The organism is Cytophagales bacterium, assembly GCA_033344775.1.
Classification (GTDB): domain Bacteria; phylum Bacteroidota; class Bacteroidia; order Cytophagales; family Cyclobacteriaceae; genus JAWPMT01.
In genome coordinates, this window is the sequence record JAWPMT010000005.1 from 1,650,247 (window position 1) to 1,707,917 (window position 57,671).

Sequence of the window (57,671 nt, forward strand, 5' to 3'; positions counted from 1 at the left end):
ATGAGGCATCATCCGATGCCAGGAACAATGCTGCCTTGGCTAACTCTTCTGCACTACCAAATCGACCAAGAGGTACTTGTTGTGCGAATCCTTCCGCCATGCCCTGAAGCTGCTCTTCCGGCATATTCATCTTGCCATAAATGGGTGTTTCTACCGGACCTGGAGCCAGGCTTACCGCTCTGATCTTTCTTTCCTTCAACTCCGCAGCAAGTACCCTGGACAAGTTTCTCAAAGCCGCTTTCGTTGCCGAATACACACTACCTGCCGCAAAGCCTTTTTGCCCGACAACTGAGGTATTGCTCATAATCACCGCACCATCATTCAAGTGAGGTATAGCTTCTTTAATGAGGAAGAATGGTCCTTTGACATTGATATTAAAGTGATCATCAAAGAACTCTTCAGTGATATCTGTGATTGGAGCGAAGAAGGCAATTCCCGCATTAGCGAACAAGATATCGATCTTGCCTAATGCTGCGACTGTCTCACTGACCACATCTTTGGATCGACTCACATCCGCTGCATCAGCAAGGATGGCTTTCGCTCCACCGCCAATTTCCGTAAGCGCTGCATCTAATGCTTCTTGTCGTCGGCCGGTGATGACCACTTTAGCTCCTTCTTGTACGAAAAGTTTAGCGGTCGCTAGTCCGATTCCGCTATTGCCTCCAGTGATCAAGGCTACTTTTCCATCTAACTTTCCCATTTCGGTTATATCTGTTTTAGTTTAATTTTTATTTGAAACGATCAGTACAAATAACGAAAATATTGAAACGATGGTTTCAAATAAGATTAAAAAAATTATAGACTTTCTAATACTTGATCCGTAACTCCCTCTAAATCAGACTCTAATAAGGAAGTAATATTTACCCCCTGAAGGTTGGCAAATAAATAGAGTGCCAAAGTCTTGGCGTCTTTCTGTGCATCAATCTCCCCTTTTGATTGTGCCTCTTGAATCAGTCTCAAAAAAACATTCAGGACCCGATCCTTATTTTCTTTAAGGAACGGAACAATACGAGGCTCGACGTTACTTAACTCGGAAGTACATTTCGAAACCATACACCCCATTTTTGGCCCGGATGCTGGTGTCTGCGTCATTCCTTTAAAAAGGGAGATGATGGCTTCCTTCGGGGAAGAATAACCGGAAACAAATTGATTCAATGCATCCATTTGTTGGTCCTGATAATATCCTAGGGCTTCTTCGTACAAGGAAAACTTATCCCCAAAAGAATTGTAGAAACTGGACCGATTGAGACCAGTAACATCTACCAGATCTTGCATAGAAGTACCATTGTAGCCTTTTTTCCAAAAAAGCTTCATGACATTTTCCATGACCTGATTTCGATCAAATGTTACAGATTTTGGCATATTGGAAGGAACGTTCCAAATGCAAAAATAGTTTGGTTTTGTGATTCGGAGGTTTTATCTACGACAATTTACGTTTGTTCTCCACTGTAATCAGAGACCCTTCAGCCAGCATCACGGATTTCGGCTTCATATCAGACAAGGCTGCAAATTGCTCGCCATAAACTTCTCCAAAATCCACCTCGACTTCATATTTCTCTACCGGATACACTTGCCATGTCGGATGGGTCACTTCGTATTCATACGTTTTATCCCCGGTCTTTGTATATCCCCAATAGTGTTCGGTGATGAATTCTACTTCCGATCCTCGCTTGATATTCCTTGGTGTACTTTTGGACAGTACATTCAGGCGATTGGGCTTTCCACGCATCTCCCAACTGTACTCCACCTCCAGCAGGTCTTTGAATTCCTGCCAGTGATGGCCCATTTTCAGCGTTTGGTAATGCTCTTTGTAAACCGTATTGGCAACAAAAGTCAGGGCAGGTTTAGGTACGATCTCCTTGATGAAAACTACCCCGCGCTTCCAGGCTCCCTCCTCTTTGTAGCGAACATAAAACCTCAGATTCACTTCTTCGAAATTGCGATGAAAAGGAATGGGAATGTTGAACAATCGGGTATTCAAAAACATGAACCCTACCAGGCTCACATAACAGCTTTCTTTCCAAAAATCTAGTTCCGTACCGTTGGGCACATAGGGTTGCAGCAATTTCGGATCGACAACATAATTGGCCAAGGCTAATTTTCGCCATTCTGCGGTAAGAAAACTCATGGTTATAGCATTTGAATTACTACAAAGAAAACAAGTGTACTAACGCTTAAGTTAGGTCGATTTTCGGATTTATTTCAATTCTCCAAAATGACTGACATAGGGTTGTCACCTGGCCCAGACTTCTTTGCTTCCATGAAATATGTAGTCTTAATATTTACTTTTTTGATGGCCGATGTGGAAGTGCCATTGGAAGAAACTAAAGCAAAAATGAACGAAACAAAAATTGTAGAATTAGTACTATTCAACCTTAATGATGGAGTTTCTCTGGAAGAAGGTAAAAAAGCCATGAAGGCACTAAATGAATTCGTAAGCCAGCAAGCGGGATTTGTAAGCAGGAAAACCTCCGTTGCCGAAGACGGACAATTCCTGGACCTGGTTTTTTGGACGGACTTGCAATCAGCAAAAGCAGCTTCTGAAAAGGCGATGCAAGAACAAAGTATAATGCCGCACTTTTCTGTGATCAATCAGGAAAGCATGACTTTCAAACACTTTGAGGCTTTTATGGATAGGTAGTTCAATTATATCATCCAGGGTAAAATAAGCGCGTCAAAGAGATACCCTAATCGGAGGTATGATGCGCTTATTTATATGGATCAATTGACTGTCTCTACTCCTACTATTGATACTATCTTTCTTCCCAGTTCACTAAAAATTCCGATCTTTCCGTGAATTCAAATCACGGTTACCTTATGGAGCAGAAACATACACTTCGATCGGGTCTATCTCTGTTATTTTTCCTGCTATTGGTAACCTACTCCTATGGGCAGCAAACTCAAACTGATTCCTACACGCGTTACGAATTGCTTTCACCTGAATCTCAAAAATTCAGGATCATCTATGATGTCTCAGCCACCACTACCGGAGCCACTTACTATTGGAATACCTTAAGAAAAGGCAGTGAACATGAAATAGATCAGGTCATCGATCTCTATTCCGGAATTGACCTGAATTGGTCCATCGTTTCCGGAACTGAAGCCAAAAAAAACGGACATGTCAGGGCTCAGGATGACGGAGAGTATCTACAGGTCCAACTCGCCAGACCTGTCCCCGAAGGTGGTGAAACACGTCTACGAATTGACAAGACGTACGAAGACCCAAAGAGCTATTTTTCGGAAGGTGAGACAATCATTTTTGACCGTACTTTGGGCATTACCAGAAACGCCATTGTTTTGCCTGAGGGTTACGAGATCTCTGCCTGCAACTATCCCTCGCAAGTTGAACGGGAAGAAGATGGAAGAATCAAGGTGAGCTTTATGCATGAAGGACTTTCAGCCATCCCTTCTCGCGTGGAAGCCAAACCCGTTGAGTTGGCTGATCTGAGGAAGGAAGAACATCCATGGCCAGATTACCAACCCTACCCTCAGGGCCGGGACAAACGAAAAGCACGACTTAACTATGATTTACGCGAACGTGCCTTTCAGGATAGAGAAATTGTTTACTTCCTCAAACAGCCTGAAACTCATTCTTTTTTCCTTTACCACGACTATACCGAAAAGCGTCCTGGTGTTGATCGGTACCTCAATATTGTAAGAACGGGAAGTAAAGCGAGCGATCCATCAGCCATGATATTGGATACTGGTGAAAAACTCAAAGTAGAAACATTGAAGGGTCAGGAGATTACTGAAAAGGGCATTGAACTTAGTGAAGTTTCTAATGATACAGAAGTGATCGTCATCTGGTTTGACCCGGTAGAAAAGGGAAAAAGTACCCGATTACGGATCAGTGAAACTTATACCGACCCCAATCGCTATTTGCTTTACCAGGACGAATTGGTGTGGGACCGATCCTTTGGGAGGAATCGCAATGCGGTCGTATTACCAGCGGGCTGGTCATTGACTACCAGTTCGATCCCGGCTAAGATCAGCACCAATGAATCCGGACAAACCCGACTGGACTTCCTGAATGACCGCCCCGACAACATCGATGTTTTGATCCGGGCGAGAAGAAAGAAATAAAGTGAGCTGGAACACCTTCACCAAACAATTCAAGGCTTTCCTCAAGCTTGAACGGTCTCTGGCAGATAATTCTATTGAGGCATACCTTCGGGATATCTCCAAGCTGGAAAATTTTCTGGAAATGAGGGAACGCGACCTTACTCCGACCAAAGTACAGCAAACCGATCTGGTGGATTTCATCGAATTCCTAAATGAACTAGGAATGTCCCCCTACTCACAGGCAAGGATCATTAGCGGCATCAAATCATTCTACAAGTTTTTGGTGTATGAAGAGTTACTCACAAAAGATCCTTCTGAACTGATCGAGGCACCTAAATTGGGCAGAAAGTTGCCAGACACCCTTAATATTCATGAAATAGAACAGCTGTTTGAAGCAATTGATCATTCGAAAGCCGAAGGAGCCCGTAACCGGGCCATGCTGGAAACACTCTATAGTTCGGGACTCAGGGTCTCTGAGCTGACCGATCTTAAGATCAGCAACGTCTATGAAGATCTGGGTTTTCTTCGAATCATCGGAAAAGGCAATAAAGAGCGATTAGTCCCAGTCGGAAAAACCGCCTTGAAATACATCAAGATCTATCGGGATCAAGTGCGGGTGCATCAGGTGATCAAGTCGGGACAGGAAGATTATTTATTTCTCAATCGACGGGGAGCCAAATTGTCAAGGGTTATGATTTTTACGGTGATCAAAAACCTGGCAGCGGCCATTGGTCTGGAAAAGAACATTAGTCCGCATACGTTCCGACATTCATTCGCTACTCACCTTATTGAAGGAGGAGCAGATCTACGTGCCGTTCAGGAAATGCTCGGACATGAATCCATTACAACCACAGAGATCTATACGCATTTGGACCGGGATTATTTGAAACAGGTCATTACGGAATATCATCCAAGAAGCTAGCATCGAAACTTTTGATCGAAAAGCCTACGGCTTCATCCCTCCCAAGAGCATAGCCATGTACTTAAGGAAAACGTTATAGAATCTCCCGTCTTCACGAGGTACCGAAGCGATCTTTCTAGGGAGTTAAGGACCATAAATCGTAAGATCGCTTCACTTCGTTCGCAATGACGATCCAAATTCATCTTAAATTCAGGTGGATTTATATCATTTAGTCCAGTGAAGATTCTAAAGTTGAAGACTATGCTCCCGAGAGGGGATTATTAGCATTTTCCTTCTCAAGTTTATTTTTGAAATCATGTTGACTAGGACGAATGCTGGCACAGCCTCCTTTTACGAGTAAAGTTAGGTCTGCTTCAAATCCATCGTTTTCAGCAACTGTCGAAGCTCATCCCTATTTCTGGTACCGACACAGAACCTTTTCCCGCCTTCCAGATAAATGAGCAATCCCCAGCGACCACTCATGTTGTAGACCGTGCCAAATCTGTGTGTCAGTCGGATACCATATCCACCAACGAATCCGTAATTGACCACTTGTAAGTGTTCCACCTGTGCCCATTTGACAGCTCGTTTAAAGAAGGGAAAGAAACGAACGGTTATGCCTTCTTTATCAAGGGTAAGGTTTAGACGCATGAGAAAAAAGAATCCCAGAAAAGCGATCATCAGTACAGCAAAAATCATCAGTCCCGTATCTGACAAGGGATTATTTCCAAAGGGTCTGTCCAACCCGATTTGGTAGTACAGACCGAAAAAAGGAATGGAGGCAGCTCCAATAAGGATGAGCCATAACCACCATTGCGAGAATCGCTGCTTTTCGGAGTAAGAGACGTTCTTAGCTTCCATTTACTCGGCATTGACCGGAATAAGAAACAGCCCAATCACTTCCTTCGATTCTCCGAAGACCACCTTCAGCTTGCAAGGAGCATTTTCAAACTTCAGGATTTGGTAGATGGTCCGATATCCCTCGAGTATTTTACTAGTGACCGTACCCGTTTCTTTGTAGGCCCCAGCTTGCGCCACTAATCCATCCCAAACTTGCTTTAGTTGTGCTGCAGTCAGGGCACTTTTCATATTGGCATCAAAAGTTTCGCGGACCTTTTCGAATTCGCCCTCAGACAAATTAAGCGTAATCCCTTCGGTGATTTCTACCAATGTGGCCCGATCTTCCATCGGCTGTGAAACACAGGAAAACGCCAAAAGTGTGACTATTGTTGTAGTTAAAAATTTCATGGTGTGACCTTTATAAAATGAATAAATAGATTTTGTTGATAAAGAGCATATAAATCAGTTGGCTAATCATGGTGCAAAAGATAAACCCCACCCATAATTTTTGTTCCTTGAGGTTGCCGGACACGCGCAGGGCATGAAAAATGAGCATCAGCGACCACACAAGTGAGAGATAAACGAAAATGACCGCTAGCAACAATTGTATTTCTGATCCCAAAGGAAGTAACCGTATGAATCCTCCTACACTAATGACCAGATAAGGTATCATGGAAAAAGCGATAGTTCCGATAATATCGACTAAACGATAATGAGTGGAACCAAAAAACTGACAATACAAGGCACACAAAACTGTGAGTGGAACCCAGATGAGCATCAGCTCGAAAAATGGGACATACCAGCCCGTCGATACCGTATAAATGGCAGAAAACATTCCTGTAAAATGCGTACCATTGACAGCCGCCAGCGCACTTGCAGCTAACATGCCTAGCCCTCCCAGCAAAAAGGCCTTGACTCCCGCGATTTTCTCAAAAGGATTATAAATGATTTCCATAGTTGTCATGATTGTTCGTTTAAATTTTGCTCGATCCGCTTTACTTTTTCGATGAGGTCATCCAATCGATTTCTCAAAGTAGGATAGCTCACATTCAAGTGCTTGGCCATCGTATTGAGCTTACCACTTTCTTTGAAAAAGTTGAGGATAAACTCCTGCTCTTCGTTGCTTAGGCTCGCTAACAGAGGAAGCTGGTATTGCCCACTGACCATTGTATCGCAGTTCGGACATTGCAAACCGGTAACGTTTAGCAAATGATCGCAACTTGGACAATTGACAGGAATCTTCTTGATCATTCATCAAAAGTGAGATAATTTTTAATAATATTCAAATTGACTTTAATTTTATTGAAGTAAATCATCATAAAATCACTCCTTCATTTGATTTTCAAGCAAGGAATCAATCATACTCAGTCTGCTCTCTAATATCAGGGGTTGAGATTTCTCAAAGTGAAAACCTTGGGCTGTATGCTTAAATAGCGCGTTAAAGAAATACCCTAACCGGACGTCCGGTTTTTAAAAACCTTCAGGCACTCTTGTAATCTGATCGCTGCAATCCAAGGTATTGCTTAGGTGTTAGCACCAGCAAATGCGAGTCTCGGAAGTCTTTGAGGTTTCGCGTAAGGATGAGGTCCAATTCACCCTCAGAAGCTGAAAAATACTGCACGGCATCGGTAACATCCTGAAAAACGGATGTCAAAGACAAGTCCATGATCCGTTGATCGATCGGCAGGACGTTCACCAGGTTTCTGAATCGCACCATTACTTTTCGGCACTCATCAGGGGATAGTTGATCTGATAAATAATAATAGGCATGGGTCATGGCAATAGGAGAAACATACAAACTGATCCGCTGCTCATCTGCCATGGAAAAAATGGCCTGCGCATCTGTAACATGAGGTTCTCTTGCACCAAACAAATCCAGAATGATTGAGGTATCGATTAGTACTTTATCCATGTTACTTAAATTTCTGCTTTAGCATTTTTGTATCTTTTACATTCGTCTGTTCGGGGATATTGATCACTCCGGTCAGGCTGTTAACCAACGGACTATGAGGGCTCTTGGGATCTCCGGGCTCTGTTAACCCGGACAAATAGCCTTCGACCAATTTGGAAAGGCTCATATTATTTTCCTTAGCGTAGTGCTTGGCCCGCTCAATAATTTCCTGATTTAATTTCAGTGTCAATTTTACATCCATTTAAATCGTACGTACAATTATTTACAACTAATACGTACGAAATTAGAAATTTTCTGTTTAAAACCAATCAAAGCAGCATTTCTTACTGGAATGCAGTTTATTTTCGCACGTTTATTTGCCAGAGATGTTTAAGCTCATTCGCTCACTGTTGTTCCTACTCCCAGCTGAAAAGGCGCATCACTTCACGACAAGTGTCCTGAAGTTCCTTTTTCTGATCCCAGGGTTCAAACAAATCATGCGTTCCACTTTTGTGATCAATGATCCAAGGCTGAACCAAAATGTATTCGGAATTCAATTCCCCAATCCGGTAGGGCTTGCAGCTGGTTTTGACAAAAACGCAGATTTTCTCCATGAATTTTCATGTCTGGGATTCGGGTTTCTCGAAGTAGGGACCATTACTCCTAAAGGTCAGCCTGGCAATCCTCAGCCTCGCTTGTTCCGTCTGAAAAAAGATCAGGCGCTGATCAACCGCATGGGATTCAACAATGAAGGGCTGGCTCATGCTATTCATCAATTAAAACACCGACCTCAATTATTACCTGTTGGTGGCAACATCGGCAAAAATAAGGTGACACCTAATGAAAATGCTCAGGACGACTACCTGGCTTGTTTTCATGCCTTACATGAACTAGTTGACTATTTTGTGGTTAATGTAAGTTCACCTAACACACCCAATCTGAGAGACCTTCAGGAAAAAGAACCCTTGAAAGCATTGCTCGAAACCCTGATCGAGTCGAATGCCGAGAAAAAACTCACCAAACCTATCCTACTTAAGATAGCACCAGACTTGTCCGAGTCACAACTCAATGATATTTTAGAAATCCTCCACGAAGTTCCCATCGACGGGGTGATCGCTACGAATACGACGATAGACCGTTCAGGATTGAATACCCCAGATTCGACCATAGAAGACATTGGGGCAGGTGGTTTAAGTGGAAAGCCTTTGCGCACAAGATCAACGGAAGTCATTCGTTACATAAGAAAACATGATCCCGAGATCCCCATCATTGCCGTTGGGGGTATCTACGATGTGGAGTCTGCTTTAGAAAAGTGGGACGCAGGGGCTAACTTGCTACAGCTATACACGGGTTTTGTCTATGGAGGCCCGGGACTGATCAAAAGAATCAACAAAGCGATTCTTCGGCGCATTGAAGAAGCCTGATCATTGTTTATTTTTGTTTAACTCTTTTTGAAGTATAAAATCCTTTGAGGTTTAGGGCCGACCCCTAATCGACGCTGCCAATGGCCAAAAACACGTTTAAGAACAAAAAGCCAGAAAAGGCTAAGCCAAAAAAATCATTTAAACTTTCCTTCAGTTTCATCGAGGATCGCAAATTCCAGATTGCTTTGGGATTGTTATTCACGCTCTCGTCTGTATTTCTTTTCATTTCGATCCTTTCCTACTTCAGTACAGGAAGAGAAGACCAAAGTGTGGTGGATGCCGTACTCGCAACCGGAATCAAGGAGTCCGGAATGGAGGTCACCAATTGGTTTGGTATTGTCGGTGCTACTGCCGCACATTTCTTTGTGTTCAAATGGTTTGGTCTGGCCAGTTTACTGGTAGCTCCACTCCTATTCGTCATTGGCTATCAATTGCTCTATCAGCGACAGCTCCTGCCAATCATGAGATTCACCGTCTTCGTGATTTTCTACGTGCTTTGGATCAGCATGGTCATGGGTTATTTCTTGATTAACTCCAGTGAGTTCTCTTCCTGGGGATTCCTCTCAGGAGGTATCGGTTATGAAATGTCCTTGATCCTGGAAAGCCTGATGGGTTGGGGAGCCGGACTGATCCTGCTTTTTTTGGTGTTTGTGTTCAACATGTACTTCTTCAACATTACACAAATCCCTGCATTAGTTGGATGGACCGATCAGATCAATACTTTTTTTGATCGCATGGGCAATCTGTTCCAATCCAAATCAGAAAACGAGGAAGAAGAAAAATCCGACCTGAGTTCAGTACTGGAACAGGTAAAAAAGGAAGTAGAACAGGAAGACGAGCAGAAAGACCGTATCATCGCTTCCAACATGAATGAAGAAGAGGACGATGACGAGGAGGAAGAGGAATGGGCGATAGAACCGCTAAAACAAGAAAAACCCAAGCCGATCAAAGAGGGTCCTATTTTCTCCGTAGAACCTCAAAAAAGAGAAACGCCTCCCGCTCCGGAAGCGAAGAAACCTGAAGCGCCTGCTCGACCACAACGACCAATTACCGCCCCGGTCAATGAACCAGAACCCGAGCCGGAGGAAGAGGAAGTCGTGGATAACACCATCGCTTTCGAGCCGATCGTTCCTACCTCGAAACCCAAACCTACCCCAATGGAAGACCTGGCCATGGAAGTGGAAGAGACGAAGTTTGAAGAAAAAGTGGTGGAGGTTTCGGAAAACTACGATCCAACGCTGGACCTCCCACGATATCAATTCCCATCCATTGATCTGCTGATCGAGTATCCTGAGAAAGCAGTGAATGTTTCCAAAGAGGAATTGGAAGCCAATAAAGACAAAATTGTTGAGACCCTGATCAACTTTAAGATTGGAATCTCCAGCATCAAAGCAACCATCGGACCTACGGTTACCCTTTACGAAATTATTCCGGAGGCTGGTGTGAAAATCTCCAAGATCAAAAATCTGGAAGATGACATTGCTTTAAGTCTCGCTGCCCTGGGAATTCGGATCATTGCACCGATCCCTGGTCGAGGTACGATCGGTATTGAGGTACCGAATAAGGACAGGGAAATGGTTGACGCTCGTTCGGTGATCTCCACGGAGAAGTTCATGAAGAGCGACAAGGATCTGCCTGTAGTGTTGGGTAAAACCATCTCCAATGAAGTCTTTGTGACCGACCTGTCAAAGATGCCTCACCTGCTCATGGCAGGAGCTACAGGACAAGGAAAGTCCGTAGGATTGAACATCATCCTGACGTCTTTGCTATATAAAAAGCATCCTTCACAATTAAAGTTTGTCCTTGTCGATCCGAAGAAGGTAGAATTGACACTCTTCAATCACTTGGAAAAGCACTATTTGGCTAAGCTCCCTGATGGCGAAGAAGCAATCATTACGGATACCAGTCAGGTGATCCATACCCTAAATTCACTCTGCATTGAGATGGACAACCGGTATGACTTGCTGAAAGATGCCGCCTGTCGTAACATCAAGGAGTACAACAAGAAGTTCGTCAATCGCAGACTGAATCCACAGAAAGGTCATTCCTTCATGCCTTATATTGTACTCGTCATCGATGAGTTAGCGGATTTGATGATGACTGCTGGTAAAGAGGTGGAAACGCCGATTGCAAGATTGGCACAGCTGGCACGGGCCATTGGTATTCACCTGATTGTGGCGACGCAGCGTCCATCTGTGAATGTGATCACCGGTATCATCAAAGCCAACTTCCCGGCACGACTGTCATTTCGGGTAACATCCAAAGTAGACTCCCGAACCATCCTGGATACCGGAGGCGCCGAGCAATTGATCGGTATGGGAGACATGTTGCTTTCACTTGGATCTGAAATGACACGCTTGCAATGTGCTTTCGTGGATACCCCGGAAGTAGACCGAATCTGTGAATTTATTGGTGATCAGCGTGGATATGATTCCGCCTATCAGCTTCCTGAGTTCGTAGGCGAGGATGAGTCTTCGTCGACTCCTGGCGTCGATTTATCGGAAAGAGATGTCTTATTTCCTGACGCTGCTCGTTTAATTGTAACCCATCAGCAGGGAAGTACGTCTCTGATCCAAAGAAAAATGAAACTGGGTTATAACCGGGCCGGTCGATTGATCGATCAACTGGAAGTTGCTGGGATCGTTGGGCCATTCGAAGGAAGCAAAGCCCGTGAAGTTTTAATCAAAGACGAATACAGTTTGGAACAGTTATTGACTGAACTAGAGAATAAGTATTAAATATTCAAGAAATGAAGAGAGTAGCGTTGATGTTAATGATGGTTTGTCTGGTAGCAGCTGCTTACGGACAATACGATCCTGCCGCCTTGAAGATACTGGACGCCATGAGTGCGAAATACAAAAATGCTTCGGCGTTTTCGGCAGCCTTTACTCAAAACCTGAAAAACCCGGCCGCAGGTCTGGATGAATCCATTACAGGAAAGATTGCGGTAAAAGGCGATAAGTATTTACTGGAAGTCTCAGGTCAATTCGTGTACAACAATTCGGTTGACGTCTATACCTACAACCCTGAGATCAACGAAGTAACTATCGCACCATATGATGAGGGAGAAGCGGAGATCAACCTGAACAACATCTATGAGATCTATAAGACCGGTTTCAAATATGGTATTTACGAGGTGATCAAAGGAGTGACTTACATCGATCTTGATCCGGAAGACAAAAGTGACAAAAGCTACTTCAAGATCCGTATGGAAATTGATGCCAACAACAGCCTGCAAGCGTTCAATGTGTTTGAGCCATCTGGTAACGTATATCGCTACAGCATCAATGATTTTCTAGAAAGAACAGACATCAACGACGATTACTTTGTGTTTGATATCCGCAAACACACAAACGATCCCGAAATCATTGACTCACTGGAAGAGATTGATTTTAGGTAAATCATAAATAAGAATTTCAATTTCAGAGCCCTTCAGGACGACAAGTTTTGAAGGGCTTTTTTGTTGGTATACGATCTATTTTATTTCATGTCCGAAGAGCAAAGTTCGAAGAGTACTTCATGCAGAACTCATTGTAAGTATTTCATTTTGTGAGACATAGCCTTTGATCTCACTTCAAATTTCGGTAACTTTCAATTAAACGGTTTCAGTTTTTATTGAAATCAAGTTAATACGGCCAACCTAGTCCTCATGAAAAAGCGAACCCTCCTCCTCTCGCTTGTCGGTCTGGTAATCATTGCCTTGATAGGCACCAGTACGATTTTCAAGCGAACCAAAAAAGAAGCATTCATCCATCAAGTTACCCAGCAAACACCTGGCGGCATTCAACTTGATCTCAACAGTATTGCGCCTCCGAATACGGACCAGCTATCGGCTCAACCGGATTTTGACATATTCGCCTGGAACAGCTTCATTGCCCTGAACTGGCCAGCCGTGGTACCCAGCTCTGCTAACGGCTACCTACGGGGCATTCCGGACGTGAATAAGACCTTCAAAGATGCCCAGCCTGGGGACATGTTGGTGTGGGAAACGTTCAAGGAAAAACGAGAGATTTTCAATCAGGTAGAATCGGTGCTAGGTCCAACCTCTGGCCAGACGCCTTTTCTATATCCCTGGAACTATGAACCGGATTATGGACCCTTAAGGCCTGCCGATACCGATATCGACCCCAATGCTCCGATTGAAAAACATCAAAAAGTCCTGCAAGGACGAAAACAAGGCACACCCTATAATGCTTTCGACGAAACTGCCGAGGTGGGTTCTGAAGCATTGGAGGTTTATTATCCAAGTACAGCCTATAGCGATTCTATCAACCCAATCATGGGAAGACCCGTGGGTCCCAGGGTCTGGAGAGGAAAGCCTTCAGACAGCATCCCGGTACTCTATGAGGTAAAGCTGAATTACGATTATTATAACTATATCAAAGCCAATGATCTGTATTCCGGAGACACTAGTGTCATTGGGTCTGCTGCCAGAAAAGCGGAACTAAGACTTCCTTATCGAACCTCTTCCGCCTTTGGTCCCAAAACACAGAAAAGTGGATCAAAATATCAATTGGCCACTAACTATGACCAGAGCACGGTGGAAGCACAATACCGAAACATAAAAATGGATGGAAGTCAAAACCCTCCATTTATCGGGTCCATGCAATTCAAAGCTGCCTGGGTCATGCTGACCGATGCCGATGATCCTACGAAATATCATACGAGTGAAGCCCTGTATTATGTCACCAACAAGGAAGGGCAACCGGAGCCCGACTCGGCATTATTCGGATTGATCGGATTGCATATAATTCAGCGTATTCACATAACCAATGACGAAGATGATTCCAATCCTATCGGAGGCACTTTCGTTTTTGCCACCTGGGAACATACCTCCATTCGTGACAACATTCAGAATGGTTTTACCCAATATACCTACTCGAATTACTACAATCCGATCGTCGATCCGGGTGCGGTGAAAAATGCTAATGGCAGTTTCAAATACCCGCAAGGGTTTTACCCTCCGATTGACGGGTCCAAACCTTATGATGGGGTCTATCAGGTACCAGAGAGGTTCAGTATTCTGAGCAATCCCGGAGGCGCTTCTCCAGCCACCAAGGAGGTCAATGACATGGTTCACAACATGTTACCTGATGGGTCGGTATGGAAAAACTACCAATTGGTAGGCACGCAGTTCATTGCCATTGATGTCAACAGTGCATCCGTCCTACAAGCCGCTGGTAAAACGCCCCGTTATCCGATTACGCTAAATGATCCACAAGGAATTGGATTACCGGTTTTCCTAGCAAATCTCGTCATCGAAACCAATCAAGGCTTACAGCTATTTCAGGGACAGCCACCAGGCACTCCTACCATTCCAAATTATCAAGGTGCGGGTGTTGATGTGAATGCCACCGCCAACTTTCTTCGAGATAACAAGAATACATCGTTCAATCGAGTCGCTTACAACATGGGCGGTTGCATGGGCTGCCATGGTGTAGCGCAAAGCAGAGGATACTCTTTCAGCTTCGTTTTGCTGGGCGGTCGTGAAGGTGCGAAAACAGATACTGAGACACAGTTCGAAATCCCACCTCTAGAACCCATCAAACCTGATGAAAATTGATTGACCCTGTCAACCACAAAAAGAAATTGAACGATGAAAAAGAAAGATAATCATAACTCAAGAAGAGCATTTCTCAAGCATGCGGCCTTTGGTGCAGGTGCTGCAACCAGTTTTGGAGCCATGACCTCTGCATGTGCCGTAAATCAAACCGTGACAGGAGTCATTCCTGAATTAGACGAAACAGACGTACCTAACACAGATACAGATGTGATTGTGGTGGGTGCAGGTGTTTCAGGTACCTATGCAGCAGCGCGTTTGGCGCTTATCGACAGATCAAAACCACAGGTATCCTACCAGGCGCGGCAAGGAACGCCTACTGTGACACCACAACCTCCACGCTCAGGAGGGGTAATTGATCAATACCTCATCGAGCAAAACAAGACAAAGCTCAATGTGAAACTCTATGAATATTCAGGTAGAGTTGGTGGGCGTTTACTTTCAACTCCCATTGAAGGAGTAGACGGAACTAATGTCGGCCCGCTGAAATATGCTGAGTTCGGTGGCTTTCGATTTGACCGGCAGATGAAAATTGTATGGGAAACTGCCCAGGCATTAGGCTTGTCGGATGAGCCCTTTTATTATGAGGACATCAATATAGAGCAGAATAATCTGGTCTATGTCCGCGGCGACCGCTACCCCAACAAATCAAAAGAAGGGGATCAAAACACTAACATCTATAACTCCTATCCAAATTTGAGTGCCACAGAGTTGGACCTACTCAAATCAGAACTTGATTTAGGAACTTATATCACTAATAAAGCTCTTGGAGATTACTTACCACAGGCAATCATCGGCGACCCTCGACCCTACCCGGATATTGTAAAAAGCATCGATAATCCCAGTAAACCCTCACCTTATCCGAAAGTGAATGTGTCGTTGCAATATCAAAATGCGCCAGAAGTTATAGTAACCATTCCGGGTACTCCCAATGGGTTCTCGTTAGCTTTCGCGGTGTATCACTATGCTTTTAATAATGGTTTTTGGAATATCGTACAGGAAATCAGTGATCTATATGAAGCCGCTAAACTGAAAGCGATCATCGCCGGAAGACCATTTACCGATTGGTCGTGGTGGAACCTGAAACGCCATTTCCTTACACAGGAAGCGGTAGATCTGCTAGAAGATACGGGTGGGTACAATGAACAGGGCAGCTCCGGAAGCATTGAAACCGACGTAGATGAAAGCTTTTACTTCTCTCCTAAAAGCGGACCTTTGACTTACTATACACAAACAGATCCCTTTTCTCCTAAAACTGCCTGGAGGCACATCACTGAAGGGTATTCTGCCATCCCTCAACAACTTTTTGGCAAGTACAGCAAGATTTCCAAAGACAAGTCCATTGATGTTGTCAAAAAACAATTGATTGCCTTCACCAAGCAAAATAGTGGCCCCAAATACAAATGCTTGTTCTACAAACGCCAACAAGGGCCTGATGCCTCATTATCAGGCTCTGAAGCGTTGTTTCAATACGAGCAAAGTTTGATCACAGTAACTTACCTGAAAGATCTTCAAAGGCCTGGCCCGCTATCCGATGATGACAGTAAAAAGCTGGCCGACGCACAGGCGGTATTGGCTAATTATGAAATCGCCTATTGTAATTTTCTGGTGTTGTCGCTTCCCAAAAGATCATTGGAACTCATCAACCAGAATAATTTCTTTTTTGCCAGCATGGGTGTTCAGAAACTGCTGAATCAGTCGGTGAACAATATCCTGGCCATGCGAATGTTCATCGCCTATCCTAATCCATGGTGGTTACAAAGTCCGTATTACAAGGCGCTTTTGGTTCCACAGGACCCCATGGCTCCCAATACTACTCCTTATGAGAACAATGCCCCGTTGACACAAGCGCAATACTATCCCGTAGGTAGAGCAAGGACAGATCTTGGAATACGGCAATTATATTATTGGTGCTATAATAAGTTAACCAGTCCGAACAACCCACCGGACTCTAAAATCAAGGGGAATTATGTAGACACTACCAAACCTGCCGTGCTTTTGGCCAGCTACAATAACGGTGATGCCACACGCTACTGGCGAGCACTTCAGAGTGGCCAACCCTATGATTTGTATTCAGGGTCACAAACAACCCAGGCACATTTGTATAACCAGGCGGCTGGCGGCCCGGGTGATAACCTGAATATCCGGAACCCCCAAGCTGGGGGTCCCCGACATGGCAGCCAAACCATGGGAATAGAAGCTCATCGACAATTGGTAGAGTTGCATGGACTTGCAGGAAACTCCGATATTCCATTGCCATACTACGTACACTTCGAAGATTGGTCCAAAGACCCATGGGGTGGCGGATGGCACAGCTGGAGATCCGGTTATTCCAAGGAAGAATATATTCCTAAAATCCGGAGACCCCTCAAAGACGAGAACATCTACATCATCGGAGAATGCTACTCCAATGTACAAGGCTGGGTACAGGGAGCATTGAATGCTGCGGAAGCAATGCTCCAATGTGAACTGGGACTACCTTGGGCATCATGGTTATCCGTAGATGGGATTTGGCTTGGTCAGGGTACGCGATGGGTTGAGACTTCTGATCAGGACCCAGACCCAAACCCTTGTCTGAATGGCGTTCCTCTGGCCCCGGTCAAGAAAAAATAAGTTGCAAACGAAAGCACGATGATAGTCGTGCTTTTTTTATGTCATAAAATGGATTAATTCACTACTTTCGACCTTATGAACATCACTGATCTCAAAGGAACCTTCACCCTTAATAATGGAATAGAAATGCCCTACTTCGGATTGGGCGTTTGGCAATCAAAGGATGGACAGGAAGTCATCAATGCCATTCATCATGCATTAGAGGCAGGGTATCGCGCGATCGATACGGCGGCCATCTATAAAAATGAAGAAGGCGTAGGACAAGCCATTGCGCAATCCAATGTACCTCGTGAAGAAATCTTTGTGACCAGCAAGGTATGGAATGAAGATCAGCGATCGGGTGGTATCATGCAGGCTTTCGACACGACCATGAATAAATTGGGACTGGACTATCTGGACCTTTACTTAATTCACTGGCCTGTTTCGGGCAAATACAAGGATACCTGGAAAGTGCTGGAAGAAATCTATGCCTCAGGTCGCGTAAAGGCCATTGGCGTCAGTAATTTCCTAAAACATCATTTAGAGGACCTGCTGGAGGTGGCTGAAGTCGTTCCAATGGTAAACCAAATGGAATTCCATCCGAGATTGGTACAACAAGAGTTACTGGATTTCTGCAAGTCACATGGCGTACAATACGAAGCCTGGAGTCCGCTGATGCAGGGTAAGATCTTCGAAGTGGAGCTATTGCAGCAACTCGCTGAAAAGTATGGAAAATCCATTGCGCAGATCGCGTTGCGATGGAACCTGCAAAAAGGCGTCGTTACCATACCCAAAAGCGTGAAAAAAGAACGGATTGTGGCCAATGCAGACATATTCGATTTTGAGATTGCTCAGGAAGACATGGATGCGATCGACGGTCTTGATCAAAGTCAGCGTGTAGGTCCTGATCCGGATAGTTTTACTTTTTAATAGCGAATTTTGCATCGCGTTATAAACGCGAAAACTTAAGACGCCCTCGTTAGACATGCAAAACGAGGAAGATCTTCCAGTTGGTCCAGGCTGATCCGTCAGACTGTACTCTTAGGCTGGTCCCTGTTATCAAATTCACAAGTTGCTATCTACAGTATTAGCCATTCACTCTCCGAACTGCAGTCGTAAAGCTGCTTTTATCGAGTTCTTAAAATTTTTATCTTGATCCATGTAAGATTTCAAGACCATGAGGTACTAGTGGGGTCATGAAAAGATTTATAACCCATGAGTGAGCAAGAACAAAAGCAGATTCTCGAAGACTGGCTGCAACAGCACCGGGGACTCTTGTTCAAGGTAGTGAGGGCTTATGCTCATTCGCACGATGACAGGGATGATCTCTTTCAGGATATCGTATTGCAGGTCTGGCGCTCGATCCCCAATTTCCGTGGTGACTCAGCTGTCACTACATGGCTCTACCGGATTGCACTGAATGTCGCCATGAAATGGAATGGCCGGCAGAGACGCCACGAAGATGCACATACGTCTATCCAGGGAATGGAAGGGATATTGAAAGCCACCCAAGACCCTCCGGACGAACGACTGCTTTGGCTCTATCGGGAAATTTCAAAACTTAACGAAGTGGATCGGTCCTTATGCTTGCTGTTTCTGGATGGTTTCAGCTACAAAGAGATGTCTGGCATTGTCGGGATCTCTGAGAGCAACGTCGGGGTAAGGATCAATCGAATCAAACAAAAACTCATTAAAAGGTCTGAAAAACATGATTTCCATGGAATTTGAAGAAATGCAAAAAATCTGGGACAACCAGAATCAACGCCCACTCTACGCCATCGATGAAGATGCGCTGCGCAGACGCATCCATGCTAAAAGTAGAAAAGCAAGCTTGGCTTCTAATGTAAATGAGATCGGCTTGATTGCCATTTCGATCATCACTTTCATCATTATCGTGATCAAGAATATCGGAAATGATAATCCCTATGCATATCCGCCAGTCATTATTCTGTTATTGACGAGCGTTTACATTTATATCGGCCGAATAAAACGAAAAAAGAAAGAAAGCCAATTTGACCGCACCATGTTAGGTGAATTGGACCATGCGCTGTACAATTCTGAATACGAAATACGCAGAGCGAGAACATTCCCGTTATGGTACCTCATCCCCGTCTCTATTCCTGCGATGCTCAACATGTACATGAACGATGCTTCTATCACGAAGTGGGTCTTGGTCTTGTTCGCTTTTACCCTGAGTTATGTGGTGGTTTGGTTCGGCTTGACTAAGATGCAAGAACCACGCAAACGAAAGCTGGAGAAGCTCCGAGAGAAGATATTGACTGATGATTGGGGAGACGGAACATAAAGAGATTCACAATGTCTCAAAATGAATGATAATGAATACTCATAGGCCGGATTTTCTGGCCTTTTTTCTTTCCTTTTGGAATTGTTTACTATGACTTATCATTGCCCAAAGCATTCATCCATGAAGTACTGGTTTTATTGTTCCTTTTTATTTCTTCACACCATAAGTATGGCTCAGGATTCTCCATTTCCCTATGCTCAAATTCCATCATATCCTGATACCTATAGCTCAGGAAATATCCTTTCCCGTATGGTTGATGGACTGGGATATCGCTATTACTGGGCAACCGAAGGATTGAAGCAACAGGACCTGGACTACAAACCTTCAGGCGAAGCCCGGTCCACCTTCGAAACCATCCAACACCTCTACGGGCTGTCAGAAATGATTTTGAATGCAGCAATAAATGAACCCAACGTTCGACCTGCGGACTGGTCAGATCTTTCTTTTAGAGACCTACGGAGAAAAACCCTGGAACAACTTCGGCAAGCCAGCCAGCTTTATAGCAAACTTTCGGAAGAAGAATTGGCCAAAGCCCAGGTCATCTTCAAAAATGGTGAAAATGAAAACGCGTTTCCTTTGTGGCACATCATGAATGGCCCCATTGCTGATGCACTCTGGCATGCAGGGCAGGTAGTGAGCTTCCGTAGGTCCTCAGGCAATCCCATGAATCCAAATGTGAATGTCTTTATGGGCCAAACGAGGTATTGATCTCAAGCATTTATTGTTAAGGAAGCAGCACATCCTTACGGTTTTGGATAGATTTATTTAACGCTTTAGACTAAAGTAGATCCACACCTTCGTTTGAGCGGACTCAAACGATATTTTATATGCATCATGTACGTTTGTGGAGATGTAACTTACATGGAGATCGTCATTCTTTGGCGATCTTTTTTTATAGCTTCTTTAAAAAGTCTAGCCCAGGTTTGCGAAAACACAAACCTGGGCTAAGAAATATTGATAAGATTGTCGAAGAGATATTAGCTACTCGTTTCTGATGCTTTGTGACGGATTCACCGCTGCGACTTTCAAGGTTTGATAACCTACAGTGGCAAGTGCAAAGATCATGACCAATGCCAGCGCAATGACCGCTGCCAACCAGGGAAAACTGATGCGAAAAGCATAGTTGTCCAGCCAGGAGTTCATGGCGAAATAAATAGCCGGAATACCAATGGCTGCGGATACGGTCAGCAACACAAGAAATTCTTTGTAAAATAAGCCAACGATACTGGGTATACTAGCTCCTAGCACCTTCCGAATACCCACCTCTTTGCTTCGCTGTAAGGACATGAAAGATGCTAATCCAAACAGTCCAAGCATGGCTACCAGAATGGTGAAGGCCGCGAATACGGCAAACACATCTCCAAAACGCTGATCCTGCGCATACAAAGCTGCAAATCGCTCATCCAGGAATCCATACATGAAAGGAATGTCGCTATAGTACTTACTCCATGTGGTTTCCATAAATTCAAGGGCATCTTTTTCACGGCCGGGTTGTACCTCTACCGCTAGTTTACTCGGATTAGATGAGGCCAGGTACAAAGTCGGCTCGATTTTACTTTTTAAAGTGGTACGACTGTAGTCTCTGATGATTCCAATGATGGTGAATACGTCATCATCTTCATCATCTCCTAATTTCAATTTTTGATTCACCACTGAGTTTGGATCTGAAATACCCATTTTCAGTAAAAATGACTCATTGGCCATGATCGCTGCTGAATCTGCTTTTCGGGAATTGTCAAAGTTCCGACCAGCAACCAGTTCAAGGTCCAGCGCATCGAGGTATTGATCATCATTCCATTGTACATAGGTAGTTCCCTGAATAGGATCGGTCATTCCCAGGATGGTAATGGTATTCCCGGTGGAATTAATGTCTGAAGCGCCACCTCCTGGCATGTTGGACGTACTTCCTACTGCCTCAATGGCACTGTAGGTCCGTAATTCATCTTTGAATGACTTGAAGTGACCGATGAAGCTCTCCCATTCTTCACGTGATTCCGAGTTGGCGTTAGGACGAGAAAACGTAACAACATGGTCTTTGTCGATTCCAAGATTTAAACCTCGCATGTATTGTACTTGATTGTACACGACAAATGTCGCTGCAATCATTCCAAGAGAAGCCGCAAACTGAACAACGACTAATCCTTTTCTCAAATTGACCCCTCCTTTTGAATTGCGAAACTTTCCTTTTAACACTTGGATAGGACGGAAACCTGACAATACAAGTGCCGGATAGAAACCTGCAAGTATCGTTCCCAACAATACAAATAATCCTAAATTCAATAAGAAAGGAACATGGTTCCAGATATGATCAAGCACCGGGACACCAACCAGGTTATTAAAACCACTAAGCAGTAATTCTGCCAGGCCTATGGCAATTAAACCGCTTAGGCAATTGATCATGAATGATTCCATCATGAACTGCCCCATTAATTGTCCACGAAAAGCCCCTATCACTTTCCTCAAGCCTACTTCTTTGGCACGATCCACTGCTCGAGCTGTAGACAGGTTAACATAATTCACCCAGGCAATGATCAAGATGAAAACTGATATAGTTGCCAGGAAATCAACAGATTTCTTATTCCCAATCTGTTGCGGTTCGAACGTAAAATCCGAATGTAAATGGATCCATTCGATTGGGCGAACTTCCCAGGCATTATTAGTATCTTCACCGAACTGCTCCTTGGCAATGTTGTTTAATTTATTGGTAGTTTCCTTGATGTCCGTTCCGGGAGTCAATCTTACGTAGAGATAATAATTGAACCAATTCCACTGATTATAATCATTGTCATCAGCCAGTGTTTTGTCTGACAATAAGATGTCAAAACGATAATGCGTATCAGGTGGTACATCTTCAATGATCCCAGTAACTTTCAAGGGATGATTATAAGGGGAAACGACTTGAATGGATTTGCCCATTGGGTCTTCCGATCCAAAATACTTACGAGCTTGAGATTCTGTCAAAACGATGGAGAGCGGCTCCTCGAATAAGGTTTCCCTGGCCCCTCTCAGTATTTTGTAAGGAAATATTTCAAGGAAATTTGAATCAGCCGAAGCCACATTCAATTCTTCAAATACTTTATCGCCATACCTCATGACGATGTTTTCATCTATCTTTTTCGTTACGGTATACTTCTTGATCTCCGGTAGGTCTGTAGCCGCTTTTGGCCCCAACGCATAGGGAGCCATCGCATCTTTCGAGTCCACCAAACCATCCACCATCTCGACAGATGAGATGCGATAGACTTCATCCGCATTATCATGAAAGGAATCGTAGCCCCTTTCGAATTTTACGTACTCATTGATCAATAAAAATCCTGCGAGACCAACCGCAAGTCCTATGATATTGATCGCCGAATACACTTTGTGTTGTTTCAGTGTCCTTGCACTGATCTTTACATAGTTATTGAGCATTCCCATGTTTATAATTGAGTTTAAGACATTCTGTTTAAATAATGTTGGGCGAAGTAGCAGTACGATATCGGCCAGATATTTGCGGTTTGCATAAGCCACAGAGTGCTCTTCGCAATTCCAGTGATATAGTTCTTCCAGATCGCCACTGATATCGGCGTAAAAGTCAGCGTGGCAAAACCACCTGAAAAACCGATCTGCGATTTGTTTGATCATTCCAGCGCTGCCATCGCCACTTTTGTTTCGGGTAGACTAAGCCGGCCTTCGGACTTACCTGAAAATGATTCATCCCAAAAATCTCCTACGGCAACACAATCAGGATTGATCAGGATCAATCGATTTGGGCCTTGTCCCAACTCGTAATCCTCAAGGAGCGCATTGTATTTCTCGTCAAGAACCCTAGATAATTTCTCGCGGTTAAGCTTTATTCCATCTTCTTTGAGAAATAAAAACACTTGAGATCTCCGGTTAGGGATCAAATCATCCTTTACTAGCTCATGAAGGACTTCTTTTCGAAGTTTTTGTAAATCGACATGAGTAAAGCGGTGCTTACGGTCGGGAGACTCATCAAATAGTTGAGCACTGGAAGGCAGCACCCAAACCATCATTAATAGCATGACAATAGATTTCATATGTTGAGTTTTTGATTATGCGAATTTGAGGTCCAGCGCAATCTCAGGAATATCGTTCCAAAGTTTCAATCGGGTTTCCTGGTTGTATTCCAGGGCTTTCTTTCCCAAAGCTGTGATCTTAAAATAACGCTTCGGTTTACCGCCTCGATTAGGAGCCACTTCCCCTTCACGAGAATCAAGAAATCCTTTTTGCTCAAGTCGTCGAAGCGCACTTTGCAAAGCTCCTACGCTTACTTTTCTATTCACACGATCTTCGATTTCCACTTTGACCGCTACACCATAAGCTTCATCAAAGAGCACGCCTACCACGAGCATCACGATTTCCTCAAACTCTCCTAATTGATACTTTTTCATCGAATTAGCAATTTCCTATTTGTAGTATTCGAGAACAAACATAAAAAAGTTTCATCAATTTCCTATTTGTAGTATTGATATTCTGTTAATCTTTTGAAAAAAGCAAAAAAAGATGTGGCCCGATTTCCTGAAAAGCTTAATTTAGTCCTGCAAATAACAAAGGACTCCCACAAAGCAACAGACATTCCCTTTGAGTCGGAGAACTTAACAACTTTAGAAAAATGAAGAAAATTCTATTAATCGTTTTAGGGATAATTGTGGCCTTTGCTGCATTGGCTCAAGATATCGACGGTGATCTGGCGCTCCATTCAACTATTGATGGATACACGAATGACATCCACCAAAAGCGTCATAATATTATGGCTGATGGTTCTGCTATTTCAAAGGATATCATTTGTAATAATCATTGATCAGAACAAAAAAATTAAATCGTTGCAAGAGAAAAAATAAATAGCTCTTCTACGAATAGTAAAATATAAGACACAGCAATACACTATTTCTACTTAAGGCCATTTCACAAGAAATGGCTTTTTGTTTTTTTTAATACCGGTTTTCGGGAATGCTTCGTTGATAGGGCATGCGAATCATGATCCCATTATTATTCGTTCTCCATTTTTTCAATGGCGCGTGCCAACAAAAGTCACTGGCAGAGGCTGCCATGGACCTGACGAATGACCAAGTGACTTACGATCCCGCCTATTTCTCTATTTCCTACCCTATGGGAGATATCCCGACTGACAAAGGGGTTTGCACTGATGTGGTCATTAGGGCTTACAGAAAGATTGGCGTGGACTTACAACAACTCGTTCACGAGGATATGAAAGCTAATTTCAGACTTTATCCGAACAACTGGGGTTTGAACCGGACCGATCCAAACATCGATCACAGACGAGTACCCAATCTCATGACTTTTTTTGAAAGATTCGGTGAAAGCAAGCCCAACACCAATGATGTTTCTGACTACAGACCAGGAGATATCGTATGTTGGGACCTTGGCAAGGGCATCAATCACATAGGTATTGTTGTTGCCCATCATAACGGCACTGAACATCGACCACTAATCGTTCACAACATTGGAGCTGGTCAGGTTTTACAAGACTTTCTATTCGACTATCCAATCATCGGTCACTTTCGATTTGAATAAGCTGGGAACCGAAGCTGAATAATTCCCACGATAGAAGACTCAGAAAAACGCTCAGACAGGTCGTCCTTATTACTATTTTGTACATACTCCCAGGCTTTTATACACCGTTACAATTCAATTATTGATCAGGATAGCCTGGATGATTAACTTAGTTGAGGAAGCTCAAAATAGAAGAAGTTATGCACAACCCGGTGAATTGGTTTGAGATCCCGGTCCATGACATGGATCGTGCCCAGTCTTTTTATGAAATTATCTTTGACATCAAAATTGCCATCAACCCATTAGAGAATTCTGTAATGGGATGGTTCCCTTTTGATCATGCAGCACCTGGGGCGACAGGTACATTGATCAAAGGAGAGTCTTACATTCCCTCACACGCAGGAACTATGGTCTATTTTTCCGTAACAGAAATCAATGATGTCCTGACACGTGTAGAGCAAGCCGGAGGTAAGATCCTCAATACCAAATTCAGTATCGGCGAACACGGTTTTTGCGGACATTTTGAAGACACGGAAGGGAACCGAATTGCTTTACACCAGGGAATTGCATCGAGTTAATTTGCTATCAAGATCAGGATGGCAATGAGTAGTAATATGATCCAGCCCGGATGACGGCCTTTGGTTCCAATACCAACCAGCAAAGCGCCTAGCAACATGGTGGCAACAATAAAAAGAGGAAAATCTCCAGGCAATTCCATGCCTGCCAGCTCCAGTAAATAAAGTCCCAGGCAGGCACCGAAAATTGTCACTAAATGCCAGGTTGCCCATAAAATTCCACGGTACTTTTTCAGCAAGGAATATGTTGCCTCTTTCCGTAGTGGTTGAAAGATCATGCGCTCACCGAGGATCGAATGAACCGCTCCGAGTAGAAAACACAAAACACCGGCCATTATAAGCATCTAGTTATCTTTTATGGACGTGAATTTATTACTTATACTCACCAGAATAACTACCATTGCAGTGTGATCGTTTCCAAACCCAAATCTCAATCCGTATTTGCCTTATCGCTATTCCTGATCATCATTCTTGGCGTGACCATCTGGATCATTCTCGACCTGGTGCGATATCCCGAATCCTACTTTATCCTGAAGCTCATCATGGCACCTGTACTACTTGTTATCTGGACGTACATTGTCGTAAACTTCTATAGTTCATCAAAGATCATCGAATTGGGAGATAACAAAATCAGCTTCAAACTGCCCTTGCAATCAAAGAAAAGCTACAAAATCAATGATATCCGAAACTGGAAGGAAGAGAAAGTAAAAACCAAGGGCAATGAATTCAAAGAAATACAGATCAATCTCCCTAACGATCGATTGAGAATTAGCAATCGTGAGCATACTTCTTATGAGGATGTGAGGAAGTATTTGACCAAAAAGGTGAAGCGCAAGTAGTATTACTAAAAACGATCCACCTCTTTATAAGCCTCAATCACACGCATTTCTCCTTCCTTTCCGGGTCTCGAATTGCCATGCTCCATGCCCACAATTCCCGTATAGCCTTTGCTATGAATGTGTTTGAAGACATTTAGATAATTGATCTCACCAGTCGTCGGCTCTTTTCTTCCAGGATTATCCCCCACTTGAAAATAAGCGATCTCGTCCCAGGCCATATCGATGTTTTTGATGAGGTGACCTTCCTGTATTTGCTGATGATATACGTCGAACAGAATCTTGCAAGAAGGGCTGTTCACAGCTTTGCAGATCTCATATGCTTGTGGGATTTTGGTCAGAAATTGCCCATCATGTCCGGCCCACCAGTTCAAAGGTTCCAGGACCATTGTCAGACCATGAGGCTCAAATATTTCACATGCTTGCCGTAGTGATTCTACCACATTGGCCGTCTGATATCCCATTTCCAAACGCAGGTCAACATGTCCTGGAACTACCGTCATCCATTTGGCATACACTCTTTTAGCTACCTCAACAGAATTGCGAATACCGTTTAGAAACTCTTCGCGCCACTCTGCTTTGCCACTGGTCAGATTAGGATCACGCCAATAGATTTTGTGGGCCACAAAAACCCCCATTTCCATCCCTAATTGCTCCATCTTCCTGGCGATCTTATTTTGATCGTCTATGGAACGACCAGTCATGCCATTGTCCTCTAGCGCCGTGAATCCCTGGTCAGCCATGAACTGTAGCTGATCTTCCAGGTCTTTACCCGCCGATTGTTCAAACATGCCAAAATGCGGCGCATATTTCAATTGGAATCCACCAGTCTGCTCTTTCTCATGATCAGATGCTTGAGCGATTCCGGGAATGAAAGGGAGTGCCGCGGCACCCATGCTTCGTCTAAAAAATTTTCTGCGTTCCATGATCGAAAAAAGGTCAGGTTAATTTTACTCTCCAGGTTGATACGTGCGTTTGGCTCGGGCCTCCACATCCGCTCGGTAGTAGGCTACATCCTTGAATTGACAATCGACATAGCGCTGTGCCTGGTCATCGAAATGTGGAGAATCCGGATCACCACTTTGTCCTCCTGCCAGCATGCTTTTTGCTTTCACTTTATCACCGAATTCAACTACCGCCACAAAACTATTTCCTGAAGTACCATAAAGGCGTTTTGTCCCTGGGTAAGCCCTGGCACCGTAGCTGGCCAATGCACCCCAACGCCCGGAGGCCATACCTACAGGCAAGCTCGGTTCTGAATCATTGAATGGCTGACGAATTTCGCCATTGAGGCGTTGATAGCGATTGATCTCCCCCCATGGTTTATTCCAGGAGCCAAAATCTTCATTCAACTGTGTCAGAGTCTGCTTGAAAAATCCAAGACGTTCTTCCTTGGGAGCATCTGTCCCGAAATAGTTGATCCGCTCCATTCTCGATAAGCCCGGAGTGGCTGAACCTTCCCGATTGATGAGTGATCCATAAAAATGAGCAAGTGACATAGGCACTGAGGCAGCCGATACTTTGAAATCCCAATTTCGCAAGGCATCAATAGCTTCTCTCAAATCCGGATCTTTGGGTCTTGTCTGATCATACGCCTCGACCAGCCCCGGAATCAATTGCTCAAAGCCCGTAATGACCGGATCATACCCTACCTCGATCAGCTTATCCAGGGTGTAACCATCAGTCTTTTCCAGTAATCGAATCGCATGGACTCCACGGAAGTTTTCCGGTGCATACGACATGTAGTACGGATAATCCTCTTTTTTCGGACTGTTTTCTGCGGCAGATGTGAATGGGGTAGAATTACAGTTTTGTATCCATCCGTTGGAAGGATTAAGAACCGTGATGGCTTCTTCTACATCGTGTAACCCATTCCAGTCTGTAGCTGGATTGGAACCATCAACTGGTCTCCGGTAATCGAAGGTGGTATCTCGAACAGGAATGAAGTTCCCGTGGAAATAGGCGATGTTTCCTTCTGAATCTGCATAGACTGTATTGTTGGACGAATTGGTCTTCATGTCCATCATTTTTCGAAAACCTGCATATCCTGATTGTTTGGTTCGAATAAAGGATTGCTGCAATGCATCAACCGGCTCCCACATCAGCGCAGTTGCTACCCATTTATCTTCAATTTTATGAGTGATTGGACCATGATGCGTCTTATACAATTCAAAGGTCTTGCTTTCACCTCCCGTATCAGTCTTGTAATTTAGTGTAACGGACTGCTGCCCTACAGGAAGCAAATCATCGCCGTATTTGTACATCAAGGTTCCTTCATCGTCTCCTCTACCTGGTTCTGTGGTCTCAATAAACTCGTCGATCACATCGGTGTAAGTGGAAGTGTGCATCCAGCCCGTATTTTCATTAAAGCCCTGATAAACGAAAAACTGTCCCCAGGTTACCGCACCGTAAGCATTGAGTCCTTCTTCACTGACGACATGGATCTCACCACGAAAAAAGAAAGACGTATGCGGATTGATCAACAACATGGCATCACCGGACTCGGTCAGGTCGCCAGAAATCGCAAATCCATTGGAGCCCTGTGGCTCGAGATACGGATCTACCAGCGCCAGTCCGTTTCCTTCTTCATTCAATGCCAGGGACTGATTGGATTCATAAAAAGCCTTGATCCTTCTTGTAGAAACCCGTTCGATATCTCCCCCTATGGAACCCTCACTAAAATAGAATGGCATCCAGGGCTCAAAGCGGGTCAGCAACTTCGGCTTGACTTCCGGATGGGTATGGAGGTAATAATTGATCCCATCAGCAAATGCGTCGCACAATTTCTTGAGCCAGTCGGGACTTTCGTTATAGTGATCAATGGCTTCTTCTTTGGACATGAAAAGTCTTGCCCTTAAATCGCTGTAGAGTGCATCTTCTCCTTCTACCTCGGCTAGTCGGCCGATGGCCCAGATATAATTGCGCTCTACCCGATTGAAATCATCTTCGCATTGCGCATAGAGCATACCAAAAACAGCATCTGCATCCGTCTTACCATAGACATGCGGCACGCCAAAATCATCTCGAATGATGGTCACATTTTCTGCTTGTTGCTCCCACTTTTCTATCTCTGATGGTCCACATGCAGCCAGGATCAGTATTGATAGTATCCAGGGTATACTCTTCATAGGTCAATGAGGTTAGTGCACCTAATTTAATGATATCCCTTCATTTGATTAAGCAGTAGCATGTCGACCTTCAGATTATCCTGATAAGAGGTTGCTCCGAACTGGGAATGAAGAACACCTACTTATCTCTTTCAGCATCAACTTATTAATTAAAAATTCGTATTTATCTGCAGTGCGCCTTAGCAGAACCATATCGGCTTATTTGATCCAGGGTTGTTTCCTGGCATTGATGACGGTACTCAGTCCATTCGGGTATTATACAGATGGACAACAGCAAATCACCGAACCAACAAGAACGGAATTAGTCGAAAAGGGTCATTTCCAGGCTGAAGTCATTCCTGATTTTCATCCGGAGACTTTTGAACTCCCTAAGCTTCCGATCGCTTTTTCGGTAATACTGGCAGTTCACCATCAACAAACTCAGCAAACACTCAAACAAACGAGCGTCTTGCATTCGGATGGACCTTTTTTCTACAAGAAAACAACGCAATCCACCTCTTCCGAAGATGAACCTTTAAGCGCGCTCCCCTTCGCTTAACACAATGGTTCAACAGGCCTGATAAGGTCACATCAATTAATATTTTGAAGAAATTAAAGAAAGTGATTCGGATCACCTTTATGGTCCTGATCATCCTATTAGCAGCAGCCGGAGCCGGATTTGGGGCCATGCTACCCAATGTTCGCAGGTATCAGGATGCAGAAGTACAAATAGAATTAGTCGAAGAAAGAGAAGAAGAAGACGAGGATCAAATGAAGGAGAATATGGAGTGATTTTTTTCTTATGAGTTGCTAAATACTTAAGTCCCGCTACTATGGTAGGGCTTAGGTTTTTGACTGGTAAGAATTCTAGAAACTTAATTCCTCTGTACAGTTAATGGGAATATTTATTTCATAAACTTCAACAGGATATTGTATGCAGCATCTGGCAAGAGATATGAAGTACCTATGCTTTCCCCTGTCCTTTTTCCATCGATGAAAAAGGACGAAAAATCTAGGCCGGATTCATTTTTTCACGCTTTTTTACTCATTAGAGCAGGAATAAAATAAACTCGCCATTTTATGTATTGATAGCTATGAAGCGATTGCAGGCTCGAACAGAATTTTATTCTTTTTCTGCTCTTTCATGGAGTCAAAAACCTAAAATGAATCAAGGCCGTTTCTAAGCTGAAGCCAGACTTAACATTACTGCTCCTATCCTATAAGTCTTCGGATTGATGCAGTAATTGAAGATAGATATAATAGGATGAGGCTTAGATATATATATCACTCCAAAATAAGGAAATCCGAAATGAAAAAGTCGTTGCATCTGTTTATGCGACTATGATGCTCGAAAATCAAGAAGTTTCGAAAAAACGTATCAGGCAATTGTATGATGAAATACAGTGGAAAATCCGCTAGCAACTAAGCAACTTCACGAGCTTGATCAATCTTTCTTGACTTAGCGAATCTGTTTTTCAAAACTTGATTCCGAATAGAACTCTCATTACTTGCTCTCAAAAATGCAAATAGCAGTTTTGCTCTGTCATATGGCATCTTCCAGGCTACATAGATCAAAATGATCAGTCTCAAGAGGGCAAAAAAAGGAATGACTAGAAATACAAATAGGTATGTAATCTTATCTTTTGTCTTAAAACTTGCTCGAGGGCACAATCCATACGGATTCAAGCATACTTAAAAACAGAGTATGATTTCTATTATAGAATTGTGTAATGTCCTAATACACTTTTTACATGAATTATTATTCTTTGATGTAAAATCTTTCGATAAGACATTACAAAGATAACAAAAATTATATAATTTAAATATAACGTTATCATAACGCATATCCAGTCAAGCACAATATTGAATTTTTCGCTGACCTCAAACTTATTCTATTCCTCAGTTGTTCTTAATCCCTGTAAAAACTGAATTGACTCATGATCTCACCCATCAAAAGCATACGCCCATTGGGATTTCCCTGGGAAACCCTGGATCCTTTTTTGTTTTGTGTCTACCACAAAGACGACTATCCAAAAGGAAATGCCAATATGGGACCAGATGCGTCCCTGGCGGGCAGGAGCCTGGGCAATGATTTTACCATCAAAGACGGCTGGCGCATGTATCATGGTCAGACAGTTCCCGGCTTTCCACAGCACCCACACCGTGGTTTTGAGACCATTACGATCGTACCGCAAGGACTGGTGGATCATTCGGATTCCCTCGGGGCAGCCGGGCGCTTTGGAAATGGTGATGTGCAATGGATGACTGCCGGAAAGGGTGTACTACATTCGGAAATGTTCCCATTGCTTTCGCAAGAAGAGGAAAACCCACTCCTGCTTTTTCAAATCTGGCTCAACCTTCCGGCAAAAAGCAAGTTTGTTGACCCACACTTTGCCATGCTCTGGGGTGATACGATCCCCACCTATGAGCATTCGGATGCTTCTGGAAAACAAACAAAAGTGAAAGTGATTGCTGGCAAGATTGATGATGTCCAGGCTCCTCCTCCAGCTCCGAATTCCTGGGCAGCAGACGCAGCCAATGAGGTAGGCATCTGGAACATCAATATGGAACCTGGAGCAACATGGGATCTACCTGAGGCAAGCCCGGAAGTCAATCGGAAATTATATTTTTATCAAGGTGAGCAAATCCAAGTTGCAGGCGAAGGAATTGGATTGCAACAAGGACTCGACCTGGTTCCCAATGCCACCGTAACGTTGGAAAATGGCACTAAAGAGGGGCATTTATTGCTGCTCCAGGGAAAGCCCATCGGAGAACCTGTAGCGCAGTATGGTCCTTTTGTGATGAATACTCAGCAAGAAATCCAGGAAGCTTTCGCAGAATACCAACGCACCGAATTTGGTGGTTGGCCATGGCCCAAACACGACCATGTGCATCCACGCGAATCTGGCCGCTTTGCCAAACATGCGGATGGCAAAGAGGAGTTTAAGGATTAAGTATCACATAGAAATCCCTCCTTGCTCTAAATAGGGATTTGAGACGAAGCTGCTTTACAGTTATCTTAGTGTCATGTGTCGCTATGCCATGTCCACTTACAAGGATCACTTCGCTTGCTTCGAGTGCCGGAAGACCTTCAAAAGAAGATTGCTTTGGGATGTGAATCGTGACAAAGTGATCAACAGAGAAGAAGAACGCTCTGCTAAATGTCCGGAATGTGGTCAGCTCATGGCGGACATGGGAAAGGACTTTGAGGCCCCTAAAAAGCAAGACCTCAAATCCTGGAAACACATCAAATCCTTGTATGAAGTAGGCATCACGTTCCATTCTTGCGGATGTACAGGACCGGGCTTTATCCCTCGTGATCATGACACGTTGAGACAATTGTTGCTAGAACGACGATTGACTTACAACAGTAGCCTGCAACTGGGACTAAATCGGTTAAGAACAGCGAAAAATCCTTCTGATATCGATCAGCTTAATAAGGCTGTCGATGCCTGGCAATCCAAGCTTTCAAAAATTGACCAATACCTGGCATCCATTCAATAAGTAAGATCCTCCTCAATTTTGCGACTGAACCCAAAGAGACCAGTCGCCGCCAATAGGATCATCACGATATGTATGATGTACAAATACATGCGCTGATCAACTTGTTCACTTATATCAGGAAACACCGTCAATACAATCGTAGATCCGGCATTGAAGGCAGCATGCAGCAGAATGACCATGATCAGGCTTCCTTTTGTCTTTAAATACACATAACTAAAGACAAGGGTTTCTGACATGATTGTCAGGAAATACAGCAAAACAGTCCATGCGTTGACCTCAAAAACCGCAGGAATAGCGGCTCCCGGAAACGTAAATGATGCCAGATGCCACAAGGCCCAACAAAAGCCCAGGATCAAACTGCTTTTAAAAACATGGTACCGTTGCAACAATGCCGGCAGCATGTATCCCCGCCAACCCAGTTCTTCCATCAATGGCCCAAATGGCAATGCCAATAACAGGTAAACTAAGGCCATTTTCAACCCCTCTCCATAGGCAGGATTCCCCAAATCGAATCCAAATAAAACCGTGCTAATGGTCGCCAAATAGTATAACCCAACTGGAAGGGCAATTACAAACAAATACCATCTCCAATGAACCTTGAAAGATTTGAATCGTCTCAATAATCGACCAACACCTTTCTTACCCTCATTTAGCGCAACGACAATCACCGCGGCAATACTGGGACCAAATCCTCCTGGAATCCCGATCAACACCAACCAGGGAAATGTGCCTTCTTCCGCATTCAGTATTGCCTGATAACAAGGGTAGAGAAAAGTCCACGATAAGGCGTAGTTCAACAATATGTAAAAGACCAGCGGGTATTGCCTAGTAAAGGACCGAAATGACATTTTGAGTTTATCATAAGATGCAATTACTCTGAAATGGTTGTCTGGCGGCTTATTCTACCTCAAAATTTCCAACGCTTCTTGGGCGTATTGTCTGATTTGCCCTTTCCGCTTAATGCCTAATGCAGGGTCCTCATCTGTAACCAACAATTGTAACGTACGCTCATAATGGTGAATTGCCTTTAATGTATCTCCGGTGCGTTCAAGATAAGCAGCAAGGTAATAGTTGACTTCACTGGACTCGGGAAAAGAACCATAAGCCATCTCATAAAGCTGCAACCGATTCGAAAACTCCGGGTCGCGTTTCCATGCTAACCAACTGCGATAATCTCTGTAAAATGAAGTGGAAAATGGAGATTTACTCCCTTGCGATTGTAGCGTTTGATAAATACTGTCGATGGCCATCATTCCTCTCTCTAAAAACAGCACTTTCATTTCCGCCAAATTGGGTGCAGCAGGGACAGACGTTAGTATAAAGGTCGTATCTATTTGTGCGTTGTTTTTTACCGCAAAATCATCGGTAAAAAGTGGTTCATCAAGCTTACCATGCACGTTGTTTAGAAACCGTAGCATCAACTTATTGGCGGTTTCAAAACCAGATTTCGTACCTCCTTCATGCTCCCCTATGATATCCGGCACAACAGCATCAAACATGCCGTAATTCAACATGGCAAATTCCGACATCTTAGGGAAGTGCGCATAATAGCGATCCGAATGCACCAAATGAAACGTATGAGACGGATCAATTGAAGGATGAGGCGCATAAATAAACAGCATTGGAACCTGTAGGTTTTGAGGCGCATAAACCTGGGTCTGATTCAGTAACCGCTGTTCAAAGCTACTCGGCAGACCTCCTTCCAAGCTGATCAGCGCTTTGAATTGGCTGTTTTTTGCTAGAGCCAAAGCACAGACCGAGGAAGAAATGGCATTCCCCGCAAGCGATATCTCCTGCACATTAACATATGGCAGATTGCTAATCTGCTGCACTACAAATTCCAGGTCATCAACAGCAGTTTCCAGCCCTAATGTTGAAATTTCCATACCCCATGAGAAGCGGCCTTTCGGCGAAAACCCAACCACTACGAACCCATGACTTGCGAGAAATTCCGCGGTAATGCTGTGATACGCCGCACTACATCCACTTGGAATAATAACCACTGGAAAAGGACCAGTCTCAGCATGCGCGCCATACTCGGCGAAGACCTGCATTTCAAGCAATTCTGCTAACTCAATGGTTGTAAATTTCCCTTCTCCACCCAGGTCATTGGTCTGCTGGATAAATCGTTCTTCCGCAAACTTTTCCTGCTCTTCTGACTCCCCAAAATTTGTTTCTCTACCCATCAAGTGAACGTATTGTTCAAATCGCATGGGATCGCCTTCACCAGTGGCAGGGTACCAAACATGGATTTGAAATTGCCGACCTAATGCTGGGTCGTGATCCCGGTAAAGCTTCCCCTCCCAATCCGAATAAGGAATCCCTGGGCGGGTCCGATCGTATTCAAACAACGTGCGATATCCCACACGGTATGCTCCCATCTTCAAGTCACCCATCATCGGAATAGGCTTATTATCACTTTGATGATGGCAACTCAGCAAAAAAAGAGCAATCAGGGCAACAAATGCCCTGAATACTTTAACGTGTTTTTCGATTGTCATCAAGTACCCTTTTTAGTGGCGATATCATTAAATACCTGCTCCCATTCTTTCTCTCCTTTAAACCTGCTTCTCCACCCATTCCAGACCAATTTATTTGGATCCGCAAAGGAGATGGTCCCTCGAAAAAAACGGTCACCGTTTACATTTCTGGGTGTAATGGCCCGTATTTCCTGACTTTCTTTATCAAGGAACCATTGATGATGGCTTTGCAACGGGAAGTCATTAGCAAGTCCTGTAGCCCAAAAACAATCATTTTTATGATCATAATTGATCAGGTAGGCATAGTACCTGGTCTTCCCCGTACGTGTGGGAGTGGTCGCGGATTCGCACTTGATATAACTATTGTTCAAATAGTATTCACAACGGCGTGTACCTGACTCAGTATACGCTTTATCGGTTCCGGGATAGATGGTTTCCAAGACCTCCCACTCTCCGATAAGAAAATCTAAGTCTTTGATCGATTGTGCTTGCAGGCTCGTTCCGACACCTATGAGCACCAAAAAAATTAATCTTTGCATGTATTTGAGTTTTGCCGCTCAACCTACCGATCTCGGGTCTCAAATACGTCTCAATTCGCACCATACAGGTCTCAGAAGATGCTAATGACCTGAATTGTTAACTTTAAATTCTTTGGGTGTCAGTCCGGTGTAGCTTTTGAAAACCCGATTGAAACTGGCTTTGGAATTGAACCCTGCGTCTAGACCTATACTCAAAATGGTCAGGTGATCTTGCTGAGTGTCCAGCAGCTTGGCCTTTACTTCCTCAACGCGAAATTCATTGATGAACTGAAAGTAATTCTTTCCAAGTTCCTGGTTCAAGGCCTTTGAAATCAACCTTCCGGAAATACCAGAATCTCTACTTAGATCAGACAAACTCAGTTCAGCATTACGAAAGAGCTTCCGATCTTTCATCAACGCATGCAGTGCCACTATAATCTCGGAGGTTTCAGAGGTAAGTATCACTTCCTCTTCGAATGTTGGAACAATAATCGTCTGGGCCTGTCGAAAACCATTGATACTGATCCAATAGAGCATCATGGCATAGATCAACAAGATGAATTCGCGGAAATTGTCCCAATCATCGAGGGTTGTTTTTCCCAGTATGGCACTGCTCAACACCATGAATAACAGAATCAGCAAAAAAGAAAGTACCAATACCTGAATGACCTTCTTGATCCACTGCAAATCCAGCCTATCGGTGTTTGATACCTGATCCTGCAACGATTGTTGATAGTTCCCGATCTGCTTATAAGTGATCCAGGCATAGATCAAAATGGAAATGATCGCTGCGGACTCAAGCAATTCAGCCGTATGGTGAAACCAGGCGTACCCTCTGTCAATGAACAGGTGGTAAATACTGTGTAGATAATTGAGAATGATTGGTGTAAAATGCCAGCCATCTTTTTTTGAGACCGCAATTGAGCTGGTCAGGGCACGTACATACAAATAAAGAGAAGGCCCGATCCAATAAGATAATGAAAAAGGCAACCAGGCCAGCCATCGGTATTGATCCCAAATGGCAGGATCAAGCATATACGGCGTGAACGTCAGACACAGTGCGATGATCAATAACGACAGGAAACGATTGGCCTTCCGGTTTTCCTTCTTTTCCAAAACGAGCGTTCCAAACAAAAGACCATTGACAATCGAACAAATCGTAATCAATTGGACCAGTGAAAGCTCAAATTGCATGTTGAGAGCTTACGCAAATACGGAAATCAAGTTGTTGGGTTAGCCGCGCAGACTGACGATCAAAAAAGATAAGCCATAACCCATCGCCATATAGCCCAGCATGCTTAAACCACTCACGATGGGATACCTTAAAAGGCTCCAAAATGATTTACTGCGATGCAACGAAATGGAATTGTAAAGTACCAGAACAAACATGAATACCAGATTGATATTAGCATTTAGGGGATAGATGTACGTGCTAAAAAGTGCTACGACAGTACCAAACAAAATGTATATCCCGACGATGTAAAAACTCATGGTCAGGTACTCTGTGAAATTGAACCGCTTGAAGAAGAACAATTTCTGAAAGATAGCAATGGACAACACCAGTGTAAACAGAATATTATTGATGTTTTTGACCATGAATTGCGCTGCCTCAATCAACTTTTTCCTCGATTCCGGCACATCCGTAGGTAGTGGATTGTTTTCAAAGGGATCGTAGTTGATGGCTGCTCGTACAATGATGTATAGTGCGGTTAGCAACACAAAAAAGGCCACGGGCTTGTAGTATTTTTTCCGTTTTCCGGCCACATATTCCCGAAAGAGTGTCCCTGGATTGACCAGCAACATTTTTATGGTCTTGAGCAAAGGTCCTTCCAGGGCAAAGGAAGAAGAAAAAAAATCGCGCACGGTTTCTATAAAAGTCAATCGTTGGACTTTCGCAGATTGTCCACATGCATGACAAAAATCACCCCTCAAGTCTGCTCCACAGTTCAGACAGTGTTTTTCGCCTTGACCATTCATGCTTGTTTTTTATCCCAAGATAGATCAAATGGAATAAAAGCACAGGTATGATCCACTCTGTCAAGTATCAGTTTTCTTCTTCAAATACGCGTCGATACCGGGCTTTCCAAAACTCATCTCGACAATCATTTAGTACCTGTTCGAGGTTAGATCTAGCTTGCCTTCTAATCTGAGCTAGATGAACGGGCAAAGGTTGCTTGCGTTTCACCTTCTCTTCTATCAATATGAAAACACAATTGAAAGCCATCTTTGATAATTGAGCATGCTCCATATAAGGCACAAAAACAGTAAGGATCTCTTCCAGATACTCTTGTGCTTCAAAATTTTTCGTTATGGCCCAAAACAAACCTCGCTTCAGTGAGATATCAGCTCCTTCAATTTGCTCCAATAAATACGGAATGGCTCCTGAACCTGTACAATTGATGGCCCAGACCGTTCGATCCACAACCGGGCCAGAAGCATCAGACAAAAGAGGAACCAGTAGCGGAAGCATTTCAGTTTGATTTCTAAGGACTTCCAGGTGGTCTTTTATCAACGTATCCAATACCCAAAATCGCACACGATCATCTTTGTGCTGCAAAAACAATAGCAGCTCATGGGCGTGAGTATAGGTCCAATCATTACCAAGTAGGCTTTGAATTTGCTTTATACGATCTGCTTTTTTGATAATTGTGGAATTCGGTAACGGAAAACTACCAAAATGCACATAGAAACTTAGTCAATTTTCCACCAGAGTTGTCTCCGCCTGAACTTCCTTCATGTACATGTCGATCTTCACAATGTGATTGACCAACCAGGTGATCAGCGCTTCATGAAATTTGATCAGCAGGGACTTCTTATCAGTAGCCACTGTCAACTCTTTTCGGAACTTCTTGTAATAAGTAAGGAAATTCTCATGTGCCATCTTGTTCTTCTGATACACCGGACACTTCGTTCGTAGCATACAGGTTTCTTCCAGCTTGAAATGTGTGGCACAAAACATTTGAAAGAAGTTCAAAATGATCGCCATTCGGGTTCCTTCATATTCTCCATCCTTGATACACGCGTCCAGGTCATTGATGTAATTGAAAAGTGATTGATGTTGTTCATCGATTTGAGATTGACCGGTCTCATACTTTTTCTCCCAGGTTACCATAGCTTGTTATTATAAGGTTCTAAATGCGTTATGAGCGGACAAAAATATCTGTCCTATCTGCGGTCAATACTGACAAAAGTCATAGTAGACGCTTTAAGTGACTGACTTTTTTTCCAGTGATTGCGGGAAATAGAAGTTTCGCTCCCGCACGTAGTATTCCCGTTGCAAAATTCACATGCATTCCACAACTTGCTGGCAGCATTTAACCTAGTTCATTTATGAAACGTACCTTTTTTGGCCTGGTCTGCCTGGCATTTCTATATGGCTGTTCGTCTCCGGAATCGTCAACTACCTCAGGGAAATTTGAAATCGACACAGTTGCCGTGGCCAATCACCTCAAAACACTTTCATCGGATGCCTTTGAGGGACGTAAACCATTCTCACCAGGAGAAGAAAAAACCATCAACTACCTCAAAGAGCAATTCGAAAAAATTGGCCTTGAGCCAGGAAATGGAGATAGTTACTTTCAGGATGTCCCTATGGTACAGATCAATGGTACTCCCGATGCTAACATGAGCGTTACAGGAGGAAAAACACCTGTTACTTTATCACTCAATGACGAATATGTGGCCTATACGGATCGGCCGGTGGAGTCCGTGAGTTTAGACAATTCAGAGGTGGTCTTTGCGGGCTATGGCGTTGTGGCCCCTGAGTATGGCTGGAATGATTATGAAGGACTGGATGTAAAAGGGAAAACCGTCATTGTTCTGGTCAATGATCCTGGATTCGGTAGCGGTGACAGTACCCTTTTCAAAGGAGAGCAAATGACCTATTACGGCCGATGGACCTATAAGTATGAAGAAGCGGCCCGACAAGGAGCTGCCGGATGTTTCATTGTCCACGAAACTGTGCCAGCAGGCTACCCTTGGCTGGTCGTCAGCAACTCCTGGTCCGGAGGTAGGTTAACCCTGGATGGCGATCCTGGAAATCTGTGTGCCGTGCAAGGTTGGATCACCAGAGATGCAGCGATCAAGCTCTTCGAAGCTTCGGGCAAAGATCTCAGGAACTTCCGTGAAATGTCCCGAAACAAAAACTTTCAACCCATCAGCCTGGGCATGAATACCAGCATCGGTTTGACCAATACCATCGAAAGAAATACTTCAAAAAACGTGATCGCTCAAATTCAGGGAACCGAGAAACCTGACGAAGCAATCGTATATAGTGCACATTGGGATCACTTGGGTATCGGCACTCCTATAGACGGTGACAGCATTTACAATGGTGCGTTGGATAATGCCAGCGGTACGGCGGTACTTCTCGGTTTAGCTCAGGCTTTTGCGAATAAAGAAGTCATGCCAAAAAGAACCGTGGTGTTCCTGGCGGTTACTGCGGAAGAACAAGGATTGTATGGCTCGCAGTACTATGCAGAAAATCCGACTTTCGATCCTCAAAAAATTGTCGCGAACATCAACATGGATGGTGCATCGTATAACGGTAAAATGAAGGACCTGACGGTGATTGGTTATGGCCAGTCCGACATGGATGATTTGGCCGCCACGGTCGCTAAAACCCAGGACCGCTACATCATTCCCGATCCTGATGCCGGAAAAGGTTATTTCTATCGATCAGATCACTTCAATTTCGCTAAAATTGGTGTCCCTGCCTTATATGCAAGCGCCGATTACGAAGCAGTTGATGGTGGCGTTGAGGCCATCCAGGCGCAGAAGGATGCGTACCTGACTGGAAGATATCACCGCCCTCAGGATGAATACGATGCAGTTGACTGGCAATACGGCGGACTATATCAGGATGCCATGCTTTATCTGACCATCGGAGATCAACTGGCCAATTCCAACAGCTTTCCGAAGTGGAAGGAAGGTTCCGAATTTAAAAGTATCAGAGAAGGGAATTAACCTTTGGCCCGTGGGCCTAACTCGATCACTTCAAGGTTTTTCAAAGTGCCCTGCTCCACATCGAACCGGAGCAGGGTTTTTATTTTATGAAACCCATGCCTCCCAGCCGCACCAGGATTCATGAATAAAACATTCCGTTTCTTATCCATTTCTACTTTCAGGATGTGAGAATGTCCGCAGATCAGTACATCAGGTCGATGTTGATCCAATAATTGACGGACACGTTTATTGTAGGAAGGTGGCTTACCCGCAATATGTGTCATCAAAAAAGTCTTTCCGGAACGACCTAATAACAAATCTTCCGGTACCGCCTCTCGGATCTTATGACCATCGATATTACCCCATACCGCATGTGTAGGGCGGAATTCATTCAGCTCATCGTACAACTCAATCGTGCCAATGTCACCTGCGTGCCAGATCTCATCACAAGGCTCAAAGTACTCAAAAACCTTGGGGTCCAGAAAGCTGTGGGTGTCCGAAATGAGTCCAATCTTCATACCACGAAATAACATCGTTTTGCCGAGTATCCCATTTGTCATCGTTTTTATCCCAAGGAACAATTTCTGTTCCCATCGGATCAATTAGTTTTAAGCTCTAAATCAGTCGAATGAAAGATTCAAGCCGGTAATGAGTGATCAAAATTTCATCTATAGCGAAACGCTAGACTCAGCTTACCTGACGCAATTCTACGGAAATGATGTGTCACGTGCAGCGATGATGTTTCAGGTATTTCTTCAGGTAATTGATGGCGAAGTATCCACACTCCAAAAGCACAAAGAATCTGAAGATTGGAATGCTTTTTCGGCACAAGCTCATAAGATCAAGCCTAACTTCATGATGGTAGGGCTGGCAGAACTCAGCGAATTGATGAAGTTGTTTGAAGGAGCAAAAAACGAGGAAGACTTAAGGAAAATGATTAGTTTGCAATTCAATGAGGTGAAAAACCAGGTAGAAAATGGTAAGAAGCTTATTGAAAAGGAACTTCACCGCTTAAAGGAGTTCAACGTATGAATTGCTTGATTGTAGATGATGATAAAATGGCCAGGGTTTCGTTGAATGCCCTGTGCGACAAGATTGAAGATGTACATATCCTCAAAAGCTTCGACAATGGCTTAGAAGCCATGAAGTTTTTGAAGACGAACAAGGTCGATCTCGTCTTTCTGGACATTGACATGCCTGATTTCACAGGAATGGACCTGGTAAAATCACTGGATGACCTTCCTCAAATTATATTCATCACAGGCCATACACAATATGCGCTGGAGGCCTTTGAATATCATGTAACCGATTTTGTACCGAAACCTGTTGACCTGCCACGACTCATGAAAGCAGTGGAACGGGCCAAGGAATTGCAAACTAATATTGATACCAGCAAGGACCTGCAAAATGACATTTATGTCCGGGTCAATGGCCGATACATTCGCCTGGATTTTGTTGATATTTTGTACGTGGAATCACTTGGGGATTATGTGACTTTCGTGACCAATCACGGTAAATACATTGTGCATTCCACGTTGAAAAACATTGATGAGAAGATCAAGAGTGAGGACTTCCTGAAAGTGCACCGCTCCTACATTGTCAACCTGACGAAGATTGTGGATATTGAAGAAACAAATCTGGTCATCAAAGACAAGGTAATACCGGTAAGCCGGGCTCATCGTCCGGTACTGATGCAGAAGATCAAGACGATTTAACATTCTATTCATTCATCTTATTTTAAGCCATCGAAGAGTTTGTGGAGACACAAACTTTGTCGCACAATTTCCCCTAAGGCCATCGTTTGAGTCCTCTCAAACGATCAAAAAGCGATGTTCCCAATCAGGATAGTGCAAGTCTTAAGTTTGTGAAGACATAAACTTTGACGCAAAAGTTGTTGATTGGCAAGGACACAAACTTGGTGCGTAATTACCCTTGTTTATACTTCTCAATCGTTCCGCGGACCTGGGAAACCAGCATTAACAGGTCTACTCCTATTCCAATGAAGTTCGCTCCCTGTTCCATGTATGACTGAACTTCCTCTTCTTTTAATGCCAGTATGCCAGCCGTTTTACCACTCTGTCGGATGGTCTTCAAGGAATCCTGTATGATCTGTTCAATTTCAGGGTGATCCGTATCACCAATGTAGCCGTATGAAGCTGCCAGATCTGCAGGGCCGATGAACAAACCATCCACACCTTGTACCTTACAGATTTCTTCCAGATTTTCAATCCCTTTTCGGGACTCTATTTGCAAGATCAAACAGATCTCATCATTGGCATCATGCGCATAGTTTTCAACTGCACCCCAGCGAGATGCCCTGGCCATCGCCGGTGCCACTCCTCTAATTCCCTCTGGAGGATAAAGTACGGCATGTACCATTGCCTCTGCTTGTTCTTTGGTTTCGATCATCGGAATGACAAAGGACTGCACCCCATAGTCCAGCATTTTCTTTAGAAATACGGGATTCGCCGATGGCGGGCGAACAAGCACTTGTGTATTCGGGTAAGCCCCCATGGCTTGCAGTTGCGGTAAGATCGTGCGCTCGTCAAAGGGCCCATGTTCTGCATCGATTACAATCCAGTCATAACCTGCACCCGCACAAATTTCAGCGACATAGGTATCAGGGATCGCATTCCAGAGTCCATAGCTAATGTCCTCGGAATTGGTCTTTTGTTTCAGCTGGTTCTCCATCAACTTCAATAAAACTTGACGCAAACAGGCGTACCTACCTTTACCTCATGGCCAGTTGAGGTAAGCAACCCATCGGCACCTACTTTGAAAGAAATGATGTTGTCCGTATCCTGATTGGCAACGATCAGGAATTTACCATCGGGTGACAAAGTAAAGCTCCGGGGATTAGTGATTCCTTCCGTAGCATGCCCAATCAAATCCATGCCTCCATTCCCATCTAAGCTGAACACCGAGATGCTATGAAAGCCCCGATTGGAGTAATACAAATATTTACCCTCTGCACTGACATGAATGTCCGCCGCTTTGGTATCTCCTTCATATCCTTCCGGCAGTGCACTTACTTTATTCAAAGGCTTGAATGTCCCATCATCCAGTATTTCACAAGCCGTCACCGTATTACTCAATTCGTTCAATACATATACTAAGTCCTGGCCAGGGTGAAAATCCAGGTGCCTGGGTCCATCTTCCGCATCTGTTTTAAAGGCTGTTCTTGCACCACTTATATTACCATTGACGATATCGTAGACTTTCACTTCGTCAATTCCCAGATCGACCGCATACAGGTATTTTCCGTCCTTCGAAAATGTACTGAAATGTGCATGAGGAGCATCTTGACGCCAGTGAGTTCCTTTCCCTTCATGCTGATGAAAACTGCCTCCTTCCACCAATTCGGCAACCGATTGGAATACGGCAACATTACCTGAACTGTAATTCGCCACTGAAATCATCGAATTATCTCCATTAACTGACACGTGACAGGGATGTTTTCCCTCCACGCTTCTGGTAGCCACCAAATTAAGAGAACCTTGGCTGTTCCATTCGAATGTACTCAAGGTGCCATTCTCATTCTCGTTTACCACATAGACGTTCTTTTTGATCTTTGAAACCGCCAGGTAGGACGGATTTTCAGTTTTGGCCATCAAATAGGCCTCACCAAACGAACCATCTTCTGGGTTGAAGTTAACTTGATAAACTCCTTCACTAATTCCCGCGGTGTAAGTTCCGACTAAAATAGGAAGCATTGTCATTTGTTCTTCTCCGTTCGTTTCCGTTTCTTTTTGGGTGCTACAAGCCACTAAGGCGATGAATAGAAATAAGGAATAAAGCTTTTTCATGCGTACCGATTATGGAATGTATTTGATGTCTTTGAAGTCAGGCTTACGCTTCTCCAGGAAGGCATTTCGCCCTTCTTTTGCTTCATCAGTCATGTAAGCCAGACGTGTAGCTTCTCCCGCGAAGACCTGTTGCCCTACCATACCATCGTCCGTGAGATTGAAGGCAAATTTGAGCATCTTGATGGAAGTTGGTGATTTGGCCAGGATCTCTTGGGCCCATTGATAAGCAGTATCCTCCAACTCATCATGAGGGATCACCGCATTGACCATACCCATTTCATAAGCCTCCTGAGCGGAATAATTTCTACCTAAAAAGAAAATCTCACGCGCTTTCTTTTGGCCAACCATCTTGGCCAGGTAGGCAGATCCATATCCTCCATCAAAGCTGGTAACGTCCGCATCCGTTTGTTTAAAGATGGCGTGTTCTTTACTCGCAAGTGTCAGGTCACAAACGACGTGTAAACTATGTCCGCCTCCAACAGCCCAACCTGGAACCACGGCAATGACTGCCTTGGACATGAAGCGGATGAGTCGCTGAACTTCCAGAATATTGAGTCGGGGCATTCCCTCATCATCCACATACCCCTGATGGCCACGGGCATTTTGATCACCACCACTGCAAAAGGAATAAACCCCATCTTTGGTCGAAGGGCCTTCTGCTGACAGCAACACCACACCAATAGTCGTATCTTCTCTGGCATCGACGAATGCCTCAAAAAGTTCAGCTACGGTTTTCGGACGGAAAGCGTTTCTAACGTTAGGTCGATTAAATGCGATTCGCGCAACGCCATTCGCTTTTTTGTATGTAATATCTTCGTATTCCTTTACGGTTTTCCATGCAATCGCACTCATGTATTTTCAGCTTATGATTTCAACCGTGAAAATACACAGAAGGGAAACAACCCCACGTGCCAATCTTACAACCGGAAGGAATCAGTTATGGAACTTCACGCAACGCGTACTCAAAAAGTAGAGGTCACCTACTTTCGAATGAAAAATCTGTTCGGATCCTTTTTGCAGGGTAATGATTCCCGCTGTATTACTGTCTTTCAGCTCATTGTCCCACCAGTTGCCACTGGATCCTGCCTGTTGGAATTCTTTACCATGTGAAGCAAAGCCTCCAAACAACATGTTCATATCACTATCACCTCCCTGATGCAGGTGCTTAGCTGCATGATGTACCCCTTCAAAGAACTGAAACAAGTGTTTCCACTCGACGATGGTAGGCACGTGCCATCCCGGAGGGCAAGCTAAGTTGGCCTGTTCATAATTGTAGAGGCGACCAAACGCGTCGCAGTACTCTTTCAAGTCATCATAGCACAATGAGCCCTCCACTTCGTACTTCGAATTCTCCGCATACCATGTACGCTCTATATAGCCACTATGGTGCTTTCTCCTGAAGGTAATGGTCTTATAAACCTTGCCGTCCCTTGAATCCGTGAATGTATCCAGGCTATGTGAAAACTTGGGTTTTTTCTGTTGTGCGACACCACTGAACGCGACCAGCAGACCGAGCACAAACACGGTCAGATTGATGTATTTCTTCATCTGTAACTGATGGTTTTGATCCTTTCTGCGCATAAAACTAATGAAGGCAGCTTTACCAATCACACCCACATGGGTTTTTAGGCCATAAATGGGAATGATCGGGTTTTAGTCAGGATCAAATTGGCGTTAAGACAGGCTATTCACTAAAACTTCCGGTAATTTCCATCGAGGAACGGATTAGCTTCTGACTGAGCAAATAGTGCTTTTTCTCGATCCCAATTCAATGTCTCTCCAGGAAAACGTCCGGCAATGACACCCAGCAAAATGGTTTCTGTCAGTCGAGCAGCATATGAAAACGGCGCAGTACAGCTACCTTGATCCAGGCATGCATCCGTAAATTGCTGGTAGTGCTTGTTTCCTTCTATGGTATAGTCTCTCACGGGCTCAGCAAATTCGCCTTTCGTATCGTATTTATCGATCTCCAGGTCTTCATAATTGCCTTCCACGATCAATCGAGGCAATTGTTGGAAATGTGGCAATAACAATCGGCCTTTTTCTCCAATGAACATGGCGCCCTGGTCAGGTAAAGTTTCGTTATTAGGGAGACGTAAATCTTCATGCAAGGCGGGGGCGCCTTCTCCGTCATACCAAATCCAGGTCAGGGTATCGGTCGTGTAGGGAGTCCCCGGAAATTCATAGGTCACCTGATTTTTTTCAGGATAACCAAATCCGTTGGGAATCCGACAGGTGTTTTTGATGGTCCTGGGTACGTCCAATTGCAACGCATTGTAAGGCGTATCAAAAATGTGCACACCCATATCACCCAATGTTCCGCACCCATAATCCATCAGCTTGCGCCAATTGCCTGGATGATACATGCCTTGTTTATAGTCTCTTTCCTGCGCAGTGCCTAACCACAAGTTCCAATCCAGGTTCTTCGGCACTTTATCCTTCCCAGTTGGTAATGGTCCATCATAGCCCCAGTTTTTTGGTGACCAGGCATGTACTTTGCTCACTTGGCCAATGATCCCTTTTTGAATCAAATGAGTCGCCAGCTTGTAATCATAAAAAGAATGTACCTGTATTCCCATTTGGGTGATCAGCTTATTATCACTGGCTAGTTTGGCCATTGCCCGGGATTCGGTCACATGGTGGGTCAGAGGTTTTTGACAATAAACTGCCTTGCCCATTTCCATGGCCCGTATAGAAGCAGGTGCATGGGTGTGGTCAGGAGTTGAAACCACTACCGCATCTATGTCACCTGCCATGCTGTCCATCATCGTACGATAATCAGCAAAAGTCTTCGCTTTGGGGTGCATCTTACTAGCAACCTTCAATCGATCAGAATCCACATCACACAGCGCTATCACATCTACTGCAGGATGAGAAGTCATGGACTTCAAATCCTCCATACCCATACCTCCTACGCCTATGTGTGCCGTTCGGAGCTTATTCTGTTTGATAGAAGCCCATGTCGTAGAGGGCAAAAAGGTAAGGGAAGCCAGTGCGGCCGACCCTTTCAGGAATTTTCTTCTATTCAGGTTTTGTTGTTGCTGGCTCATAGTTTTCTCAATTTGATGTTACGGAACCAAATGGGGCTGGAATGATCCTGCAATCCGATGTAGCCGGACTTGAACTTACCATAGTTCTCAGCATCTCTCCACTTACCATTATTTTTCTTTTCATACCAGTCATCGGACCATGGCACGAAAGAGACAACCATCTTTCCGTTCAGCCAGTGTTCGACTTTCTCTGGTGTAAATACAATTTTAGTACTATTCCACTCGCCCACGGGATTCAAGGTCTTCTGATCTTCATTGGCAGGATACATGGCATAATCCGAAGCAGTCTTCTGTAATGGTTGTAATTGATCGACATTTTCAGTGTATCCCAAAGATGTATTATATCCGGTGAGGTCATGAATACCGGCATAATTTTCATCATCGATCATCTGGTATTCCGGGGACACCTCCCATGGAGCTTCGTAACCTTCTTTTAGGTGATAAAAAATTCCGCTATTTCCCCCTTCCGGCAGTTTCCATTCCAGGTACAATTCAAAGTTATCAAATTCTTCTGCGGCATAAATAATGTCTTTACCACCTGTGTAATCCTGCTCCAAACCCAGTTCCGTATCAAAGGTCAATTCACCGTTCTTCGCTACCCAGCCCGGAGGCAATGCATCACCATTATAGGCGCGCCATCCGTTGGTTGTTTTACCATCAAAAAGATAGATCCATTCATTGGGGGCTGCAATTGCAGATGCTTCCTGCTGAGCGGGTGCTTGTTGAGGAGACTGGCAAGAGCATACGATAAGCGTAAACAGCAGAGGTACTAATAATCGCTTCATTCAGGGTCTTCGGGTTAAGTATTTAAAAAATCTCAGCTGCAAAGAGTAGCTGACGATCTTTGATCAAAAACCTCAAATTAAGCCAGGATCAACGTTATCGGCGCACCGCTCATGTTTCGTATTAGGAATGCAATCGGACCAAAACCCGAAAATTCAACCCTGGTAGATAGAAAGAAGAGTAATCCACAGCAGAACATTTCATTCTGTGCTAAAAGAGGAAGCCGGTAGTCCCGTTTCATTGAATAGGGCCGCATCCACATAATCTTTCCATGCATAGCGAACATGTTTAGGTTCGGACACGTCGGTGGACCAGATCACCAGGTTACCATCCAACAGTGCTGCTTCAGCCTGTACAAATTTCCCATCGCCCCCTGCAATCTCGAATGGCATGCCCTTGCCATCGGCCAACATCAAACCACTTTCGGCATGATCAAAAGTCACAATGATCTTACTTCCTTCTACGCGATGGTTGCTATAGAGTGGACCTGAAGGGACGATCGATTTTCCATAATCTTTAGCCAACGCCCAAAGCGCCAGACGCTTGCCGACATCTTGCTTATTTCCTGGATGAATACTCGTCGGATGGCCAATATCCATGGCACTCGCCATACCGGTACCTGGAATACTCAGGGTTTTGCGTTGTGCATCTCTCAGTGCCGGGGACAACTCATTCCCATAGCCAAATGGAGCAATTTGCACGAAGTAGAAGGAAAATTCTCCCTTCCAGCGTGTACGCCAGTCGGTGATCATGCCCGGAAAGGTCTTTTCGTATTGTTCCGCTCGTCCAACATTACTTTCCCCCTGGTACCAGATGGCACCCTGGATGTTATAAGGGATCACCGGATTAATCATCGCGTTGAATAAACCACTGGGTGTCCACGAATCGAACCGATAGTCCGCTATGCCTGCCGGAGGATTTTTAAGTGCCTCCTGATTGGCGTCAAACATTAGTAGCTTTCCTTGAAACACTCCAGCTACCGCTAAGTACTTCCAGTCCTTATTCACGTCGATCTGCTGTCCTGAGGCACTGGTCAGTGTCATTTCTCCACGGAATCCACCTCCGCCACCTGTATCAATCAATCGAATCGCGATTTGATTTTCGCCTTCTTTGAAAATGCCATTTAACTCGTAGGACCTGGGGCAATTCCAGCAAAGAGTAAAAGCCACTGGCTTCCCATTGATGTACAGCGATTCCATGTCATCGATTCCTTCGGTTACAGAAAAGGTATACGCTTCATTGAGGTTGTCGATGGTCACTTTCTTCCGAAACCAAACGGCTCCATCAGCATAGGTTCCTTCCATGTTTTCAATATCATCGGGCAAGTTGGTTGTTCGCCAATTGCTGTCATCAAAATCGGGTAAAGCATATTGTCCATCTTCCATATCAAGGGACTCCCAGCCGGCTTCGTTATCCGGGAAAGAACGCGCCGGAAACTGATCATACCAGGCTTGAAAGACTTCTATCTTCTCAGGGGCCAAGGTGGCTAATTGCTTTTCAAACTCTCCAAGTTCAAGCATTTTGTCTTTGCTGATCCATGACTCCACCGGCGTACCTCCCCAGCTCGAATGAATAATCCCAACCGGGACACCAAGCTCCTGATGCAGCTTCCTCGCGAAAAAATAAGCCGTGGCGCTGCTTTTGGCCGCTGTTTCCGAGCTCATCACCTTCCACTCGCCTTCAAATTCATTGATCGGCATGGGCGAAATGGCCCGCTTCACGGTGATGAATCGAATGCCTGGATAGTTCGCGTTGGCAATTTCTTCCTCGTAGTTGTTGATTGGTTCGGTAGGTAGGTAACCCGTCAGGGGCATTTCCATGTTCGATTGTCCTGAAGCCAGCCACACTTCCCCGATCATCACATCCTCAAAGCGGATCAGCGAATCACTTTGTGCCACATCCAGCAAGTAAGGCCCTCCCGCTTCTGGCGTTGGTAGATCAAGACGCCACTCTCCATTCTCATTAACCTGGGTGGCCACATACTCGTCACTCCAGCTACCCTGTGCTTTTACCTCATCATTCGGGGTACCTGTTCCCCAAATGGTTACGCTTTCCTGCTGTTGCAAGACCATATGATCACCGAAGATTTGCGCTGGCACAAAGGGCTGAGGCTCCGGACTTGAGCAGGAAAAAAGGAAACAGAGAAGTAAAACTTCGAGAAAGTGAAAACCCATGAGCTTAGGAAAGATCATAAGCACCAATTTAAAGACTTTCCAATTCTTAATTATTCAAACTTCGTTACAAGGCTAGTCCACTTTGATAAAACGAATGATCTCATTCAATTGTACTCCATCAATTTTCAATAAGTAAGTGCCATTTTCCAAATCACCAACATAAATTCCAACCGAATCAAATACCTCGAGTAATTTCTTTCCAGAAAGATCAACGACTTGCAGTCTGACATTTGACAGAGCCCTCTCCGGCGTATTGATTGTTAAAATTTCTGACACAGGATTAGGAAATACATTTAATTCAATATGCTCGTGTTCTACACTTGTAATGGTTTCCAACTCATCTGTAACAGTGATCGATAATTCTAATTGGTCAGATAACTCTCCGTCTGATACGTTTATTATCAACTCAAATTCATTATCCATATCCTCATCGCCTGGATTCTCAAAGTCTGGCGCATTCTTAAATATCAAAACTCCTGTCGAACCATCTATCTCGAATTGGCTTTCGTCAGAACCTCCAGATAAAGAATAAGTCAAGCTATTGCTTTCTGGATCAGTAGCTGTCACAGTGGTTACGGCTGTGGTGTTCTCAATAATTGAGGCAGTCGAGTTTGATGTAATGGAGGGCGATTCATTTTCATCCACTACCATGATGCTCAAGGGCTGGTTGATGGCATTCGTTCCATCACTTATCCCTACTTCTAATTCGTAAATATTGTCCATATTCTCATCGACTGGATTCTCAAAGTCTGGCGCATTCTTAAACATCAAAACTCCCGTTGAACCATCTATCTCGAACTGGCTTTCGTCAAAACCTCCAGATAAAGAATAAGTCAAGCTATTGCTTTCTGGATCAGTAGCTGTTACAGTGGTTACGGCTGTGGTGTTCTCAATAATTGAGGCCGTCGAGTTTGATGTAATGGAGGGCGATTCATTTTCATCCACTACCATGATGCTCAAGGGCTGGTTGATGGTATTGGTTCCATCACTTATCCCTACTTCTAATTCGTAAATATTGTCCATATCCTCATCGCCTGGATTCTCAAAGTCTGGCGCATTTTTAAACATCAAAACTCCCGTTGAACCATCTATCTCGAATTGGCTTTCGTCAGAACTTCCAGATAAAGAAAAAGTTAAGCTATTGCTTTCTGGATCATTAGCTGTTACAGTGGTTACGGCTGTGGTGTTCTCAATAATTGAGGCCGTCGAGTTTGATGTAATGGAGGGCGATTCATTTTCATCCACTACCATGATGCTCAAGCGCTGGTTGATGGTATTGGTTCCATCACTTATCCCTACTTCTAATTCGTAAATATTGTCCATATTCTCATCGACTGGATTCTCAAAATCTGGCGCATTTTTAAACATCAAAACTCCCGTTGAACCATCTATCTCGAACTGGCTTTCGTCAAAACCTCCAGATAAAGAAAAAGTTAAGCTATTGCTTTCTGGATCATTAGCTGTTACAGTGGTTACGGCTGTGGTGTTCTCAATAATTGAGGCAGTCGAGTTTGATGTAATGGAGGGGGACTCATTTTCATCAATTATCATGATGCTCAAGGGCTGGTTGATGGCATTCGATCCATCACTTATCCCTACTTCTAATTCGTAAATATTGTCCATATTCTCATCGACTGGATTCTCAAAGTCTGGCGCATTCTTAAACATCAAAACTCCCGTTGAACCATCTATCTCGAACTGGCTTTCGTCAAAACCTCCAGATAAAGAATAAGTCAAGCTATTGCTTTCTGGATCAGTAGCTGTTACAGTGGTTACGGCTGTGGTGTTCTCATTAATTGAGGCAGTCGAGTTTGATGTAATGGAGGGCGATTCATTTTCATCCACTACCATGATGCTCAAGGGCTGGTTGATGGCATTCGTTCCATCACTTATCCCTACTTCTAATTCGTAAATATTGTCCATATTCTCATCGACTGGATTCTCAAAGTCTGGCGCATTCTTAAACATCAAAACTCCCGTTGAACCATCTATCTCGAACTGGCTTTCGTCAAAACCTCCAGATAAAGAATAAGTCAAGCTATTGCTTTCTGGATCAGTAGCTGTTACAGTGGTTACGGCTGTGGTGTTCTCATTAATTGAGGCAGTCGAGTTTGATGTAATGGAGGGGGACTCATTTTCATCAATTATCATGATGCTCAAGGGCTGGTTGATGGCATTCGTTCCATCACTTATCCCTACTTCTAATTCGTAAATATTGTCCATATTCTCATCGACTGGATTCTCAAAGTCTGGCGCATTCTTAAACATCAAAACTCCCGTTGAACCATCTATCTCGAACTGGCTTTCGTCAAAACCTCCAGATAAAGAATAAGTCAAGCTATTGCTTTCTGGATCATTAGCTGTTACAGTGGTTACGGCTGTGGTGTTCTCATTAATTGAGGCAGTCGAGTTTGATGTAATGGAGGGGGACTCATTTTCATCAATTATCATGATGCTCAAGGGCTGGTTGATGGCATTCGTTCCATCACTTATCCCTACTTCTAATTCGTAAATATTGTCCATATTCTCATCGACTGGATTCTCAAAGTCTGGCGCATTCTTAAACATCAAAACTCCCGTTGAACCATCTATCTCGAACTGGCTTTCGTCAAAACCTCCAGATAAAGAATAAGTCAAGCTATTGCTTTCTGGATCATTAGCTGTTACAGTGGTTACGGCTGTGGTGTTCTCATTAATTGAGGCAGTCAAGTTTGATGAAATGGAGGGGGACTCATTTTCATCAATTATCGTAATCGAAAGTGATTGAGTAGAAGTATTCGAACCATCCGAGGCATGTAGAACCACTTCGTATGCATTATCTTCATCTTCATCAATAGGAACCTCAAAATCCGGTGAAAAAGTGAAGGACAGTTCACCGGTTGCAGGATCTACCAAGAAGAAGTCTAAATCTGCACCGGCATAAATTGAAAAGGTAACATCAGAACCTTCTGGATCCGCTGCAGAGAGGCTGATAACGTTATTGAGATTTTCAATCATCTCGAAGACAGTATTTGAAGAAAAGACTGGTGCCTCATCAACATCAGTTACCTCAATTGAAAAAGCCTGAGTCACATGAAAAGTCCCGTCAGATGCCTGAACCTCTACTTCATAAATATTATCGCCATCGGTATCAGCAGGTGATTCAAAATTTGGGAGCTCACTAAATGAAAGCTTACCTGATGAAGCGTCGATGGAAAAATATTCCAAGTCAACTCCGTCAATGACCGTGTAAGTAAGGTCGTCATTTTCAGGGTCGAATGCTTGAAGAGCCAGTGAACTTTCGTTTTCCGAAGTAAGTTGCATCGCCGAAATCTCAAAAGATGGTGCCTCATTTGCATCCGTTACACTAACCGTCACTTCATGACTTCTTGTATTGTAAAGGTCCCTGGCGGCAACAACAATTTCATAATTGTTATCCTGATCCGCATCTAAAGGATTCTCAAAGTCCTGTACAGAAAAGGACAATTCCCCAGTAAGACCATTTATCTCAAAAAACGAGACATCCGGTCCACTCAGAGAGTAAGAAAGCTCGGAAGAAGTGTATCCATCTATGTCCAAGGTATATTGAGATTCTTGATTCTCTTTGGCAAACAAATTAGCGGGAGATAGTACAAAACCCGGTTCTACTTCAGGTATTACACTTACAGTAATCCAACCCGAATCATTGATTTCCCCATCGGATACAGTTACTATGACGGAACCAGTGGTTTCAGCATGTGAATCCAACAAATCAGGCTGCTCTAAAACGAGTTCTTGTGTTACAGGATTCACCGAAAAAGCAGCTGCCAGTGTTCCGCCTAAAGTGAATGAAAGCTCAAGCTCACCTGCATAAATAACATCCAATTTCAAAGGGCGATAGCCCTGAACCTCATTCTCAGCTATATTAACACGATCCTGTGAAACCCAAATGCACTTCTGTCCAAAATCTGATATGTTCCAACCATGATCGTTGACCAAAGTGTTCTTAGCGGATTCACTATCACAATAAAATCCAAAACGGCTAACCTTCAGATTCTCAGGCACATTGTCCAGAGCTGACCAGGCCCGCAGCGTAGCATCGTAATTCGAATAAGATAAACTTAAAAATGAGAAATCTGTAGAAAATGCAGAAGCAACAGCGCTGGAAATGTCCCAACCCTCAAATGATTGATCAAGAGATACTGCCACTTCGAAAATACCTCCAAAATCTGTCACCCGACTAACATCCCAACCATTTAGAGGTTGATTGAAATCAAATGCGAAATCAAACATGCTACGCATAGTAGCGACATTGCTTACGTCCCAGTCATTTAATGCCTGATTAAATCTGTAGGCACTTTTAAAAGCATAGCTCATGTCCTCTACGTTTGACACATCCCAATCATGAAGTGGCTGGTTGTATTCTATTGCTCCTTCGAACAAGCGATGAATTGTTTTGACGAAAGAAACATCCCAATGATTGATATCACTATTGAAAGATGTCGCTCCTGAGAACATCCTGGTTAAATCAATCACTCCAGAAAGGTCCGGGGCGTCTGTGGCTGAAATGTTCAACTGCGTACATCCGTAAAATGCATTTTTCATGGAAGTCCACTTCTGATCTCCCCATTGCATGATATCTATGATTTTATCTTTATCTCCCTCGTTGTTGAAAAGAATTCTAGGAAATATCCCAGTGATAATTACCTCATAGATCCCAGGCTGATCATAGGTATGAGTAATGGTATTGGTGATAGACTCATCTGTGCTACCATCTCCCCAATCCACATTGAAATTAAAACCGCCACTGGAAGCGGGTATTGTAATTTGATCAGCTGCTGAGGCTCCTGGATTATTGGTTTTCCACTTTGTGACAAACGCGACAGTGGAGACTTGATCGAGGCATAACTTTTCATCATTGAAAAAAGTCCACGCATGTTCATTGATCAATGATTGTCGAGCGGACTCAGACTCACAATAAGTGACCTCTATATTATCAAACAATATCGAATTTGGAGGAATAGTGAGTGCTGACCAACCAGTAATTGTCTCATCATAATTTTCTACGGAAATGACAGAATTGGTAAACATAAAAACCATGGATTCTGCATTACTTATGTCCCAATTTCCCAAAGCCTGATTAAACTGGAGGGAATTGGAGAACATCCTCAAAAAAAAGTTTCCACTACTCACATCCCATTTCTCTAAAGCCTGGTTGAAAGCATGTGAACTGGAAAAGGCAGCCTCAAAATCAGTTACTCTGGAAACATCCCAGTTACTTAAAGGTTGATTAAATGTACGTGTATTTGCGAATGTCCAACTCAAGTCAGTTAAACTTGACGTTATCCAGTTGTTCAATGGTTGATCGAAATCCCAGGCCCGATTGAACATATTGGACATGGTTTGCACTGAGCTAACATCCCAATTATTCAGAGGTTGATCAAATCTGATTGTCTGATAAAAGAGGTAACTCATGTCGGAAACACGCCCCACATTCCAAGCCTCCAAAGGTTGATTAAAGCTTGTGGCTCCCCGAAACAATTCCCCCATTTTTTCGATCTGGCTCACATTCCAGTGACCTATGGGTTGATTAAATGACCGACAGTCATAGAACATCCCAGACATATCCGTTACAAGAGATAAGTCAGGAGCATCTACTGCGAATACCTTCAAATTCTCACAGCCTTTGAAGGCATTGCTCATGGATTCCCATGTTATATCTCCCCACTGATTGACAAATAGCAGTTTGTTTCGATCACCACTTCCGTTAAAAAAAATTCGTGGAAAATCTCCAGTTATCGTAACCACATATTTACCCGCTTCTGCGTATGTATGTGTAATATCTCCAGTAACACCCGTATCCATCATGCCGTCTCCCCAATCCACGGAATAATTGTATCCCGAACCAGTAGTAGGAATCGTAATTTGATTTGATCCTGAAATACCAGCTATTTGAGTGTTCCACGTTGACACAAAAGCACTAGGGGTGAGGCAAGCTTGAACGTCTCCATTAATTATCCAGGAAAAGTTGTCGATCAGTCTTTGACGAGCTGTGGATCCGGCGCAAAAGGGTAAATTACTTACAGAAAGGTTTATACCTGAGGGGGGTGTGGTTAGGTTTCCCCATCCAATAAGTGTCGCATCGTAATTTATTTGTGAAATGGAAGTACCGTTAAAAATAGCGTCTATTTCAGTGACATTGGAAATATCCCAATCTCCAAGTGATTGATTAAATGCACTTGCCAAAGAGAAAAGGTCTTGCATACTTTCAACGCTGCTAACATTCCAGGTAGAGACATCCTGATTGAAATGATTGGCTTCCTGAAACAGGAAATTGATATTTTTCGCATTGCTTAAGTCCCAATCTCTTAATGGTTGATTGAAGCTGGCAGCTCGATGGAACATCCATTCCAGGATCTCTGCAGATGACATGTCCCAATTGTTTAAAGGTTGATTGAAGGAGCTAGCTTCTGAAAATGCAAATGCAAAATTCACGACGGAACTAACGTCCCAATCACTGATATTTTGATTAAAATTCGTAGCTCTCCTAAAGAGCTCCTCCATGTCGGTCACATTGCTTACATCCCAGTGGTTAATGGGATCATTAAATACTGTAGCCCCATCAAACATCTTTTTCATGCTGGTTACTCTACTCAAATCAGGGGCATCCGTGGCCGAAACCCTTAAGTTAGTGCAGCCCCTAAAACCTTCTTCCATGGAAGACCATGCGATATCTCCCCATTGTTGTACCTCAAGAATTTTCTTTTGATCTGAAATATAATTGAAGAAAATCCGGGGAAACCCCCCTGATATTTTTATGGTGTATATGCCTTTGGCATCATAG

The 57,671-nt window shown here is 43.9% G+C and carries 54 protein-coding genes (2 of these 54 only partly in view); 23 read left to right on the forward strand and 31 right to left on the reverse strand.

The genetic code is table 11. The features are described from left to right. From R8G66_24635 to R8G66_24645, 3 genes are all read right to left on the reverse strand, one after another. Nucleotides 1–700 carry the 5' portion of a glucose 1-dehydrogenase gene (locus R8G66_24635; protein ID MDW3195586.1) on the reverse strand. The gene continues 50 nt to the left of window position 1, outside the view, so 700 of the gene's 750 nt are visible here — the first part of the coding sequence; it begins with the start codon at nucleotides 698–700; its stop codon lies off the left edge, out of view. A 95-nt stretch (nucleotides 701–795) separates the two neighbouring features. Then, nucleotides 796–1,362 carry a TetR/AcrR family transcriptional regulator gene (locus R8G66_24640; GenBank protein MDW3195587.1) on the reverse strand — a complete coding sequence of 189 codons (567 nt, stop codon included), beginning with the start codon at nucleotides 1,360–1,362 and terminating at the stop codon, nucleotides 796–798. 58 nt (nucleotides 1,363–1,420) lie between these two features. Next, nucleotides 1,421–2,128, reverse strand: coding sequence for a DUF2071 domain-containing protein (locus tag R8G66_24645; protein MDW3195588.1), 708 nt, complete (start codon nucleotides 2,126–2,128; stop codon nucleotides 1,421–1,423). An 87-nt stretch (nucleotides 2,129–2,215) separates the two neighbouring features. Between R8G66_24645 and R8G66_24650 the strand changes: the two genes are divergently transcribed. From R8G66_24650 to xerD, 3 genes are all read left to right on the forward strand, one after another. Further along, complete coding sequence (locus R8G66_24650) at nucleotides 2,216–2,641, forward strand: hypothetical protein (protein MDW3195589.1); 426 nt, start codon at nucleotides 2,216–2,218, stop codon at nucleotides 2,639–2,641. A gap of 176 nt (nucleotides 2,642–2,817) precedes the next feature. Next, complete coding sequence (locus tag R8G66_24655; protein MDW3195590.1) at nucleotides 2,818–4,083, forward strand: hypothetical protein; 1,266 nt, start codon at nucleotides 2,818–2,820, stop codon at nucleotides 4,081–4,083. A gap of 1 nt (nucleotide 4,084) precedes the next feature. Further along, nucleotides 4,085–4,984, forward strand: a complete 900-nt coding sequence (xerD, locus tag R8G66_24660) for a site-specific tyrosine recombinase XerD (protein ID MDW3195591.1) — start codon at nucleotides 4,085–4,087, stop codon at nucleotides 4,982–4,984. A 342-nt stretch (nucleotides 4,985–5,326) separates the two neighbouring features. On the opposite strand, the gene R8G66_24665 is transcribed toward xerD, so the two are convergent. The 6 genes from R8G66_24665 to R8G66_24690 all read right to left on the reverse strand — a co-directional run bounded on the left by R8G66_24665 (nucleotide 5,327) and on the right by R8G66_24690 (nucleotide 7,944). Further along, on the reverse strand, nucleotides 5,327–5,824 hold the full coding sequence (locus R8G66_24665; GenBank protein MDW3195592.1) for a hypothetical protein: 498 nt from the start codon (nucleotides 5,822–5,824) through the stop codon (nucleotides 5,327–5,329). Then, nucleotides 5,825–6,211: a DUF3887 domain-containing protein gene (locus tag R8G66_24670; protein ID MDW3195593.1), complete on the reverse strand. Its 387-nt coding sequence runs from the start codon at nucleotides 6,209–6,211 to the stop codon at nucleotides 5,825–5,827. Nucleotides 6,212–6,221: 10 nt separating this feature from the next. Beyond that, nucleotides 6,222–6,758, reverse strand: a complete 537-nt coding sequence (locus R8G66_24675; GenBank protein ID MDW3195594.1) for a hypothetical protein — start codon at nucleotides 6,756–6,758, stop codon at nucleotides 6,222–6,224. 5 nt (nucleotides 6,759–6,763) lie between these two features. Continuing rightward, nucleotides 6,764–7,054, reverse strand: coding sequence for a DUF2089 family protein (locus R8G66_24680; GenBank protein MDW3195595.1), 291 nt, complete (start codon nucleotides 7,052–7,054; stop codon nucleotides 6,764–6,766). Between the two features lie 229 nt (nucleotides 7,055–7,283). Next, entirely contained in the window at nucleotides 7,284–7,715 is a 432-nt protein-coding gene (locus R8G66_24685) for a PIN domain-containing protein (protein ID MDW3195596.1), read from the reverse strand. Nucleotide 7,716: 1 nt separating this feature from the next. Then, on the reverse strand, nucleotides 7,717–7,944 hold the full coding sequence (locus tag R8G66_24690) for a DUF6364 family protein (protein MDW3195597.1): 228 nt from the start codon (nucleotides 7,942–7,944) through the stop codon (nucleotides 7,717–7,719). A gap of 136 nt (nucleotides 7,945–8,080) precedes the next feature. Here R8G66_24690 and R8G66_24695 point away from each other — a divergent pair, with 136 nt between their 5' ends. The 9 genes from R8G66_24695 (at nucleotide 8,081) to R8G66_24735 (ending at nucleotide 20,283) form a co-directional block, all read left to right on the forward strand. After that, nucleotides 8,081–9,118, forward strand: coding sequence for a quinone-dependent dihydroorotate dehydrogenase (locus R8G66_24695; protein MDW3195598.1), 1,038 nt, complete (start codon nucleotides 8,081–8,083; stop codon nucleotides 9,116–9,118). An 80-nt stretch (nucleotides 9,119–9,198) separates the two neighbouring features. After that, on the forward strand, nucleotides 9,199–11,856 hold the full coding sequence (locus R8G66_24700; protein ID MDW3195599.1) for a DNA translocase FtsK: 2,658 nt from the start codon (nucleotides 9,199–9,201) through the stop codon (nucleotides 11,854–11,856). 11 nt (nucleotides 11,857–11,867) lie between these two features. Beyond that, nucleotides 11,868–12,518, forward strand: coding sequence for an outer membrane lipoprotein carrier protein LolA (locus tag R8G66_24705; GenBank protein ID MDW3195600.1), 651 nt, complete (start codon nucleotides 11,868–11,870; stop codon nucleotides 12,516–12,518). Nucleotides 12,519–12,767: 249 nt separating this feature from the next. Then, nucleotides 12,768–14,681: a hypothetical protein gene (locus R8G66_24710; GenBank protein MDW3195601.1), complete on the forward strand. Its 1,914-nt coding sequence runs from the start codon at nucleotides 12,768–12,770 to the stop codon at nucleotides 14,679–14,681. A gap of 33 nt (nucleotides 14,682–14,714) precedes the next feature. Next, entirely contained in the window at nucleotides 14,715–17,291 is a 2,577-nt protein-coding gene (locus R8G66_24715; GenBank protein ID MDW3195602.1) for an FAD-dependent oxidoreductase, read from the forward strand. 75 nt (nucleotides 17,292–17,366) lie between these two features. Further along, nucleotides 17,367–18,200 carry an aldo/keto reductase gene (locus tag R8G66_24720; GenBank protein MDW3195603.1) on the forward strand — a complete coding sequence of 278 codons (834 nt, stop codon included), beginning with the start codon at nucleotides 17,367–17,369 and terminating at the stop codon, nucleotides 18,198–18,200. 285 nt (nucleotides 18,201–18,485) lie between these two features. Further along, entirely contained in the window at nucleotides 18,486–18,998 is a 513-nt protein-coding gene (locus R8G66_24725) for an RNA polymerase sigma factor (GenBank protein ID MDW3195604.1), read from the forward strand. After that, on the forward strand, nucleotides 18,988–19,575 hold the full coding sequence (locus R8G66_24730) for a hypothetical protein (GenBank protein ID MDW3195605.1): 588 nt from the start codon (nucleotides 18,988–18,990) through the stop codon (nucleotides 19,573–19,575). The genes R8G66_24725 and R8G66_24730 overlap by 11 nt, the downstream gene beginning before the upstream one ends. A 120-nt stretch (nucleotides 19,576–19,695) precedes the next feature. Continuing rightward, a complete protein-coding gene (locus R8G66_24735) occupies nucleotides 19,696–20,283 on the forward strand; it encodes a hypothetical protein (protein MDW3195606.1) in 588 nt (195 codons plus the stop codon). A gap of 273 nt (nucleotides 20,284–20,556) precedes the next feature. Here the strand turns inward: R8G66_24735 and R8G66_24740 are convergent, their stop codons facing one another. From R8G66_24740 to R8G66_24750, 3 genes are read right to left on the reverse strand one after another with little or no spacing between them, the layout of a single operon-like run. After that, nucleotides 20,557–23,199, reverse strand: a complete 2,643-nt coding sequence (locus R8G66_24740; protein ID MDW3195607.1) for an FtsX-like permease family protein — start codon at nucleotides 23,197–23,199, stop codon at nucleotides 20,557–20,559. Then, on the reverse strand, nucleotides 23,196–23,615 hold the full coding sequence (locus R8G66_24745; GenBank protein ID MDW3195608.1) for a hypothetical protein: 420 nt from the start codon (nucleotides 23,613–23,615) through the stop codon (nucleotides 23,196–23,198). Before R8G66_24745 ends, R8G66_24740 begins: the two co-directional genes overlap by 4 nt. Nucleotides 23,616–23,630: 15 nt before the next feature. Further along, complete coding sequence (locus tag R8G66_24750) at nucleotides 23,631–23,969, reverse strand: helix-turn-helix transcriptional regulator (protein ID MDW3195609.1); 339 nt, start codon at nucleotides 23,967–23,969, stop codon at nucleotides 23,631–23,633. 221 nt (nucleotides 23,970–24,190) lie between these two features. Here R8G66_24750 and R8G66_24755 point away from each other — a divergent pair, with 221 nt between their 5' ends. From R8G66_24755 to R8G66_24765, 3 genes are all read left to right on the forward strand, one after another. Then, nucleotides 24,191–24,379 carry a hypothetical protein gene (locus R8G66_24755; GenBank protein ID MDW3195610.1) on the forward strand — a complete coding sequence of 63 codons (189 nt, stop codon included), beginning with the start codon at nucleotides 24,191–24,193 and terminating at the stop codon, nucleotides 24,377–24,379. Between the two features lie 176 nt (nucleotides 24,380–24,555). Further along, on the forward strand, nucleotides 24,556–25,113 hold the full coding sequence (locus R8G66_24760) for a DUF1287 domain-containing protein (protein ID MDW3195611.1): 558 nt from the start codon (nucleotides 24,556–24,558) through the stop codon (nucleotides 25,111–25,113). Nucleotides 25,114–25,265: 152 nt separating this feature from the next. Continuing rightward, on the forward strand, nucleotides 25,266–25,670 hold the full coding sequence (locus R8G66_24765) for a VOC family protein (GenBank protein MDW3195612.1): 405 nt from the start codon (nucleotides 25,266–25,268) through the stop codon (nucleotides 25,668–25,670). On the opposite strand, the gene R8G66_24770 is transcribed toward R8G66_24765, so the two are convergent. Next, nucleotides 25,667–26,011 carry a hypothetical protein gene (locus R8G66_24770; protein ID MDW3195613.1) on the reverse strand — a complete coding sequence of 115 codons (345 nt, stop codon included), beginning with the start codon at nucleotides 26,009–26,011 and terminating at the stop codon, nucleotides 25,667–25,669. The genes R8G66_24765 and R8G66_24770 overlap by 4 nt on opposite strands. 63 nt (nucleotides 26,012–26,074) lie before the next feature. On the opposite strand from R8G66_24770, the gene R8G66_24775 reads away from it, so the two are divergent. Beyond that, the gene (locus R8G66_24775; protein MDW3195614.1) at nucleotides 26,075–26,506 is read left to right on the forward strand and encodes a hypothetical protein; all 432 of its coding nucleotides are present in this window, start codon (nucleotides 26,075–26,077) and stop codon (nucleotides 26,504–26,506) included. A gap of 5 nt (nucleotides 26,507–26,511) precedes the next feature. Here the strand turns inward: R8G66_24775 and R8G66_24780 are convergent, their stop codons facing one another. Further along, on the reverse strand, nucleotides 26,512–27,429 hold the full coding sequence (locus R8G66_24780) for a TIM barrel protein (protein MDW3195615.1): 918 nt from the start codon (nucleotides 27,427–27,429) through the stop codon (nucleotides 26,512–26,514). Between the two features lie 24 nt (nucleotides 27,430–27,453). Further along, nucleotides 27,454–29,631: an acylase gene (locus tag R8G66_24785; protein ID MDW3195616.1), complete on the reverse strand. Its 2,178-nt coding sequence runs from the start codon at nucleotides 29,629–29,631 to the stop codon at nucleotides 27,454–27,456. A 172-nt stretch (nucleotides 29,632–29,803) separates the two neighbouring features. On the opposite strand from R8G66_24785, the gene R8G66_24790 reads away from it, so the two are divergent. The 4 genes from R8G66_24790 (at nucleotide 29,804) to R8G66_24805 (ending at nucleotide 33,114) form a co-directional block, all read left to right on the forward strand. After that, nucleotides 29,804–30,169, forward strand: coding sequence for a hypothetical protein (locus tag R8G66_24790; GenBank protein MDW3195617.1), 366 nt, complete (start codon nucleotides 29,804–29,806; stop codon nucleotides 30,167–30,169). A 44-nt stretch (nucleotides 30,170–30,213) separates the two neighbouring features. Next, nucleotides 30,214–30,402: a hypothetical protein gene (locus R8G66_24795; protein MDW3195618.1), complete on the forward strand. Its 189-nt coding sequence runs from the start codon at nucleotides 30,214–30,216 to the stop codon at nucleotides 30,400–30,402. Between the two features lie 1,145 nt (nucleotides 30,403–31,547). Continuing rightward, nucleotides 31,548–32,564 (forward strand): pirin family protein, encoded by a 1,017-nt coding sequence (locus R8G66_24800; GenBank protein MDW3195619.1) that lies wholly within the window; start codon nucleotides 31,548–31,550, stop codon nucleotides 32,562–32,564. A 73-nt stretch (nucleotides 32,565–32,637) separates the two neighbouring features. Beyond that, a complete protein-coding gene (locus R8G66_24805; protein ID MDW3195620.1) occupies nucleotides 32,638–33,114 on the forward strand; it encodes a hypothetical protein in 477 nt (158 codons plus the stop codon). Here R8G66_24805 and R8G66_24810 read toward each other — a convergent pair. From R8G66_24810 to R8G66_24840, 7 genes are all read right to left on the reverse strand, one after another. Beyond that, nucleotides 33,108–33,911: a type II CAAX endopeptidase family protein gene (locus R8G66_24810; GenBank protein MDW3195621.1), complete on the reverse strand. Its 804-nt coding sequence runs from the start codon at nucleotides 33,909–33,911 to the stop codon at nucleotides 33,108–33,110. The genes R8G66_24805 and R8G66_24810 overlap by 7 nt on opposite strands. Nucleotides 33,912–34,016: 105 nt before the next feature. Continuing rightward, nucleotides 34,017–35,615 (reverse strand): hypothetical protein, encoded by a 1,599-nt coding sequence (locus tag R8G66_24815; protein ID MDW3195622.1) that lies wholly within the window; start codon nucleotides 35,613–35,615, stop codon nucleotides 34,017–34,019. Then, the gene (locus tag R8G66_24820) at nucleotides 35,615–36,133 is read right to left on the reverse strand and encodes a hypothetical protein (GenBank protein ID MDW3195623.1); all 519 of its coding nucleotides are present in this window, start codon (nucleotides 36,131–36,133) and stop codon (nucleotides 35,615–35,617) included. Before R8G66_24820 ends, R8G66_24815 begins: the two co-directional genes overlap by 1 nt. 81 nt (nucleotides 36,134–36,214) lie before the next feature. Continuing rightward, nucleotides 36,215–37,306 (reverse strand): helix-turn-helix transcriptional regulator, encoded by a 1,092-nt coding sequence (locus tag R8G66_24825; GenBank protein MDW3195624.1) that lies wholly within the window; start codon nucleotides 37,304–37,306, stop codon nucleotides 36,215–36,217. 39 nt (nucleotides 37,307–37,345) lie between these two features. Further along, nucleotides 37,346–38,089 carry a DUF3667 domain-containing protein gene (locus R8G66_24830; protein ID MDW3195625.1) on the reverse strand — a complete coding sequence of 248 codons (744 nt, stop codon included), beginning with the start codon at nucleotides 38,087–38,089 and terminating at the stop codon, nucleotides 37,346–37,348. A 67-nt stretch (nucleotides 38,090–38,156) separates the two neighbouring features. Beyond that, a complete protein-coding gene (locus R8G66_24835; protein ID MDW3195626.1) occupies nucleotides 38,157–38,669 on the reverse strand; it encodes a hypothetical protein in 513 nt (170 codons plus the stop codon). A 138-nt stretch (nucleotides 38,670–38,807) separates the two neighbouring features. Further along, on the reverse strand, nucleotides 38,808–39,224 hold the full coding sequence (locus tag R8G66_24840) for a hemerythrin family protein (GenBank protein MDW3195627.1): 417 nt from the start codon (nucleotides 39,222–39,224) through the stop codon (nucleotides 38,808–38,810). 218 nt (nucleotides 39,225–39,442) lie between these two features. On the opposite strand from R8G66_24840, the gene R8G66_24845 reads away from it, so the two are divergent. Further along, the gene (locus R8G66_24845) at nucleotides 39,443–41,077 is read left to right on the forward strand and encodes a M28 family metallopeptidase (GenBank protein MDW3195628.1); all 1,635 of its coding nucleotides are present in this window, start codon (nucleotides 39,443–39,445) and stop codon (nucleotides 41,075–41,077) included. On the opposite strand, the gene R8G66_24850 is transcribed toward R8G66_24845, so the two are convergent. Next, nucleotides 41,074–41,574, reverse strand: a complete 501-nt coding sequence (locus R8G66_24850) for a metallophosphoesterase family protein (protein MDW3195629.1) — start codon at nucleotides 41,572–41,574, stop codon at nucleotides 41,074–41,076. The genes R8G66_24845 and R8G66_24850 overlap by 4 nt on opposite strands. A 130-nt stretch (nucleotides 41,575–41,704) precedes the next feature. Between R8G66_24850 and R8G66_24855 the strand changes: the two genes are divergently transcribed. Next, complete coding sequence (locus tag R8G66_24855; GenBank protein ID MDW3195630.1) at nucleotides 41,705–42,088, forward strand: Hpt domain-containing protein; 384 nt, start codon at nucleotides 41,705–41,707, stop codon at nucleotides 42,086–42,088. Continuing rightward, nucleotides 42,085–42,771, forward strand: coding sequence for a LytTR family DNA-binding domain-containing protein (locus R8G66_24860; protein ID MDW3195631.1), 687 nt, complete (start codon nucleotides 42,085–42,087; stop codon nucleotides 42,769–42,771). Before R8G66_24855 ends, R8G66_24860 begins: the two co-directional genes overlap by 4 nt. 211 nt (nucleotides 42,772–42,982) lie before the next feature. Here the strand turns inward: R8G66_24860 and R8G66_24865 are convergent, their stop codons facing one another. From R8G66_24865 to R8G66_24900, 8 genes are all read right to left on the reverse strand, one after another. Further along, nucleotides 42,983–43,747, reverse strand: a complete 765-nt coding sequence (locus tag R8G66_24865) for an aldolase/citrate lyase family protein (GenBank protein MDW3195632.1) — start codon at nucleotides 43,745–43,747, stop codon at nucleotides 42,983–42,985. Between the two features lie 5 nt (nucleotides 43,748–43,752). Beyond that, nucleotides 43,753–44,862: a lactonase family protein gene (locus tag R8G66_24870; GenBank protein ID MDW3195633.1), complete on the reverse strand. Its 1,110-nt coding sequence runs from the start codon at nucleotides 44,860–44,862 to the stop codon at nucleotides 43,753–43,755. A 9-nt stretch (nucleotides 44,863–44,871) separates the two neighbouring features. Then, on the reverse strand, nucleotides 44,872–45,714 hold the full coding sequence (locus tag R8G66_24875; GenBank protein ID MDW3195634.1) for a 1,4-dihydroxy-2-naphthoyl-CoA synthase: 843 nt from the start codon (nucleotides 45,712–45,714) through the stop codon (nucleotides 44,872–44,874). Between the two features lie 81 nt (nucleotides 45,715–45,795). Next, entirely contained in the window at nucleotides 45,796–46,410 is a 615-nt protein-coding gene (locus tag R8G66_24880) for an FISUMP domain-containing protein (GenBank protein ID MDW3195635.1), read from the reverse strand. A gap of 143 nt (nucleotides 46,411–46,553) precedes the next feature. After that, complete coding sequence (locus tag R8G66_24885; protein MDW3195636.1) at nucleotides 46,554–47,912, reverse strand: Gfo/Idh/MocA family oxidoreductase; 1,359 nt, start codon at nucleotides 47,910–47,912, stop codon at nucleotides 46,554–46,556. Continuing rightward, nucleotides 47,909–48,697 carry a DUF1080 domain-containing protein gene (locus R8G66_24890; protein MDW3195637.1) on the reverse strand — a complete coding sequence of 263 codons (789 nt, stop codon included), beginning with the start codon at nucleotides 48,695–48,697 and terminating at the stop codon, nucleotides 47,909–47,911. Before R8G66_24890 ends, R8G66_24885 begins: the two co-directional genes overlap by 4 nt. A gap of 198 nt (nucleotides 48,698–48,895) precedes the next feature. Then, on the reverse strand, nucleotides 48,896–50,887 hold the full coding sequence (locus tag R8G66_24895) for a sialate O-acetylesterase (protein ID MDW3195638.1): 1,992 nt from the start codon (nucleotides 50,885–50,887) through the stop codon (nucleotides 48,896–48,898). Between the two features lie 54 nt (nucleotides 50,888–50,941). Then, on the reverse strand, nucleotides 50,942–57,671 hold the 3' portion of the coding sequence (locus tag R8G66_24900; GenBank protein MDW3195639.1) for a BspA family leucine-rich repeat surface protein. The gene runs 227 nt beyond the window's last position; the window shows 6,730 of its 6,957 coding nt (coding positions 228–6,957); its start codon lies off the right edge, out of view — the gene reads right to left on this strand; the stop codon is at nucleotides 50,942–50,944.

What these genes read in the sequence shown, in the direction of transcription:
- R8G66_24685 (MDW3195596.1), bottom strand. Translation starts at nt 7,715, where the DNA reads ATGGATAAAGTACTAATCGATACCTCAATCATTCTGGATTTGTTTGGT.
- R8G66_24825 (MDW3195624.1), bottom strand. Translation starts at nt 37,306, where the DNA reads ATGCAATTTGAGCTTTCACTGGTCCAATTGATTACGATTTGTTCGATT.
- R8G66_24885 (MDW3195636.1), bottom strand. Translation starts at nt 47,912, where the DNA reads ATGAGCCAGCAACAACAAAACCTGAATAGAAGAAAATTCCTGAAAGGG.
- R8G66_24710 (MDW3195601.1), top strand. Translation starts at nt 12,768, where the DNA reads ATGAAAAAGCGAACCCTCCTCCTCTCGCTTGTCGGTCTGGTAATCATT.
- R8G66_24880 (MDW3195635.1), bottom strand. Translation starts at nt 46,410, where the DNA reads ATGAAGAAATACATCAATCTGACCGTGTTTGTGCTCGGTCTGCTGGTC.
- R8G66_24715 (MDW3195602.1), top strand. Translation starts at nt 14,715, where the DNA reads ATGAAAAAGAAAGATAATCATAACTCAAGAAGAGCATTTCTCAAGCAT.
- R8G66_24665 (MDW3195592.1), bottom strand. Translation starts at nt 5,824, where the DNA reads ATGGAAGCTAAGAACGTCTCTTACTCCGAAAAGCAGCGATTCTCGCAA.
- R8G66_24780 (MDW3195615.1), bottom strand. Translation starts at nt 27,429, where the DNA reads ATGGAACGCAGAAAATTTTTTAGACGAAGCATGGGTGCCGCGGCACTC.
- R8G66_24870 (MDW3195633.1), bottom strand. Translation starts at nt 44,862, where the DNA reads ATGAAAAAGCTTTATTCCTTATTTCTATTCATCGCCTTAGTGGCTTGT.
- R8G66_24705 (MDW3195600.1), top strand. Translation starts at nt 11,868, where the DNA reads ATGAAGAGAGTAGCGTTGATGTTAATGATGGTTTGTCTGGTAGCAGCT.
- R8G66_24820 (MDW3195623.1), bottom strand. Translation starts at nt 36,133, where the DNA reads ATGCAAAGATTAATTTTTTTGGTGCTCATAGGTGTCGGAACGAGCCTG.
- R8G66_24770 (MDW3195613.1), bottom strand. Translation starts at nt 26,011, where the DNA reads ATGCTTATAATGGCCGGTGTTTTGTGTTTTCTACTCGGAGCGGTTCAT.
- R8G66_24865 (MDW3195632.1), bottom strand. Translation starts at nt 43,747, where the DNA reads ATGGAGAACCAGCTGAAACAAAAGACCAATTCCGAGGACATTAGCTAT.
- R8G66_24875 (MDW3195634.1), bottom strand. Translation starts at nt 45,714, where the DNA reads ATGAGTGCGATTGCATGGAAAACCGTAAAGGAATACGAAGATATTACA.
- R8G66_24840 (MDW3195627.1), bottom strand. Translation starts at nt 39,224, where the DNA reads ATGGTAACCTGGGAGAAAAAGTATGAGACCGGTCAATCTCAAATCGAT.
- R8G66_24800 (MDW3195619.1), top strand. Translation starts at nt 31,548, where the DNA reads ATGATCTCACCCATCAAAAGCATACGCCCATTGGGATTTCCCTGGGAA.
- R8G66_24830 (MDW3195625.1), bottom strand. Translation starts at nt 38,089, where the DNA reads ATGAATGGTCAAGGCGAAAAACACTGTCTGAACTGTGGAGCAGACTTG.
- R8G66_24670 (MDW3195593.1), bottom strand. Translation starts at nt 6,211, where the DNA reads ATGAAATTTTTAACTACAACAATAGTCACACTTTTGGCGTTTTCCTGT.
- R8G66_24725 (MDW3195604.1), top strand. Translation starts at nt 18,486, where the DNA reads ATGAGTGAGCAAGAACAAAAGCAGATTCTCGAAGACTGGCTGCAACAG.
- R8G66_24755 (MDW3195610.1), top strand. Translation starts at nt 24,191, where the DNA reads ATGAAGAAAATTCTATTAATCGTTTTAGGGATAATTGTGGCCTTTGCT.
- R8G66_24735 (MDW3195606.1), top strand. Translation starts at nt 19,696, where the DNA reads ATGAAGTACTGGTTTTATTGTTCCTTTTTATTTCTTCACACCATAAGT.
- R8G66_24745 (MDW3195608.1), bottom strand. Translation starts at nt 23,615, where the DNA reads ATGAAATCTATTGTCATGCTATTAATGATGGTTTGGGTGCTGCCTTCC.
- R8G66_24655 (MDW3195590.1), top strand. Translation starts at nt 2,818, where the DNA reads ATGGAGCAGAAACATACACTTCGATCGGGTCTATCTCTGTTATTTTTC.
- R8G66_24650 (MDW3195589.1), top strand. Translation starts at nt 2,216, where the DNA reads ATGACTGACATAGGGTTGTCACCTGGCCCAGACTTCTTTGCTTCCATG.
- R8G66_24720 (MDW3195603.1), top strand. Translation starts at nt 17,367, where the DNA reads ATGAACATCACTGATCTCAAAGGAACCTTCACCCTTAATAATGGAATA.
- R8G66_24890 (MDW3195637.1), bottom strand. Translation starts at nt 48,697, where the DNA reads ATGAAGCGATTATTAGTACCTCTGCTGTTTACGCTTATCGTATGCTCT.
- R8G66_24695 (MDW3195598.1), top strand. Translation starts at nt 8,081, where the DNA reads ATGTTTAAGCTCATTCGCTCACTGTTGTTCCTACTCCCAGCTGAAAAG.
- R8G66_24895 (MDW3195638.1), bottom strand. Translation starts at nt 50,887, where the DNA reads ATGATCTTTCCTAAGCTCATGGGTTTTCACTTTCTCGAAGTTTTACTT.
- R8G66_24645 (MDW3195588.1), bottom strand. Translation starts at nt 2,128, where the DNA reads ATGAGTTTTCTTACCGCAGAATGGCGAAAATTAGCCTTGGCCAATTAT.
- R8G66_24760 (MDW3195611.1), top strand. Translation starts at nt 24,556, where the DNA reads ATGATCCCATTATTATTCGTTCTCCATTTTTTCAATGGCGCGTGCCAA.
- R8G66_24845 (MDW3195628.1), top strand. Translation starts at nt 39,443, where the DNA reads ATGAAACGTACCTTTTTTGGCCTGGTCTGCCTGGCATTTCTATATGGC.
- R8G66_24740 (MDW3195607.1), bottom strand. Translation starts at nt 23,199, where the DNA reads ATGATCAAACAAATCGCAGATCGGTTTTTCAGGTGGTTTTGCCACGCT.
- R8G66_24680 (MDW3195595.1), bottom strand. Translation starts at nt 7,054, where the DNA reads ATGATCAAGAAGATTCCTGTCAATTGTCCAAGTTGCGATCATTTGCTA.
- R8G66_24700 (MDW3195599.1), top strand. Translation starts at nt 9,199, where the DNA reads ATGGCCAAAAACACGTTTAAGAACAAAAAGCCAGAAAAGGCTAAGCCA.
- R8G66_24805 (MDW3195620.1), top strand. Translation starts at nt 32,638, where the DNA reads ATGTGTCGCTATGCCATGTCCACTTACAAGGATCACTTCGCTTGCTTC.
- R8G66_24675 (MDW3195594.1), bottom strand. Translation starts at nt 6,758, where the DNA reads ATGGAAATCATTTATAATCCTTTTGAGAAAATCGCGGGAGTCAAGGCC.
- R8G66_24785 (MDW3195616.1), bottom strand. Translation starts at nt 29,631, where the DNA reads ATGAAGAGTATACCCTGGATACTATCAATACTGATCCTGGCTGCATGT.
- R8G66_24730 (MDW3195605.1), top strand. Translation starts at nt 18,988, where the DNA reads ATGGAATTTGAAGAAATGCAAAAAATCTGGGACAACCAGAATCAACGC.
- R8G66_24860 (MDW3195631.1), top strand. Translation starts at nt 42,085, where the DNA reads ATGAATTGCTTGATTGTAGATGATGATAAAATGGCCAGGGTTTCGTTG.
- R8G66_24850 (MDW3195629.1), bottom strand. Translation starts at nt 41,574, where the DNA reads ATGAAGATTGGACTCATTTCGGACACCCACAGCTTTCTGGACCCCAAG.
- R8G66_24640 (MDW3195587.1), bottom strand. Translation starts at nt 1,362, where the DNA reads ATGCCAAAATCTGTAACATTTGATCGAAATCAGGTCATGGAAAATGTC.
- R8G66_24750 (MDW3195609.1), bottom strand. Translation starts at nt 23,969, where the DNA reads ATGAAAAAGTATCAATTAGGAGAGTTTGAGGAAATCGTGATGCTCGTG.
- R8G66_24815 (MDW3195622.1), bottom strand. Translation starts at nt 35,615, where the DNA reads ATGACAATCGAAAAACACGTTAAAGTATTCAGGGCATTTGTTGCCCTG.
- R8G66_24855 (MDW3195630.1), top strand. Translation starts at nt 41,705, where the DNA reads ATGAGTGATCAAAATTTCATCTATAGCGAAACGCTAGACTCAGCTTAC.